The 57,671-nt window shown below is 67.2% G+C and carries 43 protein-coding genes (1 of these 43 running past the window's edge); 33 read left to right on the forward strand and 10 right to left on the reverse strand.

The genetic code is table 11. The features are described from left to right. Positions 1 to 605: the 3' portion of a LacI family DNA-binding transcriptional regulator gene (locus WT24_RS08900; RefSeq protein WP_059499581.1), read on the forward strand. 421 nt of this gene lie to the left of the window's left edge; only the last 605 of its 1,026 coding nucleotides appear in the window; the start codon falls outside the window, past its left edge; it ends in the stop codon at positions 603 to 605. A 26-nt stretch (positions 606 to 631) separates the two neighbouring features. Here the strand turns inward: WT24_RS08900 and WT24_RS08905 are convergent, their stop codons facing one another. Continuing rightward, complete coding sequence (locus tag WT24_RS08905) at positions 632 to 1,273, reverse strand: GntR family transcriptional regulator (RefSeq protein ID WP_059499580.1); 642 nt, start codon at positions 1,271 to 1,273, stop codon at positions 632 to 634. A 135-nt stretch (positions 1,274 to 1,408) separates the two neighbouring features. On the opposite strand from WT24_RS08905, the gene WT24_RS08910 reads away from it, so the two are divergent. From WT24_RS08910 to WT24_RS08920, 4 genes are all read left to right on the forward strand, one after another. Further along, on the forward strand, positions 1,409 to 1,885 hold the full coding sequence (locus WT24_RS08910) for an OsmC family protein (protein ID WP_059499579.1): 477 nt from the start codon (positions 1,409 to 1,411) through the stop codon (positions 1,883 to 1,885). Positions 1,886 to 2,411: 526 nt separating this feature from the next. Further along, positions 2,412 to 11,621: a hemagglutinin repeat-containing protein gene (locus WT24_RS08915; RefSeq protein ID WP_156441775.1), complete on the forward strand. Its 9,210-nt coding sequence runs from the start codon at positions 2,412 to 2,414 to the stop codon at positions 11,619 to 11,621. Positions 11,622 to 11,630: 9 nt separating this feature from the next. Beyond that, positions 11,631 to 11,915, forward strand: a complete 285-nt coding sequence (locus tag WT24_RS34250; RefSeq protein WP_156441776.1) for a hypothetical protein — start codon at positions 11,631 to 11,633, stop codon at positions 11,913 to 11,915. Positions 11,916 to 12,330: 415 nt separating this feature from the next. Beyond that, the gene (locus WT24_RS08920; RefSeq protein WP_059499578.1) at positions 12,331 to 14,070 is read left to right on the forward strand and encodes a ShlB/FhaC/HecB family hemolysin secretion/activation protein; all 1,740 of its coding nucleotides are present in this window, start codon (positions 12,331 to 12,333) and stop codon (positions 14,068 to 14,070) included. Positions 14,071 to 14,120: 50 nt separating this feature from the next. Here WT24_RS08920 and WT24_RS08925 read toward each other — a convergent pair whose 3' ends face one another. After that, entirely contained in the window at positions 14,121 to 15,071 is a 951-nt protein-coding gene (locus WT24_RS08925) for a LysR family transcriptional regulator (RefSeq protein WP_059499577.1), read from the reverse strand. A 114-nt stretch (positions 15,072 to 15,185) separates the two neighbouring features. Between WT24_RS08925 and WT24_RS08930 the strand changes: the two genes are divergently transcribed. The 15 genes from WT24_RS08930 (at position 15,186) to WT24_RS09000 (ending at position 34,880) form a co-directional block, all read left to right on the forward strand. Further along, positions 15,186 to 16,937 carry an IlvD/Edd family dehydratase gene (locus WT24_RS08930; protein ID WP_059499576.1) on the forward strand — a complete coding sequence of 584 codons (1,752 nt, stop codon included), beginning with the start codon at positions 15,186 to 15,188 and terminating at the stop codon, positions 16,935 to 16,937. A gap of 425 nt (positions 16,938 to 17,362) precedes the next feature. Next, a complete protein-coding gene (locus tag WT24_RS08935; protein ID WP_060032807.1) occupies positions 17,363 to 18,721 on the forward strand; it encodes an MFS transporter in 1,359 nt (452 codons plus the stop codon). A gap of 49 nt (positions 18,722 to 18,770) precedes the next feature. Beyond that, positions 18,771 to 19,700 (forward strand): dihydrodipicolinate synthase family protein, encoded by a 930-nt coding sequence (locus WT24_RS08940; RefSeq protein ID WP_059499574.1) that lies wholly within the window; start codon positions 18,771 to 18,773, stop codon positions 19,698 to 19,700. Between the two features lie 25 nt (positions 19,701 to 19,725). Next, complete coding sequence (locus tag WT24_RS08945) at positions 19,726 to 20,655, forward strand: Gfo/Idh/MocA family protein (RefSeq protein ID WP_059499631.1); 930 nt, start codon at positions 19,726 to 19,728, stop codon at positions 20,653 to 20,655. 90 nt (positions 20,656 to 20,745) lie between these two features. Continuing rightward, positions 20,746 to 21,750 (forward strand): arabinose ABC transporter substrate-binding protein, encoded by a 1,005-nt coding sequence (locus WT24_RS08950; protein ID WP_059499573.1) that lies wholly within the window; start codon positions 20,746 to 20,748, stop codon positions 21,748 to 21,750. 21 nt (positions 21,751 to 21,771) lie between these two features. Continuing rightward, positions 21,772 to 23,319, forward strand: a complete 1,548-nt coding sequence (araG, locus tag WT24_RS08955) for an L-arabinose ABC transporter ATP-binding protein AraG (protein ID WP_059499572.1) — start codon at positions 21,772 to 21,774, stop codon at positions 23,317 to 23,319. Between the two features lie 30 nt (positions 23,320 to 23,349). After that, the gene (araH, locus tag WT24_RS08960) at positions 23,350 to 24,378 is read left to right on the forward strand and encodes an L-arabinose ABC transporter permease AraH (protein WP_060032810.1); all 1,029 of its coding nucleotides are present in this window, start codon (positions 23,350 to 23,352) and stop codon (positions 24,376 to 24,378) included. 51 nt (positions 24,379 to 24,429) lie between these two features. Continuing rightward, entirely contained in the window at positions 24,430 to 25,332 is a 903-nt protein-coding gene (locus WT24_RS08965) for an SMP-30/gluconolactonase/LRE family protein (RefSeq protein WP_059499570.1), read from the forward strand. 178 nt (positions 25,333 to 25,510) lie between these two features. Beyond that, a complete protein-coding gene (locus WT24_RS08970; RefSeq protein WP_059792698.1) occupies positions 25,511 to 26,011 on the forward strand; it encodes a MarR family winged helix-turn-helix transcriptional regulator in 501 nt (166 codons plus the stop codon). Between the two features lie 230 nt (positions 26,012 to 26,241). Beyond that, a complete protein-coding gene (locus WT24_RS08975) occupies positions 26,242 to 27,072 on the forward strand; it encodes a p-hydroxycinnamoyl CoA hydratase/lyase (protein ID WP_059499568.1) in 831 nt (276 codons plus the stop codon). Between the two features lie 71 nt (positions 27,073 to 27,143). Beyond that, positions 27,144 to 28,592 (forward strand): aldehyde dehydrogenase, encoded by a 1,449-nt coding sequence (locus tag WT24_RS08980; protein WP_060032814.1) that lies wholly within the window; start codon positions 27,144 to 27,146, stop codon positions 28,590 to 28,592. Next, positions 28,589 to 30,490, forward strand: a complete 1,902-nt coding sequence (locus WT24_RS08985; RefSeq protein WP_059499566.1) for a feruloyl-CoA synthase — start codon at positions 28,589 to 28,591, stop codon at positions 30,488 to 30,490. Before WT24_RS08980 ends, WT24_RS08985 begins: the two co-directional genes overlap by 4 nt. Before the next feature lie 211 nt (positions 30,491 to 30,701). Beyond that, the gene (gene mhpT, locus WT24_RS08990; RefSeq protein ID WP_059499565.1) at positions 30,702 to 31,907 is read left to right on the forward strand and encodes a 3-(3-hydroxy-phenyl)propionate transporter MhpT; all 1,206 of its coding nucleotides are present in this window, start codon (positions 30,702 to 30,704) and stop codon (positions 31,905 to 31,907) included. Positions 31,908 to 31,973: 66 nt separating this feature from the next. Further along, positions 31,974 to 33,122, forward strand: a complete 1,149-nt coding sequence (locus WT24_RS08995) for a porin (protein ID WP_060032817.1) — start codon at positions 31,974 to 31,976, stop codon at positions 33,120 to 33,122. A gap of 33 nt (positions 33,123 to 33,155) precedes the next feature. Continuing rightward, a complete protein-coding gene (locus tag WT24_RS09000) occupies positions 33,156 to 34,880 on the forward strand; it encodes a tannase/feruloyl esterase family alpha/beta hydrolase (protein ID WP_059499563.1) in 1,725 nt (574 codons plus the stop codon). Between the two features lie 63 nt (positions 34,881 to 34,943). On the opposite strand, the gene WT24_RS09005 is transcribed toward WT24_RS09000, so the two are convergent. Further along, a complete protein-coding gene (locus tag WT24_RS09005; RefSeq protein WP_034203136.1) occupies positions 34,944 to 35,420 on the reverse strand; it encodes an Lrp/AsnC family transcriptional regulator in 477 nt (158 codons plus the stop codon). 178 nt (positions 35,421 to 35,598) lie between these two features. Here WT24_RS09005 and WT24_RS09010 point away from each other — a divergent pair, with 178 nt between their 5' ends. Then, positions 35,599 to 36,831 carry a diaminopropionate ammonia-lyase gene (locus WT24_RS09010; RefSeq protein WP_059499562.1) on the forward strand — a complete coding sequence of 411 codons (1,233 nt, stop codon included), beginning with the start codon at positions 35,599 to 35,601 and terminating at the stop codon, positions 36,829 to 36,831. Positions 36,832 to 36,860: 29 nt separating this feature from the next. Further along, positions 36,861 to 38,045: a M20 aminoacylase family protein gene (locus tag WT24_RS09015; RefSeq protein WP_060033230.1), complete on the forward strand. Its 1,185-nt coding sequence runs from the start codon at positions 36,861 to 36,863 to the stop codon at positions 38,043 to 38,045. Positions 38,046 to 38,100: 55 nt separating this feature from the next. Here the strand turns inward: WT24_RS09015 and WT24_RS09020 are convergent, their stop codons facing one another. Continuing rightward, on the reverse strand, positions 38,101 to 39,459 hold the full coding sequence (locus tag WT24_RS09020) for an aspartate aminotransferase family protein (RefSeq protein WP_060032820.1): 1,359 nt from the start codon (positions 39,457 to 39,459) through the stop codon (positions 38,101 to 38,103). 362 nt (positions 39,460 to 39,821) lie between these two features. Here WT24_RS09020 and WT24_RS09025 point away from each other — a divergent pair, with 362 nt between their 5' ends. After that, complete coding sequence (locus tag WT24_RS09025) at positions 39,822 to 41,819, forward strand: glycoside hydrolase family 28 protein (RefSeq protein ID WP_060032823.1); 1,998 nt, start codon at positions 39,822 to 39,824, stop codon at positions 41,817 to 41,819. 63 nt (positions 41,820 to 41,882) lie between these two features. On the opposite strand, the gene WT24_RS09030 is transcribed toward WT24_RS09025, so the two are convergent. Together WT24_RS09030 and WT24_RS09035 are read right to left on the reverse strand one after the other, a co-directional pair. Next, positions 41,883 to 42,392 (reverse strand): GNAT family N-acetyltransferase, encoded by a 510-nt coding sequence (locus WT24_RS09030; RefSeq protein ID WP_059499559.1) that lies wholly within the window; start codon positions 42,390 to 42,392, stop codon positions 41,883 to 41,885. A 264-nt stretch (positions 42,393 to 42,656) separates the two neighbouring features. Next, the gene (locus WT24_RS09035) at positions 42,657 to 43,304 is read right to left on the reverse strand and encodes a glycine zipper 2TM domain-containing protein (protein WP_060032826.1); all 648 of its coding nucleotides are present in this window, start codon (positions 43,302 to 43,304) and stop codon (positions 42,657 to 42,659) included. Between the two features lie 519 nt (positions 43,305 to 43,823). On the opposite strand from WT24_RS09035, the gene WT24_RS09040 reads away from it, so the two are divergent. From WT24_RS09040 to WT24_RS09050, 3 genes are all read left to right on the forward strand, one after another. Further along, a complete protein-coding gene (locus WT24_RS09040) occupies positions 43,824 to 45,023 on the forward strand; it encodes an amidohydrolase family protein (RefSeq protein ID WP_060032829.1) in 1,200 nt (399 codons plus the stop codon). Between the two features lie 72 nt (positions 45,024 to 45,095). Next, positions 45,096 to 46,280 (forward strand): amidohydrolase family protein, encoded by a 1,185-nt coding sequence (locus WT24_RS09045; RefSeq protein ID WP_060032833.1) that lies wholly within the window; start codon positions 45,096 to 45,098, stop codon positions 46,278 to 46,280. A gap of 98 nt (positions 46,281 to 46,378) precedes the next feature. Further along, entirely contained in the window at positions 46,379 to 46,852 is a 474-nt protein-coding gene (locus tag WT24_RS09050; RefSeq protein ID WP_059792719.1) for a nuclear transport factor 2 family protein, read from the forward strand. Between the two features lie 35 nt (positions 46,853 to 46,887). Here WT24_RS09050 and WT24_RS09055 read toward each other — a convergent pair whose 3' ends face one another. After that, positions 46,888 to 47,751: a LysR family transcriptional regulator gene (locus WT24_RS09055; RefSeq protein ID WP_034205875.1), complete on the reverse strand. Its 864-nt coding sequence runs from the start codon at positions 47,749 to 47,751 to the stop codon at positions 46,888 to 46,890. A 566-nt stretch (positions 47,752 to 48,317) separates the two neighbouring features. On the opposite strand from WT24_RS09055, the gene WT24_RS09060 reads away from it, so the two are divergent. Next, complete coding sequence (locus WT24_RS09060) at positions 48,318 to 49,121, forward strand: ABC transporter substrate-binding protein (protein ID WP_059499554.1); 804 nt, start codon at positions 48,318 to 48,320, stop codon at positions 49,119 to 49,121. 32 nt (positions 49,122 to 49,153) lie between these two features. Further along, complete coding sequence (locus tag WT24_RS09065) at positions 49,154 to 50,002, forward strand: phytanoyl-CoA dioxygenase family protein (RefSeq protein WP_060032835.1); 849 nt, start codon at positions 49,154 to 49,156, stop codon at positions 50,000 to 50,002. Between the two features lie 78 nt (positions 50,003 to 50,080). Here the strand turns inward: WT24_RS09065 and hutC are convergent, their stop codons facing one another. Together hutC and WT24_RS09075 are read right to left on the reverse strand one after the other, a co-directional pair. Further along, positions 50,081 to 50,818: a histidine utilization repressor gene (gene hutC / locus WT24_RS09070; protein ID WP_060032838.1), complete on the reverse strand. Its 738-nt coding sequence runs from the start codon at positions 50,816 to 50,818 to the stop codon at positions 50,081 to 50,083. A 31-nt stretch (positions 50,819 to 50,849) separates the two neighbouring features. Then, a complete protein-coding gene (locus WT24_RS09075) occupies positions 50,850 to 51,392 on the reverse strand; it encodes a helix-turn-helix domain-containing protein (RefSeq protein WP_059499551.1) in 543 nt (180 codons plus the stop codon). A 132-nt stretch (positions 51,393 to 51,524) separates the two neighbouring features. On the opposite strand from WT24_RS09075, the gene WT24_RS09080 reads away from it, so the two are divergent. Genes WT24_RS09080 through WT24_RS09090 form a run of 3 tightly spaced genes read left to right on the forward strand, consistent with a single transcriptional unit; the run spans position 51,525 to position 53,955 of the window. Beyond that, positions 51,525 to 52,307, forward strand: coding sequence for an aldolase (locus tag WT24_RS09080; protein ID WP_059499550.1), 783 nt, complete (start codon positions 51,525 to 51,527; stop codon positions 52,305 to 52,307). 50 nt (positions 52,308 to 52,357) lie between these two features. Beyond that, the gene (locus WT24_RS09085) at positions 52,358 to 53,254 is read left to right on the forward strand and encodes a dihydrodipicolinate synthase family protein (RefSeq protein ID WP_060032841.1); all 897 of its coding nucleotides are present in this window, start codon (positions 52,358 to 52,360) and stop codon (positions 53,252 to 53,254) included. Continuing rightward, the gene (locus tag WT24_RS09090; protein ID WP_060032845.1) at positions 53,251 to 53,955 is read left to right on the forward strand and encodes an MOSC domain-containing protein; all 705 of its coding nucleotides are present in this window, start codon (positions 53,251 to 53,253) and stop codon (positions 53,953 to 53,955) included. Before WT24_RS09085 ends, WT24_RS09090 begins: the two co-directional genes overlap by 4 nt. A gap of 16 nt (positions 53,956 to 53,971) precedes the next feature. On the opposite strand, the gene WT24_RS09095 is transcribed toward WT24_RS09090, so the two are convergent. Beyond that, on the reverse strand, positions 53,972 to 54,733 hold the full coding sequence (locus tag WT24_RS09095) for an SDR family oxidoreductase (protein ID WP_060032847.1): 762 nt from the start codon (positions 54,731 to 54,733) through the stop codon (positions 53,972 to 53,974). A 407-nt stretch (positions 54,734 to 55,140) separates the two neighbouring features. On the opposite strand from WT24_RS09095, the gene WT24_RS09100 reads away from it, so the two are divergent. Continuing rightward, positions 55,141 to 55,848 carry a YceH family protein gene (locus tag WT24_RS09100; RefSeq protein WP_060032851.1) on the forward strand — a complete coding sequence of 236 codons (708 nt, stop codon included), beginning with the start codon at positions 55,141 to 55,143 and terminating at the stop codon, positions 55,846 to 55,848. A 252-nt stretch (positions 55,849 to 56,100) separates the two neighbouring features. Further along, positions 56,101 to 57,231 carry a 3-deoxy-7-phosphoheptulonate synthase gene (locus tag WT24_RS09105; RefSeq protein ID WP_059792733.1) on the forward strand — a complete coding sequence of 377 codons (1,131 nt, stop codon included), beginning with the start codon at positions 56,101 to 56,103 and terminating at the stop codon, positions 57,229 to 57,231. The last annotated feature ends 440 nt before the right edge of the window (positions 57,232 to 57,671 follow it).

A 57,671-nucleotide genomic window follows, 5' to 3' on the forward strand; every position in this document is an offset into this window, starting at 1 on the left:
TCGTGCTGTGCCTGTGGGAGCGGCCCGAGGCGCCGCCCGACGGGCTGCCGTGCGTGGCCATCGATTTCCGCGAGGCGGGACGGATCGCGACGCGGCATCTGCTCGAACTCGGTCACGAGAAAATCGGCGTGATCGTCGGCGGCGCGGCGAGCGGTGTGCAGGCGGCGCGCTATGACGGCTTCGTCGACGTGATGCGCGACGCGGGGCTCGACGCGTCGACCGTCGAGGCCGAGCGCGATTCGATCGAGGGCGGCCTGCGCGCGGCGGGCCGGCTGCTCGATGCGCACCCGCAGTTGACTGCGCTGGTCGCGACCAACGACCTGCCGGCGATCGGCGCGCTGCACGCGGCGGCCGATCGCGGCAGGCGCGTGCCGGAGGACCTGTCGATCGTCGGCATTACCGATATTCACCTCGCCCGCGACACGCGGCCCACGCTGACGACCGTCGCGATTCCGACCGCCGAAGCGGCCGGAATCGCGGTCGAATTGCTCAATACGCTGCGCGAGGCGGGCGGCCAGGGCGACGATGCGTCGCGCGTGCGGGTCGCGTCGCTGCCGACGCTGGCGGTGCGCGGCACGACCGGGCCGGTACCGCACGCGGCATAGCGAAGCGCGGGCGGTCGTGCGCCGCCTCAGCCGCCTTCGACGAGCCGCAACACGATGCGTCGGGCCGACTCGAGATGCGCGACGGTCATCGCGCGGGCGCCGCGTGCATTGCGTTCGCGGCACGCCTGAAGGATATCGTCGTGCTCGACCTGGAATGACGGCGTATCCGCCAGCAGCGTCGCCTGCAGGCGTTCGTAACGCTCGACCTGGCCGCGCAGCTCGGCGATCGACTTCAACTGCCGCGCGTTGCCGCAGCATGAATACAGCAACTCGTGGAATTCGCGGTTCAGTTCGCCTTGCCGGCGCGGCACGGTTGCGTCGCCGAGCAGGCGATGCACGAGTTCGGCGCGCGCGAGCGTTTCGTCGTCGAGCCGTTTCACGCTGCGGTAGATCGCATCGCCTTCGAGCAGCACGCGCAAGTCGTAGATTTCCTGCACGTCCGACGCGCTCAGCATGCGCACGACGGCGCCGCGATTCCTGAAGATGTCGAGCAGGCCTTCGCGTTCCAGCCGCTGGATCGCCTCGCGCATCGGAATCCGGCTGATGCTGAACCGTTCGGCCAGATCGCGCTCGACGAGCCGCTCGCCGGCCGCCAACTCGCCGTTGACGATCATGTCGCGCAGCGACGCGGCGACCGCGTCCGCCGTGGAGTCGAGTCTGGTTTCCATGCCTGCGTGTTTCGTTAATTTGGAATAATGGTATACCAAACGACGATCCGGTGCCAGAATAGCGGCCACCGGCAGGCCTCACGCAATGGCGTCCGGGCCGGTCGAGACACCGACTTCAATTCAATGGAGAGCGAGATGGCATCGAGCGAACACACGTATCGCGTCGCGGTGGAGTGGACGGGCAATCGTGGCACAGGCACGTCGGGGTATCGCGAGTACGGCCGCGATCACGTGATCCGGGCCGGTTCCAAGCCGGATATCCCCGGGTCGTCGGATCCGGCGTTCCGCGGCGACGCGGCGCGCTGGAACCCCGAAGACCTGTTGCTCGCGTCGGCGTCGGCATGCCACAAGCTCTGGTATCTGCACCTGTGTTCCGAAGCCGGCATCCGCGTGCTGGCCTACGTCGACCACGCGGAAGGCACGATGCTCGACGGTGCCGAAGCGGGGCGCTTCACCGAAATCGTGCTGCGTCCGCAGGTGACGATCCGGGCCGGCGACGATCGTGAACGGGCGGCGCATCTGCATCACGACGCGCATGCGAAGTGCTATATCGCGAATTCGGTGAACTTTCCGATTCGCTGCGAACCGGTGATCGCGTGTGCAGCGGCGTGACGCGCCGGCAATGGACATCAGCACGAGACTCTCGTTCCGTTGACGCGCTTTTCATGGCGAAGTGCGAGGAGAAATCCAAGCGGTTCAAGCTCTGAGAAATCAACACTCGGTTGTGTCCAGAATTTCCAGAGCAGATCAACTCGGTTGGATGCAGCCTCGCGATAGCGATTCAGATTGTGCGTTCCGAAATGTGTCCGTTCGTTGTGAGAGGATGGATTGGCGACTTTCCATAAATCTCGAACGACTTGTGCAATTCATCGCATATCGAAACGTTTTAATCGAAAACGGAACTCGTGCGTGCAAATGGGTGAGCGAAAGCTGCGCGAGAAATCGATCCGGTTTGTTGTCCGTACGCTTTAGTGGCTCGACCGGAGACGTTGCGGGAACACGTCAATCAGACGCGTCCGAAACTTGAAATTTGTGGTTTCCTTTCAACGGCTTGGCAATTTTTGACAGTCATTCGTAATGGTTTCGGTAAGCTCGCGTCCAATAAGCAAACGAATGGACGCGGGCCGCGTCGACGAGAATGAACAAGAATACGCATCGCCTGGTGTATTCCGGGCTTCGGGGTATGGTGGTGGCCGTGGCGGAGACAGCGACGGCCGAGGGGAAATCGGCAACGGGCGAAGCTCGCGCGCAGCGGCGATCGTCGACGTCGGGCGTTCGCGTTGTGATGGCGGGCGTCGCCGCGCTCGGCATGCTGCCAACCCTGGCCGATGCGCAGATCATCCCCACACCGGGCACCAGCACGCAGGTGATCCAGACGCCCAACGGCTTACCGCAAGTCAACGTGGCGCGTCCGTCGAACGCGGGCGTATCGGTCAACACCTACAACCAGTTCGACGTCCAAAAAGCCGGCGCGATCCTGAACAACTCGCCGACGATCGTCAATACGCAGCAAGCGGGCTATATCAACGGCAACCCGAACTACGGTCCGGGTCAGTCCGCACGAATCATCGTCAATCAGGTCAACAGCAACGCCCCCTCGTTTATCCGCGGATTCGTGGAGGTCGCGGGGCCGAGCGCACAGGTCGTCCTGGCGAATCAAGCCGGTCTTGTCGTAGACGGCGGCGGCTTCATCAATACCAGTCGCGCGACCTTGACGACCGGCCAGCCGTACTATGGCGCAGACGGATCGTTGACTGGCTACAACGTATCGCGTGGGCTCATTACTGTGCAAGGTGCCGGCCTCAATGCGTCGAATGTCGATCAGGTCGACCTGATTGCCCGCGCCGTGCAGGCCAATGCCGCGATCTACACAAAAGATCTGAACGTGATCGCCGGTGCGCAACAGGTCAATCATGACACGCTTGCCGCGACGCCAATCGCCGGTGACGGTCCTGCCCCGGCCGTCGCGATCGACGTCGCGCAATTGGGCGGTATGTATGCCAATAGGGTGTTTTTGGTTGGCAATTCCGCTGGCGTCGGTGTCGCGAACGCAGGGACGATCGCCGCGCAGGCAGGCGACCTGACGTTGCAATCGGACGGCCGACTCGTGCTCACGGGCAAGACGACCGCGAGCGGCAATCTCGCGCTGTCGGCCGAAGGCGGTATTCAGAACAGCGGCACGACGTATGCGCAGCAATCGCTGTCGGCGAACACCGCCGCCGATCTCACGAACAGCGGGACGCTGGCGGCGCAGCAGAACACGACGGTAAATGCGGGCACCATCAATTCGACCGGCACGCTCGGCGCGGGCGTGAACAGCGACGGGTCCGTCGCGCACAGCGGCGACCTCAACCTGACTGCGTCGGGCCAACTGAGCGCAACCGGCCAGAATGTCGCGGGCGGCAACGCGTCGCTGACGGGTGGCAGCATGAATCTTGCCGGCAGCCAGACAGCGGCGAACGGCAACCTGTCGCTGAATGCGACGGCCGGCGACGTGAACCTGTCGAATGCGACAACGAGCGCGCAAGGGGCCATTCAGGCGAACGCGACGCGTACGGTGATCAACGACCACGGCAACCTGTCGAGCGGCGGGAGCGTGACGCTGACGGGCGGTAACCTGTCGAACCAAAGCGGCAAGTTTTCGTCGCAAGGGGCGCTGTCGGTGAATGTTGCCGGCCAGATCGCCAACCAGTCCGGTGAACTGATCTCCGAAAGCACGGCGGACCTGCACGGCGGTGCCATCGCGAACAACCAGGGCACGATTCAAAGCGCGGCCGGCATGACGGTGGCCGGTGCGTCACTGGATAACACGGCGGGCCGAATTACGTCGCTCAACGGCGATGGCCTGTCGGTGACGACGAGCGGCCAATTGACCAACGCGGCCGGTACGACAGCGAACGGTGCGCAAGGCGGCGTCATCGGCGGCAACGGTGATGTTTCGGTCAGCGGCGCAAACGTTGTCAACCGCGGCGCGATTACATCGAATACGAATCTCCACATTTCCGGCCAGTCGGTCGACAACGGCAGTGGCACGCTGCAGGCCGCGCAGAACGTCGCGGTGGAAGCCGGCGCGCACTTGACGAATAACGGCGGCTCGATCGTCGGCAAGACGGCCACAGTCAGCGCCACGACGCTCGACAACAGCGCCGGCACCGTGCAGGGTGGTCAGGTGTCGTTGACCGCAACTGACCTCGCGAACCACGGCGGCACTATCACGCAGACCGGTACCGGCGCGATGAGCGTGAACGTGTCGGGCACGCTCGACAATTCCAGTGGCGGCACGCTGCAAAGCAACAGTACTGACCTGACGCTCGCGCCTGCCGCGCTCGTCAACGACGGCGGCACGATCACCCATGCCGGCACTGGCACGCTGACAGTGAGCAGCGGCACAGGTTCGGTGTCGAACGTGGGCGGTGCGATCGCCAGCAACGGGCGCGTTGTCGTGCAAACCGGCGCGCTGAACAACACGTCGGGCTCAATCAACGCGCAGACCGGACTGACGGCAACCGTCGGCGGTACGTTGAACAACGCGAACGGCAAGCTGCTGTCGAACACGGATCTGAGCGTCACCAGCGGCACGCTGGCGAACGACGGTGGTCAAATCGGTGCCGGCACGAACGCAACGATCCACACGGGCTCGATGACGAACCAGGGAGGGTCGATCGTTGCACCGAATCTGTCGGTCACGGCCGACTCGACGCTGGACAACAGCGGTGGCAAGCTCGAGGCCAATCAGCTTGCGCTGACGGCCGCGAACCTCGTGAACCACGGCGGGACGATCACGCAGTATGGATCGTCAACGATGGGGATGAACGTCAGCGGTACGCTCGACAACTCGGCTGCCGGCGTGATTCAGACCAACGCCACGGACCTGACGCTCAAGCCGGCCGAGCTGAACAACGCGGGCGGTACCATTACGCACGCCGGCACGGGCACGCTGACGATCGCTCCGGGTACCGGGACCACTGCGGGCGCCAGCGCGCTGAACAACGCGTCGGGCACCATCGTGACGAAGGGACAGGCCATCGTCAACGCGGCTACCTGGAACAACGCGAGCGGTATTCTTGCCGCGCAACGCGGCCTCAATGCGACCATCGCCGGCGACGTGAACAACGCGCAAGGTTTGCTGCGATCCGACGCGTCACTGTCGTTGAAGAGCGGCGGTGCGCTGTCGAACCAGGGCGGCCACGTCCAGGCCGGGCAATCGGCAGCAAGCGACACCAGCACGCTCGACATTCAATCTGCGTCGATCGACAACGCAGACGGTGCCATCGTCGACCTCGGCGCCGGCAAGATGACGGTGCAGGGTGGCAGTCAGATCGCAAACAGCCATGCAGGCGGCGTGTCGGGCATGGGCGCCATTACCGGCAACGGTGACGTGATGATCAGCGCCGCATCGATCCGCAACACGCAGGGTGGTCAGCTCAGCGGTGGATCCTTACATGTCAACGCGAATACGCTCGACAACAGCGGCGGCAGCATCGGCAACGTCACGAACTCGAACGGCGACGTGAACGTCACGACCACCGGCGCGATCACGAACACCAACGGCCAAATCAGCTCTACCCACGACCTGTCGGTCGCGGCGAGCACGCTGCAAGGTGGCGGCACGTACAGCGCGACGCACGACGCCAACGTGAATCTGCAAGGCGATTACACGGCAGCACCTGACACGCAGTTCAATGTCGGTCACGATCTCGCGTTCACGTTGCCCGGCACTTTCACGAACAGCGCGAACCTGCAATCGGTCAACGACCTGAGCGTCAACGCGGGGAACATCGTCAACGTGGGCGCCCTGACTGCCGGTGGCCTGCTGCGCACGCAATCGACCAATCTGTTCAATACCGGCGCGCTGGTTGGCGCCCGCGTTTCGCTGAATGCGACGAACACGATCTCGAACCTCGGACCGACCGCGTTGATCGGTGCATCGGACAGCAGCGGCACGCTCGAAATTCTCGCGCACGACATCGAGAACCGCGACGACACCACTACGACCGATTCGATGGCGACGACGGCGATCTTCGGCATGGGCAAGGTCGTGCTGGCAGGTGGCCGGGACGCCAGCGGCAATTACACGAACGCCGCGCTGGTCAACAACGTATCGGCGCTGATCCAGTCCGAAGGCGACATGGAACTACACGCGGGCAAGGTGACGAGCACGCGGCGCGTGATGAAGACGTCCACCAGTCAGATCGATCCGGGATTGCTCGCGCAGTTCGGCATCAGCATGTCCGGATGCGCGGCGTATTTCGTGGGGAATTGCACGGGTCAGACGAGTTACGGTATCCAGGACCCTACACCGGACCAAGCGGCAGAACTGATCAAACAACCGGGCGGCTTATTCATTTCGCCGCCTCATAGCGGTCAATGGAACAGCAGCTATCAGTTCACGACCTACTATGCCGACAGCGCGACGGCGACGACCGTGACCGACATCAGCCCGGCCGCACAGATCGTGTCGGGCGGCAAGATCGATGCGTCGTCCGTCGGCACGCTGCAAAACTACTGGAGCAACATCGCGGCGGTCGGCGACCTCAAGATGCCGGGGCACTACGACGCCGACGGCTGGGCGGCGTCCGGACAGACACTGCCGGGCGTGACGGTCTCGTACTCGGGCCAATACCACTACAACAACTACGACAATTCCGAACACGACTGGCAGTTGCCGTTCGGCAATGCACCGTTCGTGACCGGGCGCCCGGGTGGCTTTACGCAGGCAGCGCCGGCATCGATCAAGGATTACACGCTGCCGGGTTACTTTTCGACACTGAGTTCCAACGGCACGATCTCGGGGACGGGCGTCAGCGTCAGCAACACGGCGACCAACGCGTCGATTCCGTCGCTCGGCTTGTTGCCGGGGCAGTCGGTGCCGGGGCTTACGCCCGCCAATCTGAGCGGTAACGCAAGCGGCGCTAAATCGGATGCATCGTCGGTGCACGGCGGTCAACCGGCGCCGGTCGATCCGATCATCGCCAGTGCGACGGCACTGAACGTGCTGAACAACCTCACGATTCCGCAAGGCGGGCTGTACCGGCCGACTACCGCGCCGAATGCGCACTACGTGATCGAGACGAATCCGGCGTTCACGAACCAGAAGAACTTCATTTCGAGCGACTACTTCTTCGGGCAGCTCGGCGTCGACCTCACGCATATCCCGAAGCGTCTTGGTGACGGCTTCTACGAACAGCAGCTCGTGCGCAATCAGGTGACGGCGCTGACCGGCAAGGCGGTGCTGGGGCCGTATGCGGACTTGCAGGCGATGTACCAGTCGTTGATGACGGCGGGTGCGGATCTGTCGAAGTCGCTCGATCTTCCCATGGGTGCGAGCCTGTCGGCCGAGCAGGTGTCGAAGCTGACCAGCAACGTGATCCTGATGGAAACGCGGGTGGTTGACGGACAATCGGTGCTGGTGCCGGTCGTGTATCTCGCGCAGGCCAGCCAGCAGAACATCAACGGCCCGTTGATCAGCGCAACGAACATCGATCTCCAGAACGCGCAGTCGTTCACGAACAGCGGCACGATCAAGGCGGACAACACGCTGGCGATCCAGGGCAAGCAGATCGATAACGCATTCGGCGCGCTGCAAAGCGGCGGGCTGATGTCGCTGAAGACCGAGAACAATATCGACCTGACGTCGGCGAATGTGAAGGCTGGCAGCCTGCAACTGGACGCCGGGAAAGACCTGATTCTCGATACGGCCACGAAGACGAACACGCGGGTAAGCCGAGACGGCGCGACGAGCGTGGTGACGACGCTGGGGCCGACCGCGAAGCTGGACGTTGCAGGCGACGCATCGATCGTCACCGGCGGCAACTTCCAGCAGAACGCGGGCAACCTGTCGGTCGGTGGCAATCTCGGGATGAACGTCGGCGGCAACTGGGATCTGGGTGCGGTGCAGACGGGCGAGCACAAGATCGTGCAGCGCGCGAACGGCGTGTCGAACACCGACATCAACAAGGTCACCGGCAGCTCGGTGACGGTCGGCGGGCAGTCGAACGTCGTCGTGGGTGGCGATCTGACGGCGAAGGGTGCGCAGATCGACCTCGGACAGGGCGGCACGATCGCAGCCAAGGGTAACGTGACGCTAGGCGCGGCGAGCGCGACATCGACGGTGAACAGCAACAGTTCGGGCAGCGACAGTCACGGCAGCTCCGCGGATACGCAGCACAAGTCGGATCAGGTGCTCACAGGCACGACGCTCAAGGGTGGCGACACAGTGAACATCGTGTCGGGTAAGGACATAACGCTCTCCGGCAGCGCAATCAGCCTCGACAAGGGCAACGCGAACCTGCTGGCGGCCGGCGATGTGAATATCGGCGCGGCAACGGAGACGCACGAGCTGAATTCGCACGAAACGCACAGCCACAGCAATGTCGTGAGCGGTGTGAAGGTTGCAAGCGGGATTGATCAGACGATGACGCTCAATCGCGGCAGTCTGGTGTCGGCGGACGGCGTGAACATCGTCAGTGGAAAGGACGTCAATGTTCAGGGCAGCACCATCGTCGGAACGAATGACGTAACGCTCACGGCAGCGCGCAACACGACGGTGACGACGTCGCAAGACACCTTGCAGTCGTCGAGCTACTACAACAAGAAGGAATCCGGACTGATGTCGGGCGGGGGACTGTCGGTGTCGGTGGGCAGCAGTTCGCTGAAGACGACCAGCCAGACGACCGAGGTGTCGAACAACGCCAGCACGATCGGTTCGCTGAAGGGCAACCTGAGCATCACGGCTGGCAACGATCTGCACGTGACCGGCAGCGATCTGATCGCAGCGAAGAATCTCAGCGGGACAGGCGCGAACGTGACGATTGACGCGGCGCAGGACAAGAACTACCGCGGCGAAACGCAGGAAGTCTCCAAGAGCGGCCTGACGCTGGCACTGAAGGCACCGGTGATCGACGCGGTATCGAACGCCGTGGGCCAATCGCGTGCGTCCAGCAATAGCCAGGATGGTCGGGCAGCGGCGCTGCACGGGATGGCTGCGGCGAGCGCTGCGTGGGATGCGAACATGGCTGCGGGCGATGCGGTCCGGGCGCTGGGGGCGGGCGAAACGCCTCAGTTCAAGGTCGAAGTCAGCGTCGGCAGCAGTCACAGCAAGAGCGCATTCTCCGAAGGCAGCGTGACGAATCGCGGTTCGAATGTGAATGCGGGCGGAACGGTGGCATTTGCGGCAACGGGGAACGGGCAACCGGGTAGCGGTAATGTGGCGATCGTTGGTTCGAACGTGAACGCAAACGACGTGATCCTGGCAGCGAAGAATCAGGTCAATATCATCAATACGACCGATACGGATTCGACGCGTAGCACGAATGAGTCAAAGAGCGCGAGCGTGGGGGTTTCCGTCGGCACGGGCGGGTTCGGTGTTTCCGCGGCGATGTCGAAGGCGAACGGCGATGGCAACAGCGATCTGGCCACGCAGAACAATAGCCATGTAAACGCAGCAAACAATGTGACGATCATCTCGGGCGGCGATACAAACATCATCGGCTCGAACGTGAAGGGCAATCAGGTGAACGCCGACGTGGGCGGAAACCTGAACATCGTCAGCGTGCAGGACACGTTGTCGAGCGCGGCGCATCAGTCGAGTTCAGGCGGGGGCTTCAACATCAGTCAGGGTGGCGCCAGTGCGAGCTTCAGCCAGAGCAAGGGCAACGCGTCGGGCACCTATGCGGGCGTCAATGAACAGGCCGGGATTCAAGCAGGTGACGGCGGTTTCAATATCAACGTCACCGGTAATACCGACCTGAAGGGTGGGCTGATCGCAAGTCAAGCCGATGCGTCGAAGAATTCGCTGACAACAGGTTCGCTGTCCTTCTCGGACGTCCAGAACCAGTCGCACTACGATGCGAGCTCGAGCGGCTTCAGTGCAGGTGCGACGACCGGCGATGGGGGGATGAACTACAGCACGCACGGCAGCACGTCGGGCAAGAACGCGGGCGGCGCCGCGCCCATGCTTGGCCAGAACGACAGCGGTAGTGATAGCGCGACGACGAAGAGCGGCGTGAGTGCGGGGACGGTCACGATCACGGATTCGGCGAACCAGAAGCAGGACGTCGCCAGCTTGAACCGCGATACGACGAACACGAACGGTACGGTCGCCAAACTCCCCGACATGCAGAATCTCTTGAGCAATCAGGCGGACATGATGGCGGCGGCCAGCGCGGCGGGTGAAGCCGTATCGCGTCGGATCGGAGACTACGCGGACAAGATGATGAAGGACGCCGCGGCGAACGGTGATCAGGCGGGCGTCGACGCGTGGAAGGAAGGCGGAGCGAATCGCGCATTGATGCAAGGTGCCGGCGCGGCGCTGGTGACGGGGTTGGCGGGCGGTAACGCGGTAGGTGGCGCCGCTGGTGCCGCGATTGCATCGATCGCGTCGGGCAAGCTGAATGAGATCAGCAGTGCGATCGCGGGCAGCGATCCGACTGGGAACGCCAATATGAACCAGGCATTGGGCAACATCGTGGCGAACGCGCTTGCGACGGGGGCGGGCGCGGCGGTGGGTGGTGAGGCGGGGGCGTTCTCGGGGTACAACGTTGACCGGTTCAACCGGCAGCTTCACCCCGACGAAAGACAGTGGACGAAGGACAAGGCGAAGGACTTCGCGAAGTTCTATGAAGAAAAGACCGGGAAGGCACTCACTGCGGAGCAGGCGGAGAATATGCTGCTCGCGAACGGCTATCGTTTGGTGGATGCGGCGGCAAGCAAGGGGCCGGGAGGGGACGCAACTGCGGTGGCCTATATCAGTCAGAACGGTGGCGGGCTGTTCCATGCGACGTCGGCGGAGTACAACAGTCCGTTCTTGTCTGGAAACAAGGATGGCACGCTGACACCCGAGCAGCGAGCTTTGCCCGGATCTGCGGCAAACCCGACAGCAGGACTGCTGATCGCTGGTGGTCTCGTTACCGCGGGCCTCGCACCGGAAATAATTGCTGGTGGATCGGCAGGGGTATCGTACGCGCAAGACCTGTTTGCCGCCTACAAGGCTGCGCAGGCAGGGTATTCGCTAACGACAGCGGCTGCAACTGGAGCGGCAGTTTCCGGCGGCATCTATACGGGCGTAGCTGCGGCCAGTGCTGGGGTAGCCACATTGAAAGGGAACAACTTCTACGAGAGTTTTAATCAGAATTTTTCACTAGCCGGATTGGCGACCGCAACGACATTTGGCGCCTATAATTCTATATTTACTACATCTATGTTGGGCTGGGCGGGAATTCCTAATTCGATCATGAATGTCGCAACTATTCCAGGGTTTGTGATCCGTGGAGTCGGGCTTGCGCTAAGTCAAACGGCTGGTAGAGCAGCGCAGGCAGTCGTGAAATCTGGTGAGCCTTATAAGCAATAAGGAGTGAGAATGTCGCTTGAATCCATAAGTGGTCTTATAGGAGGATTCTTCGGCCCAGTTTTCGGAAGGATTCTCGGGAAATTTCGTCTCTGGAAGGTTTTCTTCGCATCAATGTTGCTTATATATCTTGGATTATTTGCGGCGGGGATTGTGGTGGTTGGCTTCAAGGCTACAGTATCTAGATTCGGTGAATTCCTTACGCCTTTCGCGTTGCTTGTATTTGTGGGTTTGTCTGCCACTGTCACTCTCGTTGCTTTTTTAGGGCATACCGCACAAAAAAACCGAGAGAACTGACCGACCTGCACTCCTATTGGTCAGGGACTGCCATGTCGGGTTAGATCATAGGCGGGTTGATTGACGAAATGTTCAGGACACTTGTGGGTAAGGTGCTTGGGAAGTTTCGCCTCTGGAAAGGCACTCGTGCGTCTTTTTTGAATCCCTTCTGATGGGAAATTTATTGGTTGGATTTAAGAAGTCGCTCCCATATTTTCAGAAATGAAGGATGGCAAAGATAATTAATGGCATTAATGAGCGTCGAATTAATCGCTGCTTTTATCTTCGAGCGCCCATGGCTTCTTGCGATGTTGTAATGCGGTAAGTCTAATGGCGTTGACGGATGCTAGGTGCGTCCGGTTAACTGCCGATCGCATACTGAGCACCGATCGGTGTGCGACGTAGTCGACATTCACAATCAAGTGATGAAAAATACATGAGAACTATTTGCCGGGGGAATTCCGCTGTAGCAGCGCTGCTGCTTATCGCGACCAGTGTGTCCGCGCAGGAAGCGCCGCGCCTGACCGTTCCGGGCAATGACCAGCAAACCCGACAGCAAGAAGAGGCACGTGAGCGCGAGCGAACCGTCACCGCGCCCGGGGTACGGTCGAACATGACGGCACGCGCCGGGTATCCCACGCTGCCGTCGGAAACGCCCTGCTTTCGCATTGATCGTTTCTCCCTCGACGTACCCGATGCGCTGCCCGCTTCCCTGAAGTTGCAAGGCGCGTCGGCATTGCCGATGGATCGTTTCGCCTTCGCGCGCGAATGGCTCGAACACTACACCGGGCAGTGTGTCGGCAAACAGGGACTCGACGCGCTCGTCAAAGGCCTGTCGCAAGCCATTCTGGCGCGCGGGTACGTGACGACGCGCGTGCTGCTGCCCGAACAGGATCTCTCCATCGGCACGCTGAAGCTCTCGCTGATCCCCGGTGTCATCCGCCATGTACGCTTCGCCGATGAAAAGCTCCGCGGCACCTGGAAGACCGCCTTCCCGACCGGCGACGGCGAACTGCTCAACCTGCGCGACCTTGAGCAAGGTCTGGAGCAGATGAAGCGCGTGTCGAGCCAGGACGTGTCGATGCAGATCGTGCCGGCCGATGTGCCCGGCGAAAGCGACGTCGTGCTCGACGTGAAACGCAGTAAGCCGTGGACCGTCGTCGCATCGATCGACAACTCCGGCACACGCGCGACCGGCAAACTGCAGGGTAACCTGTCGCTCGGCATCGACAATCCGCTGGGCCTGAACGACCTCTTCAACATCGGCGTGAGCCAGGATCTCGAGTTCGGCGACAAGCGCCTCGGCTCGCACGGCTGGAACGGCTTTTATTCGATTCCGTGGGGCTACTGGACTGCGACGCTGTCCGCGTACACGAACACGTACTATCAGCAAATCGCCGGGGTCAACCAAACCTTCGTCGCGAGCGGTAATTCGAAGACAGTCGATTTCAAACTCGCCCGCGTGCTCGCGCGCAGCCAGAACGACGTATTCGGCGGCTACGTGCGCCTGTCGCGCCGCTTCGGCCAGAGCTTCATCGAAGATACGGAAATCCCGCAACAACGCCGCAACAACACGTTCATCGAACTCGGTCTGAATGATCGACACTATTTCGGCGGTGCTCAATTCGACGGCACGCTCGCGTACCGTCAAGGCGTCGGCGGGTTCGGCGCGCAGGACGATATCCCCGAGCTGAATGGAGACCAGACCTATCGCTTCAAAATGGCCGTGCTCGACGCGAACCTGTCGGTGCCGTTCGCGATTGCGCAGCAGCCGTTCCGCTACGTCACGACGTTCCACGGCCAGTACACGGGCAATACGCTCTACTATATCGACGATCTGACGATCGGCAGCCGCTATACGGTGCGTGGATTCGATGGCGAGACGATGTTGGCCGCGGCGCGCGGTTTCTACTGGCGCAACGAGCTTCAGGCGCCGATCGGCCGAACCGGACAGGCCGTCTATGCCGGCATCGACTACGGCCGCGTGTGGGGCCCGCAGCCGGTCGCCCTGGTCGGCACGCAGCTCGCCGGTGCCGTGATCGGCGTCAAAGGCAGCGTCGCGACACGATTCGGTGGCTATGGCTACGACCTGTTCGCTGGCACGCCGATCTACAAGCCGTCCGGGTTCCCGACGGCGCGTGTCACGGTTGGTTTTCAGGTCACCGCACAGTTCTGATGATGAAAGCGTAAGCCCGTGCCCGGCCTGTCCGGAAGCCGGCGCCCACGTCACAGCGCGACGTCGTACACCTCCCGTGCCGCCGCCCGAATCGCATCGACCATCACCGTCACCGCCGGCGAATGCAGCCGGTCGGTGCGCGTGATGATCCCGAAGTCGTCCATCCGGCAATCCATTTCCAGCGGCAGCACCGTGACGATGCCGTGCCGCGCGTAGTACCGCGCGACGTCCTCGGCGAGCACCGCGATCATGTCGCTCTGCTCGATCAATTGCGTGATGAACAGCAGCGCGGCCGTTTCGACGACGTTCGCCGGCGGCGCGAGGCTCGCGCGCTGGAACACGAGATCGAAGCGGTGGCGCAGCACGCTGCCGGCCGGCGGCACGACCCAGGCGGCGCGCTGCACGTCCGCGAGCGACAGCGGCGCGTGCGCGAGCAGCGGATGGCCGGGGCGCACCACGGCCGCCACCGACTCGCCGGTCAGCGGCTCGTAGCGCAGGCGCAGCTTGTCGTGTTCGGCCGACAGCCGGCCGAGCACGATGTCGATCTTTTCCTGCGCGAGGTGTTCGAGCAGCACGTTGCTGGTGTCGATCTCGACCGACACGTGCAGGCCGGCATGCGTGCCTTTCACGGCGGCGACGGCCGGCGGCACGAGGCGCAGGCCCGGCGACGTGATCGCACCGACCGCCACGTGGCCGAGATGGCCGGCCTTCAGCGCGGCCAGTTCCTCGTGCGCCTGGTCGAGGCTGCCGAGCGCCGCGCGCGCGTGGCGGATCAGCGCGTCGCCGTACAGCGTCGGCCGCATCCCGCGCGGCAGGCGCTCGAACAGCACCGCGCCGATCGATTCCTCGAGTTCGCGCAGCAGCTTCGACGCAGCCGGCTGCGTCATGTTCAGCGCCGCCGCCGCGCGGTGAATGCTGCCTTCGTCGGCGAGCGCGACGAGCAGCAGCAACTGGCGCGTCTTCAGGCGGGCGCGGTTTCCCCATGGGCTGGCTTCGGGCATCGTACGGGTTTATATCGATATCGGAATCGATATCGTAATCGCCTAAATCGTCATTAGCCAGTTATCAAAATTCTGCCTAGACTGCGCCGGTATCCCGTCACCACAGGACTGACGATGTCGGCAACAAAACCCAGGCTGCGCTCCGCTCAATGGTTCGGCACGAACGACAAGAACGGCTTCATGTACCGGAGCTGGATGAAGAACCAGGGCATTCCCGATCACGAATTCGACGGCCGGCCGATCATCGGCATCTGCAACACATGGTCGGAACTGACGCCGTGCAACGCGCACTTTCGCAAGCTCGCCGAGCACGTGAAGCGCGGGATCTCCGAGGCGGGCGGCTTCCCGGTCGAATTCCCGGTGTTCTCGAACGGCGAATCGAACCTGCGGCCGTCGGCGATGCTCACGCGCAACCTCGCGTCGATGGACGTCGAGGAAGCGATCCGCGGCAACCCGATCGACGCGGTCGTGCTGCTCGCCGGCTGCGACAAGACGACGCCTGCGCTGCTGATGGGTGCGGCCAGCTGCGACGTGCCGGCGATCGTCGTGTCGGGCGGCCCGATGCTGAACGGCAAACTCGAAGGCAAGAACATCGGTTCGGGCACGGCCGTGTGGCAGTTGCACGAAGCGCTGAAGGCCGGCGAGATCGACGTGCATCACTTCCTGTCGGCCGAGGCCGGCATGTCGCGCTCGGCCGGCACCTGCAACACGATGGGCACCGCGTCGACGATGGCGTGCATGGCCGAGGCGCTCGGCGTCGCGCTGCCGCACAACGCGGCGATTCCGGCCGTCGATTCGCGCCGCTACGTGCTCGCGCACATGTCGGGCATCCGGATCGTCGAGATGGCGCTCGAAGGGCTCGTGCTGTCGAAGATCCTGACGCGCGCGGCGTTCGAGAACGCAATCCGCACTAACGCGGCGATCGGCGGCTCGACGAATGCCGTGATTCACCTGAAGGCGATCGCCGGCCGCATCGGCGTGCCGCTCGAACTGGAAGACTGGATGCGCATCGGCCGCGACACGCCGACGATCGTCGACCTGATGCCGTCGGGGCGCTTCCTGATGGAGGAGTTCTATTACGCGGGCGGGCTGCCGGCCGTGCTGCGCCGGCTCGGCGAAGGCGGGCTGCTGCCGCATCCGGATGCGCTGACGGTCAACGGCAAGTCGCTGTGGGACAACGTGCGCGAAGCGCCGAACTACGACGAAGAAGTGATCCGCCCGCTTGACCGGCCGCTGATCGCGGACGGCGGGATCTGTATCCTGCGCGGCAATCTCGCGCCGCGCGGCGCGGTGCTGAAGCCGTCGGCGGCGAGCCCCGAGCTGCTGAAGCATCGCGGCCGCGCGGTGGTGTTCGAGAACCTCGAGCACTACAAGGCGACGATCAACGACGAATCGCTCGACGTCGATGCGAGCTCCGTGATGGTGCTGAAGAACTGCGGGCCGCGCGGCTATCCGGGCATGGCCGAGGTCGGCAACATGGGGCTGCCGCCGAAGCTGCTGCGCCAGGGCGTGAAGGACATGGTGCGGATTTCCGACGCGCGGATGAGCGGCACCGCGTACGGCACGGTCGTGCTGCACGTCGCGCCGGAAGCGGCGGCCGGCGGGCCGCTCGCGGCCGTGCGCAACGGCGACTGGATCGAGCTCGACTGCGAGGCCGGCACGCTGCATCTCGACGTCACGGACGAAGAGCTGCAGCGCCGCCTGTCGGACGTCGATCCGACCGCGGCGCCGGGTGTGGCCGGCCAGCTCGGCAAGGGCGGCTATGCACGGCTGTACATCGATCACGTGCTGCAGGCCGACGAGGGGTGCGACCTCGACTTCCTGGTTGGCACGCGCGGCGCGGAAGTGCCGAGCCATTCGCATTGAGCGGCGGGAACACGCATTCCGGGAACGGACCGAGACGGGGCACGAGGGAAACACGGTGACGCGCCGGATGCGGCCGAGCGTGAAGGAAGAGCTGCGTAAGCGTTCACGCACAAACGACGGCCGACCGCGAAGTATGGGGTATGAGCGCAGAAGCGCCAACGGGGATCGGCCGCGAAGCATGCGGTATGCGCAAGCCCCCAAGCGCAAATGCATACCGGCCGCGAAGGATGGGACGCACGTAAGCGCGAAAGCACTAACGTGCGTTGACCGCGAAGCATGGGGTCCGCGCAAGCGCTGAAGCGCTAACGTGGGTCGACAGCGATGCATGGGATCCACGTAAGCGCTGAAGCGCTAACGTGGATCGACCGCGATGCATGGGACGTACGTAAGCGCTGAAGCGCTAACGTACGTCGACAGGAGACAAGATGACGACGCAGTACACGAGCGCGCAGGACGCGGCGGAACAGTCCGATTCGACGGCAGCCGTCGACGAACGGCACCTGACCCGCCTGCTCACGCGCAAGCTGGTGCCGTTCCTCGCGCTGATCTACGTGGTCGCCTACGTCGACCGTACCGTCGTCGGCTTCGCGAAGCTCCACATGAACGCGGCGATCGGCCTCGGCGACGCCGCGTACGGGCTCGGCGCGGGACTGTTCTTCATCGGCTACTTCCTGTGCGAGGTACCGAGCAACCTCGCACTCGGCCGCTTCGGCGCACGCGTATGGTTCGCGCGCATCCTCGCGACCTGGGGCGCGATCACGATGGCCATGGCGCTCGTACAGGGGCCGACCAGCTTCTACGTGCTGCGCTTCCTGCTCGGCGCGGCCGAAGCCGGCCTCTATCCCGGCATCCTGTACTTCCTCACGCAATGGTTCCCGATGCGCGATCGCGCGCGGGTGATCGGCCTGCTCGTGCTCGCGCAACCGTTCGCCGGTATCGTGACCGGGCCGCTCGCCGGCTGGCTGCTGTCGACGCACGGGTGGCTCGGCCTGTCGGACTGGCAGACGCTGTTCGTCGTCAGCGGCCTGCCTGCCGTGCTGCTCGCGTGGCCGACGCTGCGGCTGTTGCCCGAGTCGCCCGCGCATGCGCGCTGGCTGAATGACGGCCAACGCCGCTGGATCGCCCGGCAACTCGCCGCCGACCGCGACACCTATCGCCCCGATTCGCACGGCAATCCGCTCGCCGCGTTGCGCGACCGCCGCGTGCTGCTGCTCGCCGCGCTGTTCCTGCCGTTCCCGCTGTGCATCTACGGATTGTCGCTGTGGCTGCCGACGATCATTCACGCGTTCGGCACCGGCGATGCGACGACCGGCCTGCTGTCCGCCGTGCCGTACCTGTTCGCGGTGGTCGGCCTGCTCGTCGTGCCGCGCCATTCGGACCGCAAGCGCGAGCGCTACTGGCACATCGTCGTCGTGTCGGCCGCCGCCGCCGTGACGATGGCCGCGAGCGCGTGGGTACGGCAACCCGCGCTGCAATTCCTGTTCATCTGCCTCACCGCGTTTTCGCTGTATTCGATCCAGGCCGTCGTATGGGCGCTGCCCGGCGAATTCCTGACCGGCACGAGCGCCGCGGTCGGCATCGCCGCGATCAATTCGCTCGCGAATCTCGGCGGTTACCTGGGGCCATACGGGATCGGACTGATCAAGGCATCGACCGGCAGCCTCGCGGCCGGCCTGTACTTCCTCGCGGCGACGCTGCTGTTCGCGGTGCTGATGACGTTCGTGGTCCGGGCCGCGCTGCGCGTGCCCGAACCGGCCGCCGGCGCGTTCGCCGGCGAATCCTGAGCGCCTTGTTTTCCGGCTGAACGCCGATTCGACTGATGCAGGACCAACCATGACATCGAGCAGCACGCCGCGCTATCGCGGCATTTTCCCTGTCGTCCCGACGACGTTTACCGAGACCGGCGAGCTCGACCTCGCGAGCCAGAAGCGCGCGGTCGATTTCATGATCGACGCCGGCTCGGACGGGCTGTGCATCCTCGCGAACTTCTCCGAACAGTTCGCGATCGCCGATGACGAACGCGACGTGCTTACGCGCACGATCCTCGAACACGTCGCAGGCCGCGTGCCGGTGATCGTCACGACGTCGCACTACAGCACGCAGGTGTGTGCCGCGCGCAGCCTGCGCGCGCAGCAGCTCGGCGCGGCGATGGTGATGGCGATGCCGCCGTATCACGGCGCGACGTTCCGCGTGCCGGAAGCGCAGATCTTCGATTTCTTTGCGCGCGTGTCGGATGCGATCGACATCCCGATCATGATCCAGGACGCGCCCGCGAGCGGCACCGCGCTGTCCGCGCCGTTCCTCGCGCGGATGGCGCGCGAGATCGAGCAGGTCGCGTACTTCAAGATCGAGACGCCTGGTGCCGCGAACAAGCTGCGCGAGCTGATCCGGCTCGGCGGCGACGCGATCGAGGGGCCGTGGGACGGCGAGGAGGCGATCACGCTGCTCGCCGATCTTCATGCGGGCGCGACCGGCGCGATGACGGGCGGCGGCTTTCCGGACGGCATCCGGCCGATCCTCGAAGCGTTCCGCGAAGGGCGGCACGACGATGCGTTCGCGCATTACCAGACGTGGCTGCCGCTGATCAATCACGAGAACCGCCAGTCCGGGATCTTGACCGCGAAAGCGCTGATGCGCGAAGGCGGTGTGATCGCGTGCGAGCGGCCGCGGCATCCGATGCCGGAACTGCACCCGGACACGCGCGCGGAATTGCTCGCGATCGCGCGCCGGCTCGATCCGCTCGTGCTGCGCTGGGCGCACTGAGCGAGTGGCGAAGGAGGAAAGCACGATGAGCGATGTGATTTCGTTGGGCGTCGTCGGGATCGGCAAGATCGCGCGCGACCAGCATTTGCCGGCGATCGCCGCCGAACCGGGCTTCGCGTTGACTGCCTGTGCGAGCCGTCACGCGGAAGTCAACGGCGTGCGCAATTATCCGGATCTGACCGCGCTGCTGGCCGCCGAGCGCGAGCTCGAAGCGGTCTCGCTGTGCGCGCCGCCGCAAGTGCGCTACGCGCAGGCGCGCGCCGCGCTCGAAGCCGGCAAGCACGTGATGCTCGAGAAGCCGCCGGGCGCGACGCTGGGCGAAGTGGCTGCGCTGGAAGCGCTGGCGCGCGAGCGCGGCCTCACGCTGTTCGCGACCTGGCATTCGCGCTGCGCGAGCGCGGTCGAGCCGGCGCGCGCGTGGCTCGCGACGCGCACGATCCGGGCGGTGCAGGTGCGCTGGAAGGAGGACGTGCGGCGCTGGCATCCGGGGCAGCAGTGGATCTGGGAACCGGGCGGCCTCGGCGTGTTCGATCCGGGCATCAACGCGCTGTCGATCGTCACGCGAATCCTGCCGCGCGAGCTCGTGCTGCGCGAGGCGACGCTGTTCGTGCCGAGCGACGCACAGATGCCGATCGCGGCCGAACTCGATTGCGCGGATACCGCCGGCGTGCCGGTGCACGCGGAATTCGACTGGCGGCACGGGCCGGTCGAGCAATGGGAGATCGCAGTCGACACGGCCGACGGCGTGCTCGCGATCAGCCGCGGCGGCGCGCAACTGTCGATCGCGGGCGAGCCGGTCGAGGTCGGCCCGGAACGCGAGTATCCGGCGCTGTATGCGCACTTCCACGCGCTGATCGCGCGTGGCGAAAGCGACGTCGACGCGCGGCCGCTGCGGCTCGTCGCCGACGCCTTCCTGTTCGGCCGGCGCGTGCAGACCGACGCGTTCGGCCGTTGAACCTGCGTCGCGCGCTTCGGCGCGAAGCGCGCGACGCGTGATCGATTACGACACACATCCACGGCATCGGCCGATACAAAGGAGACACCCATGAACCGCACGATTCGTCGACATACCCTGCGCGCGCTGCTGGCCGCGCTCTGCATCGCACCGCTCGGCATGCAGGGCGCCGCGCGCGCCGATGCGCCGCTGAAGATCGGCTTCCTCGTGAAGATGCCGGAGCAGGCGTGGTTCATCAACGAGCAGAACGCGGCGTCCGCGCTCGGCCAGAAGGAGAACTTCTCGGTCGTGAAGATCGGCACGCCGGACGGCGAGAAGGTGCTGGCCGCGATCGACAACCTCGGCTCGCAGGGCGCGCAGGGCTTCGTGATTTGCGCGCCGGACGTGCGCCTCGGGCCGGCGATCGCGTCGCGCGCGAAGCGCTACAACATGAAGTTCGTGACGGTCGACGACCAGCTCGTCGATTCGAGCGGCAAGCCGCTGCCGAACGTGCCGCACCTCGGGATGTCGGCGACCAAGATCGGCAACCAGGTCGGCCAGGCGATCGCCGACGAGATGAAGCGGCGCGGCTGGAAGCCCGAGGAAGTCGGCGCGCTGCGCGTCACCAACTACGAGCTGCCGACCGCGAAGCTGCGCACCGACGGCGCGACGCAGGCGCTGCTCGCGAACGGCTTCCGCAAGGAGAACATCTTCGACGCGCCGCAGAAGACGACCGACGACGAAGGCGGCTTCAGCGCGGCAGCGCCCGTGCTCGCCCGCCATCCGAACGTGAAGAAATGGGTGATCTACGCGCTGAACGAGGAAACGGTGCTCGGCGCGGTACGCGCGACCGAGCAGCTGCACATTCCGGCGGCGGACGTGATCGGCGTCGGCATCAACGGCGCGGGCGAGGCGTTTGCCGAGTTCCAGAAGAAGGAGCCGACCGGCTTCTACGGGACGATCGCGGTCAGCTCGACGAACCACGGCAAGGAGAGCACGCAGAATCTCGTCGACTGGATCCGCACCGGCAAGACGCCGCCGGCCGACACGCAGACGAGCGGCAAGCTGATGACGCGCGCGAACTGGCAGGCCGTGCGCGCCGAACTCGGTATCTGAGCGGGGCGAGGCGAGAACGCGATGACGATGCAGACGATGACGGCCGCGTCCGGCCACGACGCAGAAGCGGCCGCGCCGCCGGAAGGCCCGCTGCTCGCGCTCGACGGCATCACCGTGACGTTTCCGGGCGTGCGTGCGCTCGACGCGGTGTCGCTGTCGGTGCGCGCGGGCGAAGTGCACGGGCTGATGGGCGAGAACGGCGCCGGGAAATCGACGCTGCTGAAGGTGCTGTCCGGCGTGAACCAGCCGCAGGCGGGCACGCTGACGCTGAACGGCACGGTGCAGCGCTTCGCGTCGACGCGCGCGGCGCTCGAGGCCGGCATCGCGATCATCTACCAGGAGCTGCATCTGGTGCCCGAGTTGACGGTCGCGGAAAACCTGATGCTCGGGCAATTGCCGAGCCGGCTCGGCGTGGTCGACGAGCGTGCGCTCGCCGCGCGCGCGCTCGATGCGCTGGAGCGGCTCGGCGAGCACATCGATCCGGGCATCCCGGTGAAATATCTGTCGATCGGCCAGCGCCAGATGATCGAGATCGGCAAGGCGCTGATGCGCGACGCGCGCGTGATCGCGTTCGACGAACCGACGAGTTCGCTGTCCGCGCGCGAAACCACGCAACTGTTCCGGATCATCCGCGCGCTGCGCGCGCAAGGCCGCGCGATCATCTACGTCACGCACCGGATGGAGGAAGTCTACGAACTGTGCGACCGCGTGACGGTGTTTCGCGACGGCCGCCGCATCGACACGTTCGAATCCGTCGCCGATCTCGACCGCGACCGGCTGATCGGCTGCATGGTCGGCCGTTCGATCGAGGACGTGTACGGCTATCGGCCGCGCCCCGCCGGCGACGTGCTGATCGAAGCGAAGGGACTGACGGGGCCGGGGTTGGCCGAGCCCGTGTCGTTCACCGCGCGGCGCGGCGAGATCGTCGGCTTCTTCGGGCTCGTCGGCGCGGGCCGCTCGGAGCTGATGAAGCTGCTGTACGGCGCGGTGCGGCCGAGTGCCGGGTACGTCGAGCTGAACGGCAAGCGGGTGGCGTTCGGCAGCCCGCGCGACGCGGTGCGCGCCGGCATCGCGCTGTGCCCGGAAGACCGCAAGCAGGAAGGCATCGTCGCGATCGCGTCGGTGGCCGACAACCTGAACATCAGCGCGCGCCGTCATTTCAGTCCGGCGCGCGTGCTGCTCGACGGGCGGCGCGAACGCGAGCTCGCGCAGCAATACATCGAGCGGCTCGCGATCAAGACCCGCGACGGCGAAACGCCGATCGGCGCGCTGTCGGGCGGCAACCAGCAGAAGGTCGTGCTCGCGCGCTGGCTGGCCGAGCGCATCGACGTGTTCCTGATGGACGAGCCGACGCGCGGCATCGACGTCGGCGCGCGCGCGGAAATCTACAACCTGTTCTACGAACTCGCGGAAGCCGGCCGCACGGTGATCCTCGTGTCGAGCGATCTGGCCGAGGTGATCGGCGTGTCGGACCGCATCGTCGTGATGAAGGAAGGGCGGATCGCGGGCGAGGTCGCGAAGGCGCACGCGACGCCCGACGCGCTGATCAAGCTCGCGCTGCCGCGCTAGCGGCGAGCAGTCAACCGGAAAGCAACTGATATGAGCCAGGCAATGCAACCTCAACGTACCTCCCCATCCCCGGATGCGGCCGCCGCCGCGGCCACGCCCGCACACCCGCGCGGCGGCGTATGGCAGCTGATCAACCGCTCCGGCATCGTGATGGTGTTTCTCGTGCTGTTCGCGACGCTGTCGCTGACGGTGCCGGACTTCCTTACGCCGCGCAACATCCAGGGCCTGCTGCTGTCGGTCACGCTGATCGGCTCGATCGCGGTGACGATGATGTTCGTGCTCGCGCTCGGCGAGGTCGACCTGTCGGTCGCGTCGATCGTCGCGTTCGCGGGCGTCGTCGCGTCGACGCTGATCACCGCGACGCACAGCGTCGTGCTCGGCATCGCGGCCGGCGTGCTCGCGGGCGGTGCGGTCGGGCTCGTGAACGGCGTGCTGATTGCGCGCTACCGGATCAACTCGCTGATCGTCACGCTCGCGATGATGGAAGTCGTGCGCGGGCTCGCGTTCATCACGTCGAACGGCGACGCGGTGATGATCTCCGAGGAGCGCTTCTTCGATCTCGGCGGCGGGTCGTTCCTCGGCATCTCGTATCCGATCTGGAGCAACATCGTCGGCTTCGTCGTGTTCGGCTTCCTGCTGCGCAAGACGGTGTTCGGCAAGAACGTGCTGGCCGTCGGCGGCAACGGCGAGGCCGCGCTGCTCGCCGGGCTGCCGGTGATGCGCATCAAGATCGCCGTGTTCGTGCTGCAGGGGCTCGTGACGGGCTTTGCCGGCGTGATGCTCGCGTCGCGGATGAGCCTCGGCGATCCGAAGACGTCGGTCGGCCTCGAGCTCGGCGTGATTTCCGCGTGCGTGCTCGGCGGCGTGTCGCTGACGGGCGGCGTCGCGACCATCTCCGGCGTGCTGGTCGGCGTGCTGATCATGGGCTCCGTGCAGGACGCGATGAGCCTGCTGAACGTGCCGACCTTTTACCAATATCTGATACGCGGCGGAATTCTGTTGCTCGCGGTGCTGTTCGACCAGTATCGTCGCAACCAGCGGCGCGCGATGAAGATCTGACTTCGACTCACGCGCGGCCGCCTGCACTTACGACGAATATCGGGAGACGGCATGCAACAGACTCAACCGGGCACGGCGGCGGCGCTGCTGGTCGACAGCCGCAACACGCTCGGCGAAGGCGCGACGTGGTGCGACAGGACGCACGCGCTGTACTGGGTGGACATCGAGGGCGCGCAGCTGTGGCGCTGCCGCGCGGACGGTTCAGACCTCGCGCAATGGGCGATGCCCGAACGGCTCGCGTGCTTCGCGCTGACCGACGACCCGGACGTGCTGCTCGTCGGGCTCGCGACGCATCTCGCGTTCTTCGACCTGCGCCGCGGCGCGTTCACGCGGATCGTCGACGTCGAACCCGATCTTCCCACGCGGCTGAACGACGGGCGCTGCGACCCGTTCGGCGCATTCGTGTTCGGGATGAAGGACGAGGGCGCCGAGCCGCCGCGCGCGGTCGGCGGGTTCTACCGGCTCAATCCCGATCTCACGCTCGAACGGCTTGCATTGCCGGCGGCAGCGATCGCGAACAGCATCGCGTTCTCGCCGGACGGCACGAAGCTGTATTTCTGCGATTCGCTGGTGCGCGAGATTTTCGTGTGCGATTACCGGGCAGGCGGCGACGTCGCGAACGTGCGGCCGTTCGCGCGGCTGACGGATGCGCACGGCGACCCGGACGGCTCGATCGTCGATCGCGACGGCGGGCTGTGGAACGCGCAGTGGGGCGGCCGGCGGGTGGTGCGTTACGGGCCGGACGGGATCGAGACGGACCGCGTCGAGGTGCCGACCGCGCAGCCCAGTTGCGTCGCGATCGACGGTGACGGCCGGTTGTACGTGACGAGTGCGCGTGTCGGGCTGAGCGACGACGCGCTGGCCGGCGACGCGCACGCGGGCGGCGTGTTCGTCGCGCAGGCGCGGCATGCGGGGCTGCCGACCGCGCGGTTCGCGGGCACGCCGCGCGGTTGATCGCGTCGTCGCATACGGGTTCCCGTCCATGGGATCGGGCCGACGCGACGGTCTTCGCGGTCTGGCCCGCGATCCGCTGCACATGCGCGCGCGCACGGCGGCCGACCGCCATCCCCGAACATCCGTTCATCTCCCCACCTGCTGGTAAGATGGCCTGCAATTCCATCCTGCCCGCACCATGAGTTCCGCACCGACCAAGCCCGCGAATCCGAAGAACGCCGCGAAGAACGCCCGCGCGACGGGCGACAAGCCGAAAGCGCGCGTGCAACAACGCCTGACCTACGTGATCGGCGGCCTCGACCGGCTGCTGCGGCGTCACATGACCGACGCGCTCGCGCCGCTCGGCATCACGCTCGCGCAATACACGGCGCTGTCGGTGCTCGAGGCGCGCGGCGCATCGTCGAACGCGCAGTTGGCCGAGCGCTCGTGGATCACGCCGCAATCGGCGAACGAGGTGATGAGCGTGATGGCCGCGCGCGGTTTCGTCACGCGCGAAGCCGATCCGTCGCATGGCCGCATCATCCTGCTGACGCTGACCGACGCAGGCGCGGCGATGCTGCGCGAATGCGAAGCCGTGCTGCGCCCGCTCGAGGCACGCATGCTCGGCGACATCTCGGCCGACGACGCCGCGCACGTGCAGCGCGCGCTCGAACTGTTCTCGCGCAACCTGCGCGGCTGACCGCTTCCCCGATTTTTACGACGCGGGCCTGCCGGTCCGCTCGCTTCGTACGCGCCAGAGGCGGTCGCCCGACCGCTCCCCGATTTCCCGACGCTTTCTCAGCCTTCCGCTCCGGGTTTACACCGGCGCTCGTGCCGCTTGCAATATCAGGTAGCCTGATATTAAATGAAGTCGTCCGCAGCAGGAATGCTGCGCACCGAATCGCACAGGAACGAACGACAGGAACAGACATGAGCAAGTACGACAATCGCTGGCAGACCGTTGAAGTGAAAGTGGAGGCCGGCATCGCGTGGGTGACGCTGAATCGCCCCGAGAAGCGCAACGCAATGAGCCCGACGCTGAACCGGGAGATGCTGGAAGTCCTCGACGCGATCGAGTTCGACGACGAGGCGAAGGTGCTGGTGCTGACCGGCGCGGGCGCCGCGTGGACGGCCGGCATGGATCTGAAGGAATATTTCCGCGAGATCGACGGCGGCCCCGACGCGCTGCAGGAAAAGGTGCGCCGCGACGCATCGGAATGGCAGTGGCGCCGCCTGCGGATGTACAACAAGCCGACCATCGCGATGGTGAACGGCTGGTGCTTCGGCGGCGGGTTCTCGCCGCTCGTCGCGTGCGACCTCGCGATCGCGGCGGACGACGCGGTGTTCGGGCTGTCGGAAATCAACTGGGGCATCCCGCCGGGCAACCTCGTCAGCAAGGCGATGGCGGACACGGTCGGGCATCGCCGCGCGCTGCACTTCATCATGACCGGCGATACGTTCACCGGCGCGGAAGCGGCGGAAATGGGCCTCGTGAACAGCAGCGTGCCGCTCGCCGGGCTGCGCGATGCGACGATCGCGCTCGCCGCGCGGCTGATGGACAAGAACCCGGTCGTGCTGCGCGCGGCGAAGCACGGCTTCAAGCGTTCGCGCGAGCTCACGTGGGAACAGTGCGAGGATTACCTGTACGCGAAGCTCGACCAGGCGCAGCTGCGCGACCCGGAGCGCGGCCGCGAGCAGGGGCTGAAGCAGTTCCTCGACGACAAGACGATCAAGCCGGGCCTGCAGGCATACAAGCGCTGATACAAGCGCCGACGCAGCCGCCGGCGTCACCGCCGGCGTAATCGCAAGAGACAGGCAAGGCAGGAGACGACATGACCGACAGACGGATGCTGATCGGCGGCGAGTGGTGCGCCGCCCGCGACGGGCGGACCTTCGACCGCCTCAACCCCGCGACGGGCGCGCTCGCGTCGCGCGCGCCGGCGGCCGGCAACGCCGACGCCGACGCGGCGATCGACGCCGCGCACCGCGCGTTCCCCGCGTGGGCGGCGCTCGCGCCGACCGAGCGGCGGCGCCGGCTGCTGAAGGCGGCCGACCTGATGGATGCGCGCATCGACGCGTTCATCGAAACCGGCGTCGCCGAAACCGGCGCGACGCCCGGTTGGCTCGGCTTCAACGTGACGCTCGCGGCGAACATGCTGCGCGAGGCCGCGTCGATGACGACGCAGATCGCCGGCGACGTGATCCCGTCCGACGTGCCGGGCAATCTCGCGCTCGCGATGCGCGTGCCGTGCGGCGTGGTGCTCGGCATCGCGCCGTGGAACGCGCCGGTGATTCTCGGCACGCGTGCGCTGGCGATGCCGCTCGCGTGCGGCAACACGGTCGTGCTGAAGGCGTCCGAGGCGTGCCCGGGCGTGCATGCGCTGATCGGCGCGGTGCTGGACGAAGCGGGGCTCGGTGCGGGCGTGGTGAACGTGATCACGCACGCGGCGGCCGACGCACCCGAACTCGTCGAGCGGATGATCGCGCATCCGCACGTGAAGCGGATCAACTTCACCGGGTCGACGCACGTTGGCCGCATCGTCGCGCGCCACGCGGCCGCGCACCTGAAGCCCGTGCTGCTCGAACTCGGCGGCAAGGCGCCGGTGCTGGTGCTCGACGACGCCGATCTCGACGCGGCCGTCGATGCGATCGCGTTCGGCGCATTCTTCAACCAGGGGCAGATCTGCATGTCGACCGAGCGCGTGATCGCCGCGCGGCCGATCGCCGATGCGCTCGTCGAGCGGCTCGCCGCGAAGGCGCGCACGCTGGTCGCGGGCGATCCGCTGGCCGGCCATCCGCTCGGCACGATGGTCGATGCGCGGGCCGCCGCGCGCGCGGCGGCGCTGGTCGAGGATGCGCGTGCGCACGGCGCGCAACTGCCGCTCGGTTGCCGTGTGGATGGCGCGACGATGCAGCCCGCGATCGTCGACGGCGTCACCCGCGACATGCGGCTCTATCGCGAGGAGTCGTTCGCGCCGGTCGTCGCCGTCCTGCGTGCGGATAGCGACGACGAAGCGGTTGCGCTCGCGAACGACAGCGAGTTCGGGCTGTCGGCGAGCGTGTTCAGCCGCGACGTCGCACGTGCGATGGCGGTCGCCCGGCAGATCGAATCGGGGATTTGCCACATCAACGGGCCGACCGTGCACGACGAAGCGCAGATGCCGTTCGGCGGCACGAAGGCGAGCGGCTACGGCCGCTTCGGCAGCCGCGCGTCGATCGCCGAATTCACCGAGCTGCGCTGGATCACCGTGCAGACCGCGCCGCGGCACTACCCAATATGAGCGAGGTCACGATGAACGTCTCGCACCCCGCCGGCGGGCCGGCGGCCGACACGGGCGGCGTGCGCTATCGCGCGGCGGCCGTCGCGGTCGGCGCGGCCGAGATTCGCCGCGACGACGACGGCACCTGGTACCTGCGCTCGCGCGAGCCGCTCGGCGCTTATCCGACGCGCATCACCGACTGCCTCGTGCGCGGCGCGCAAGCGCACCCCGATCGCGTGCTGGCCGCGCGGCGCGGTGCAGACGGGCGCTGGATCGAGATCACCTACGCGCGGATGCTCGAACGCGCGCGCGCGCTCGGCCAGGGGCTCGTCGATCTCGGGCTGTCGGCCGACCGTCCGCTCGCGGTGCTGTCCGGCAACGATCTCGAACATCTGCAGCTGATGTTCGCGGCGATGCTGGCCGGCGTGCCGTACTCGCCGATCTCGCCCGCGTATTCGCTGGTGTCGACCGACTACGGCAAGCTGCGTCACACGCTCGGCGTGCTGCGGCCGGGTGCGGTGTTCGTCGCGGAGCGCGCACCGTTCGCGCGCGCGCTCGACGCGACGCTGCCGGCCGATGCGGCGCTGATCGTCGCGCGCGATGCCGACGTCGATGCCGACGGCCGCGCGGTGCCGCTGTCGCGCCTCGTCGCCACCGTCCCGCGCACGATCGACGCGATCCACGATGCGGTCGGCCCCGACCATCTCGCGAAGATCCTGTTCACGTCCGGTTCGACGAAGCTGCCGAAGGCCGTGCCGACCACGCACCGGATGCTGTGCAGCAACCAGCAGATGCTGCGCCAGACCATGCCCGAACTCACGCGCGAGCCGCCGGTGCTGGTGGACTGGCTGCCGTGGAATCACACGTTCGGCGGCAGTCACAACCTCGGCATCGCGCTGTACAACGGCGGCACGCTGTATATCGACGACGGCCGCCCGATGCCCGGCCGTTTCGACGAAACCGTGCGCAACCTGCGCGAGATCGCGCCGACGATCTACTTCAACGTGCCGAAGGGCTGGGAGGAGCTGACCGCCGCGCTCGAACGCGATGCCGAGCTGCGCGACACGTTCTTCTCGCGCGTGAAGCTGTATTTCTTCGGCGGCGCGGGGCTGTCGCAAGCCGCGTGGGACCGGCTCGACCGCGTGACCGAAGCGCATTGCGGCGAGCGCATCCGGATCATGGCCGGCCTCGGGATGACGGAGGCGTCGCCGTCGTGCCTGTTCACCACGGGGCCGCTGATGCGCGCCGGCTATATCGGGCTGCCCGCGCCCGGCTGCGACGCGAAGCTCGTGCCGTGCGGCGGCAAGCACGAACTGCGCTTCAAGGGGCCGAACGTGATGCGCGGCTACTGGCATGCCGACGTCGATCCGCGCGACGTGTTCGACGAAGAAGGCTATTACCGCAGCGGCGACGCGGGCGTGTTTGCCGATCCGGCGCGGCCGGAACTCGGGCTGCTGTTCGACGGGCGGCTCACCGAGGACTTCAAGCTGAGCAGCGGCACGTTCGTCAGCGTCGGGCCGTTGCGCGCGAATGCCGTGTCGACGGGTGCCCCGTACGTGCAGGACGTGGTCGTGACCGGGATCGATCGCGACGACATCGGCTTGCTGGTGTTCCCGCGCGTCGATGCATGCCGTGCGCTCGCGGGGCTTGCCGCCGATGCGTCCGTGGCCGACGTGCTGCGCGCGCCGGCCGTGCGGGCGGCGTTCGCGGCGTGGCTCGCCGAGCTGAACCGGAACGCGAGCGGCGGCTCGACGTTCGTCGCGCGGATCCGGCTGATCGACACGCCGCCGTCGCTCGATCTCGGCGAAGTGACCGACAAGGGTTCGCTGAACCAGGCGGCCGTGCAGAAGCATCGCGCGGCGACGATCGACGCGCTGTACGACCCGGCGCGGCGCGATCCCGACGTGATTTACGCGTAAGCAGTACGCAGAAGCAGTCAGCAGCAACGAGCACACACAACGACCGGCCGGCCACGACACCGGCGGGCATGCTTGCGGCCAGTGAATCAGGTTGCCTGATAAAGGCGGCCGTTCATGCGGCACCTCGCGCGCCGAACCGCCACTGGCCGGCGGCGGCGCGCGGCGGTCGTTGCACGGCCGACCGACTACAAGACATGGGACTGGAGACACAATGAATACCTACGTTGCCGAAAAACCCACGGTCGCGACCACGCTCGCGCTGTGTTTCGCGATCGCACTCCTCGAAGGGCTCGACCTGCAGTCGGTCGGCGTCGCCGCGCCGCGCATGGCGCGCGAATTCGGGCTGTCCGTGTCGCAGATGGGCATCGCGTTCAGCGCGGGCACCTTCGGGCTGCTGCCGGGCGCGATGCTCGGCGGGCGGCTCGCCGACCGGATCGGCCGCAAGCGCGTGCTGATCGCGTCGACCGTGCTGTTCGGGCTGCTGTCGATCGCGACCGCGCAGGTCTCGAGCTTCGCGATGCTCGTCGTCGTGCGCGTGCTGACCGGCATCGGCCTCGGCGGCGCGATGCCGAACCTGATCGCGCTGTCGTCCGAAGCGGTCGAGCCGCGTTCGCGCAGTAGCGCGGTCGCGACGATGTACTGCGGGATCCCGTTCGGCGGCGTGATCGCGTCGCTGATCGGCGTGCTGCTCGCCGGCGACACCGAATGGCGGCACATCTTCTACGTCGGCGGCGTGGGGCCGCTGCTGCTCGTGCCGCTGCTCGTGTGGTTCCTGCCGGAATCGCGCGCGTATCTCGACGTCGCGGGCACGCCGGCCGCGCGCGCCAGCGTCGCACGCACGCTGTTCGGCGACGGCCGCACGACGTCGACGGTCGCGCTGTGGGTCAGCTACTTCTGCACGCTGATCGTCCTCTACTTCCTGCTGAACTGGCTGCCGTCGCTGATGGCCGCGCGCGGGCTCGATCGCGCGCACGTCGGCCTCGTGCAGATCGCATTCAACGTCGGCGCGGGACTCGGCGCGCTCGGCATCGGTGCGGCGCTCGACCGGATGCGCGCGTCGCGCGTGGTCGGCGGCATGTATGTCGGGATCGTGCTGTCGCTCGCCGCGCTCGCGGCCGCGCCCGGTTTCGCGTCGCTCGCGGCGGCCGCGTTCGCGGCGGGGATGTTCGTGGTCGGCGGGCAGTCGGTGCTGTATGCGCTCGCGGCAATCTACTACCCGACCGCGATGCGCGGTACCGGCGTCGGCGCGGCGGTGGCGGTCGGCCGGCTCGGCTCCGTCGTCGGGCCGCTCGCGGCCGCGACGCTGCTGGCCGCCGGCCGCAGCGCGCCCGTCGTGATCGGCGCGAGCATCCCCGTCACGCTCGTCGCGGCCTTCGCCGCATTCGTGCTGATTCGCCGCCCGCAAGCCGGCGACTGACGGTTCGCTTTTTTCGATGCGCGCCGTCAGAGCGCGCGATTCAACACGGTCTGGAGACGCAACGAAATGAAAACGAAGACAAGGAACGGCCTGCTGGCCGCGGGCGCGTGCTGCGCGCTCGCCGCGCCGGGCGCACACGCACAGTCGAGCGTGACGCTGTACGGGATCATCGATACGGGCGTCGAATTCGTGTCGCACGCGAACGCGGCCGGCGACCATGTGGTGCGGATGCCGGCCGTGACGGGCGAGTTGCCGTCGCGCTGGGGGCTGCGCGGCACCGAGGATCTCGGCGGCGGCTACCAGGCGGTGTTCACGCTCGAAAGCGGCTTCAACGTGCGCGGCGGCGATCTCGGGCAAGGCGGACGGCTGTTCGGGCGGCAGGCGTTCGTCGGTCTGAAGAGCGGCTTCGGCACGCTCGCGTTCGGCCGTCAGTACACGATGACCTATCTCGCGCTGCAGGGCGCGGACATCATCGGCCCCGACATCTACGGGCTCGGCTCGTTCGACGCGTACGTGCCGAACGGCCGCGCCGACAACGCGGTGACTTACCTCGGCACGTACCGCGGCGTGACGCTCGGCGCCGCGTATTCGTTCGGCCGCGACGGCGCGGGCACCGGCAACTCGCCGGGGCAAGGCACGTGCGCGGGGCAGGTGCCGGGCGACGCGGTGCAGTGCCGCAACTGGTCGGTGATGCTCAAGTACGACAGCGCGTATTTCGGCGCGGCGGCGTCGTACGAGGAGCAGCGCGGCGGCACCGGCGCGGCCGCGAATTTCTTCGACGGCGTCGCGCCCGTCCCCTTCACGAGCAGCGGCGGCAAGGACACGCGCACGCACGTGAGCGCGTATGCGCAGGCGGGCGGCGCGAAGATCGGCGCGGGCTGGATCGGCCGGCGCGTGTCGACCGGTTCGCCGGCCGCGGCCGGCGCGCATTCGGACCTGTTCTTCGTCGGTGCGTCGTATGCGGTGAAGCCCGCTTTCATCGTCGACGGCGAAGGCTACCGGATCGTCAACAGCGCACACGACACGCGCGCGACGATGGCGACGCTGCGTGCGACCTATCTGCTGAGCAAGCGCACGGCCGTCTACGCACAGTCGTCGTATCTGTGGAACAGCGCGCATGCCCGCTACTCGGTCAGCGGCGGTGGGCCGGGCACGACGCCCGGCGCCGGGATGGGGCAGCTCGGCGCGATGGTCGGCGTGCGGCACATGTTCTGATTCACCGGCGTGACGAACCGAACGGGAGTTATCTTGAACAGAAAATCTGCAATCCTCTGTATTGCGCCGCTGTCCGCCGCCGCCATGCTCGCCGGTTGCGGCGGCGACGATTCGATCGGTGCCGCGCCCACGCACCTGAGCGCCGCGACGCCGGCCGCGATGGCGCAGACCTGCGACGCGCTCGCCGCGAAGCTCGCGTATGCGAACACGTCGTTCACGTCGGTGACGACCGCGGCGGCCGGCGCGCTGACGGTGGCCGGCAAGCCGGTCGCCGAGCACTGCGTGATCGCAGGGAAGATGAACGAGCGCGTGAGCGCGGTGGACGGCAAGACCTATGCGATCGGCTTCGAGATGCGCTTGCCGAAAGCGTGGAACGGCCGCTTCTTCTACCAGGCGAACGGCGGGCTCGACGGTAACGTCGTGACCGCGACCGGCGAGATCGGCGGCGGCGGGCCGCTGACCAACGCGCTGAACCAGGGTTTCGCGGTGATCAGCTCGGATTCCGGGCACAGCGCCGCGCAGAATCCGCTGTTCGGCCTCGATCCGCAGGCGCGGATCGACTACGGCTACGGCGCCGTCGATGCGCTGACGCCGATGGCGAAGCAGGTGATCCGGCTCGCGTACGGCAAGGCGCCCGATCGCAGCTATTTCGGCGGCTGCTCGAACGGCGGCCGTCACGCGATGGTCACGGCGGTGCGCAACCCGGCCGACTACGACGGCATCATCGCGGGCGATCCGGGCTTCCATCTGCCGAAGGCGGCGATCGGCGAGATGTACGGCGCGCAGCAGTTCGCGAGGATCGCGTCGGCCACCGGATCGAACGGGTTGCCGGATATCCGCAGCGGTTTCAACGATGCGGAACGCCAGTTCGTCGGCGCGAGGATCCTCGACAAATGCGATGCGCTCGACGGCGCGGCCGACGGGATGGTGCAGGACGTCGCCGCGTGCCAGGCGCACTTCAGCATCGATACCGATATCCCGACCTGCGCGAACGGCACGCGCACCGGCGCCTGCCTGACGCCTGCGCAGAAAACCGCGCTGGAGAACGTGTTCGCCGGTGCGCGCAACGGCGCGGGTACGGCGCTGTACGCGAGCTTTCCGTACGATCCGGGCGTGGCTGCCGGCGGCTGGGCGTCGTGGAAGCAATCGGCGTCGATCACGCTCGATCCGGCCGCGATGGCGTTCACGTTCATGACGCCGCCGAAAACCGCCGCGGCGCTCGCGAACCTGCCCGGTTTCGCGCTCGGCTTCGACATGGACAACGACGCGCCGGCGATCTTCGCGACGAGCGGCGTGTACACGCAATCGGCGTGGTCGTTCATGACGCCGCCCGACGAGACGAACCTGTCCGCGCTGAAGACACGCGGCGCGAAGCTGCTCGTCTATCACGGCACGGGCGACCCGGTGTTTTCGTTCAACGACACGCGCGACTGGTACGCGCAGGTCGCGCAGGCGAACGGCGGCGACGCGTCGAGCTTTGCACGCTTCTATCCGGTGCCGGGGATGAACCACTGCTCGGGCGGGCCGGCCGCCGACCAGTTCGACATGCTGACGCCGCTCGTCGAGTGGGTCGAACAGGGGCAGGCGCCGACGGCGATCGTTGCTGCCGCGCGCGACACGACGAACGCGGTGCCGAACGCGGACGTGCCCGCATCGTGGGGCGCGGGGCGCACGCGGCCGCTGTGCCCGTATCCGCAGATCGCGCGCTACAACGGCTCGGGCGACCTGAATTCGGCGGCGAGCTTCAGTTGTCGCTGACGTAGCCGTCGATGGGAAGCGGCCGGCGCAGGCAGTCGTGCGCCGGCCGTTTCACCGCAGCGTTCACTCGCCGGCATCGACCGGCACGTCGAGGCCGACCTTCACGCGGCTCATGCTCACCAGCGTCTTGAACCGCTTCACGTTGTTGTTCGCGAAGAACAGCTCGCGCGTGAGCGCGTTGTACTGATCCATGTTGCGCACCGCGAGGATCAGCACGAAATCCCATTCCCCCGTCACGTAATAGCACTGCTGAATCTGCGGGCAGCGCTCGAACGCGCGCTTCATCGCGTCGAGCTGGTCGATCTGCTCGCTTTCGACCTCGACGTTCACGACGATCGTCAGCGGATGATCGACCTTGTCCGGCGCGACGACGGCCGTATAGCGCTCGATTACGCCGTCTTCCGCGAGGCGGCGCAGCCGCCGGTTCACGGCGGCGGTCGACAGATTGACGCGCGCGCCGAGCTCGGCCTGCGGCGTCTGCGCGTCGCGCTGGACTTCCATCAACAGCTTGCGATCGAACGCATCGAGAGGGGGCGTCATGATGGTGTGTCGAGCCTCGAAAGAATGAGAAATTTTTGCGTGTGAGACGTCGATTTGGCGATTTCATTCGCCAGTGTACGCAATATTATTTTTCCAACCGATGGCGAGCGCAGCCTGCGTCTGCCTGATCCGACTCACCCGACGGACCGTCAGCGGTCCCGCTCCGGAGCCCTTTGCCATGCTGATCGCCAACCCGCGCGCATCGCGCACACCCTATCCCAACGCGCTGCGCCGCGTGATGAACATCGCGTCGGCCGACGAAAGCGGCGCGTGGCTGTCGCACTGGCCGCTCGTCGGCCACACGCGCACGCCGCTGCGCGCGCTGCCCGATCTCGCCGCGCGGCTCGGCGTCGCGAGCGTCAGCGTGAAGGACGAGTCGTGCCGCTCGTCGCTCGGCAGCTTCAAGGCGCTTGGCGCGCCGATCGCGCTGGTGCGGCTCGTGAAGCGGCTGCGGCGCACGCAAGAATTCGATCCGCGGGGGCTCGTCACCGGCCGCTATGCGTCGACTCTGGCCGATCTGACGGTGATCAGCGCGACCGACGGCAATCACGGCCGTGCGCTGGCCGCCGCCGCGCGCGCGATCGGCTGCGGGTGCGTGATCGTGCTGCACGCGAACGTCGACGCCGAGCGCGAACGCGCGATCGCGGCGTACGGCGCGCGGATCGTGCGCATCGCGGGGAACTACGACGAATCGGTCGTCTGCGCGGCGCAGCTCGCGCAGGCGAACGGCTGGTACGTCGTGTCGGATACGTCGTACGACGGCTACGAAGCGATTCCGCGCGACGTGATGCAGGGCTACGGCGTGATCGCCGCCGAAGCGGCCGCGCAGGCGGCCGCGGACGACGGGCGACCGTTCACGCACGTGTTCCTGCAGGGCGGCGTGGGCGGCCTCGCCGCGGGCGTCGCGAGCTACCTGTGGGAGCGCGACGGCGTGCAGCGGCCGCGCTTCGTCGTCGTCGAGCCGCGCCAGGCCGATTGTCTGTACCAGAGCGCGCTGGCCGGGCGCGCGACGAAGGCCACCGGCAGCGTCGATTCGGTGATGGCGGGGCTTGCGTGCGGCGAGGCGTCGCCGCTCGCGTGGGATTTCCTCGAGATGTGCATCGATCATTTCATGCTGATCGACGACGAAGACGCGGTGCAGGCGATGCGCAGCCTCGCGGCCGGCAGCGAACGCGACGTGCCGCTCGTCGCCGGCGAATCGGGCGCGGCCGGCGTGGCCGGGCTGGACGTGCTGATGCGCGACCCGGCGCTCGCGCGGCAGGTCGGGCTCGATGCGCATGCGCGGGTGCTGGCGATCAACACGGAAGGGGCGACCGCGCCGTCCGTGTACCGGAAGTGCGTCGGCGAGACGGCCGACGCGGTGCTCGCGCGTCAGCGCGAGTGGCTCGGCCGCGTGGCGGTGGCAGCCTGAACGACATGACGACCGACGAGGCGAACGCGATGGACGAAACCGACGCAATCGAAGCAAGCACGCTGCAAGCGCAACTGAAGACCTGGCGCCGCCATCTGCACCGGTATCCGGAGACGGGTTTCGAAGAGGTGAACACATCGGACTACGTCGCGCGCATCCTGACCACGCTCGGGCTCGACGTGCATCGCGGCATCGGCGGCACCGGGCTCGTCGCGAACCTGACGGCCGGCACGGGCACGCGCGCCATCGGCATTCGCGCGGACATGGATGCGCTGAACATCGCCGAGCACGCGCCGGGCCGCGAACACGCGTCGCGCACGCCGGGCAAGATGCATGCGTGCGGGCACGACGGCCACATGTCGATGGTGCTCGGCGCCGCGCAGCTGCTGGCCGAACGCAAGGATTTCGACGGCACGGTGCGCTTCATTTTCCAGCCGGCGGAAGAGCACGGCCGCGGCGCGAAGGCGATGATGGCCGACGGGCTGTTCGAGCGCTTTCCGGTCGACGCGATCTTCGGCGCGCACAACATGCCGGGCATGCGCGCGGGCACGTTCTCGACGCGTGCGGGCGGCATCATGGCGAGCGAAGACAATTTCGTGATCCGGATCGACGGGCGCGGTACGCACGCGGCGCGGCCGCACATGGGCATCGATCCGATCGTGATCGGCGCGCAGATCGTGCTCGCGCTGCAGACGATCGTGTCGCGCAATCTCGACCCGGGCCGGCAGGCGGTGGTTTCGTGCACGGAATTCATCACCGACGGGCTGCGCAACGTGTTGCCGTCGACCGTGACGATCAAGGGCGACACGCGCAGCTATTCGCGCGACGTGCAGACGTTGCTGGCCACGCGGATGCGCGAGATCAGCGAAGGGATCTGCCGCACGCACGGCGCGACCTGCACGTTCGAGTACACGCACGAGTTCGCGCCGACGGTGAATTCACCGGAATGGGTCGAGACGGCCGTGCAGGCCGCCGCGCAGGTCGCGGGCGCCGACGCGGTGAACGCCGACGTGCAGCCGATGATGATCTCGGAGGATTTCGGCGCGTTCCTGCAGGCGGTGCCGGGCAATTTCATGTTCATCGGCAACGGCGAAGCGGCCGGGCTGGGCGGCGTGCCGCTGCACAACGCGACGTACGATTTCAACGACGAGATTCTGCCGGTCGGCGCGCGGTATTTCGCGGAAGTGGCGCGGCGCGCGTTGCGGGCCGCGTAGCGGGCGGGAGGGCCCGGTACGCGCTCGCGCGAGTACCGGGCCTTGCGTCAGCGCGTTACACCAGTTCGCCCAGACACGCATCGAACTGCGCGACGAGCCGGTCGACATCGTCGGCGGTCGTTTGCGGGCACACGAGCATCATGTTGTGGAACGGCGTGATCAGCACGCCGCGATTCAGCAGGTACAGGTGCACGATGTGCTCGAGTTCGCTGTCGAGCTGCGCGCCGGCCAGCGTGCCGTTGCGCGGCGGTACGGGCGCGAACTGAAACTCGGTGCGCGCGCCGATGCGCGTCACGCACCACGGCAGCCCGTGTTTCGCGATCGCATGTTCGAGGCCCGTCGCGAGCCGCGCGGCGAGCGCGAACATGTGCGCATAGGCGGCGTCGGTCGCGACTTCGGCGAGCGTCGCGCGCATCGCATGCATCGCGAGCATGTTCGCGGTGAGCGTCGTGCCGATTCCCGAATGGCCGGGCGGCGCGTTCAGCTTCGCCTGCTTCGCGCGTTCCGCGAATTCGGCGCTGAACCCGTACACCGCGCACGGCACGCCGCCCGCGATCGGCTTGCCGACCACCAGCATGTCCGGTTCGAGACCGTGCGCGACCGCGTAGCCGCCGGGGCCGCTGCTGATCGTGTGCGTCTCGTCGATCACCAGCAGCGTGCCGTGGCGGCGCGTCAGTTCGCGTGCGGCCTCCCAGAAGCCCGGGTCGGGCAGCACCATGCCGATGTTCGTCATCGCGGGCTCGGCGAGCACGCATGCGACATCGCCGTCCTTCAGCGCCGCTTCGAGCGCGTCGAGATCGTTGAATTCGACGACGCGCGTGTGCGCGAGCAGGTCGTACGACTGTCCGAGCAGGCTGTCGCGCTGCACCGGGCGGCCGTCGACGAGATCGACGAACACGTCGTCGACCGTGCCGTGATAGCAGCCGTTGAACACGACGATCGTGTTGCGGCCGGTGGCCGCGCGCGCCCAGCGCAGTACGAAGCGGTTCGCGTCGCTCGCGCTCAGCGCGAATTGCCAGACCGGCAGATGGAAGCGGCGCGCGAGTTCGCGCGACACCCAGGCGGCGTCCTCGCTCGGCAGCATCGTCGTGTAGCCGCGCGTGGCCTGCTCGGCGAGCGCGCGGGCGACGGGTTCGGGCGCATGGCCGAACATCGCGCCCGTATCGCCGAGGCAGAAATCGACGTAGCGATGACCGTCGACGTCGGTGAAGGTCGCGCCGCGGGCCTCCTTCACGTAGAGCGAGAACGGGGTCGACCAGTCCTGCATCCAGTGCAACGGCACGCCGAACAGCAAGTGCTCGGACGCTTCCGCGGACAGTGCGCGGGAAACCGGCATGGCTTCGGCGAACGCGTGGCGCTCGCGATCGAACAGCGCGCGGGCGCGGATGAGGTCGACTCCGTGGCGGGTAGGCAAAGGCGGCTCCTCGACTGTGGGAATGGACAAACGATAGCGCGGGTGGCGCGGGGCTGACCAGAGGCGGAATTACCGAGGCGGGTCGGCGGCGCGCGGGCAGGAACCGTACCGTTGGAGAGTGGTGGCCGGAGAGGATTGAGTGGAAGTTTTTGCGCATAAACATACGACAACATATCTCTGGAGCCTCATCCGTCGATGTGAGTGTGCGCACACATTCGATATATAACCCCATATATAACAGGGTAAACGACAAATACATACGTCACCCCAATCGCGTCTAGACTCCATCACGTAGTACGACGACGTATAAATCGCGATCCGCCGACCGGCGCATCGACCCCCTCTACCCCGAAGGAGTGCCCATGGCCGCCCATCGCCGCCGTTCGTCTTCGTCCGCCCGATCGCCCGCATCGAAACGGGTATCGCGCCGCGCTTTCATCGGTTGGACCGGCGCGCTCGCCGGCGGCGCGATGCTCGGCGGTCCGTTCGCGGCCGGCAGGGCGCTGGCGAAGGGCGCGACACCCGATGCGTCGGCGGTCGATCTCGTGTGGGGCGAGCACGGCGCGGCGGCGCGCATCGCCGCATCGCTCGCGCACGTGTCGCGGCTCGCGCGGCGCGGGCGCGACTTCGACGTGACGCAGTACGGCGCGCGACGGTGCGCGACGGTCGCGCAGACGTCGCCGTACCCGGCAGCGAAATCGCCGGTCAGCCCCGGCTCCGAGCTGACGGTCGCGCCCGGCGCATTCGATGCGCGCCCGGCGTTTCTCGCGGCGATCGACGCATGCCGGCGGGAAGGCGGCGGCCGGGTCGTCGTGCCGTCCGGCACCTGGTACTGCGCGGGGCCGATCGTGCTGCAGAGCAACGTCACGTTCCATCTGAGCGCGAACTGCACGATCTACTTCAGCCCGAACCCGGCCGATTACGCGAAGGACGGCCCGGTCGATTGCGGCGCGAACGGCCGGCTGTACTACAGCCGCTGGCAGGCGAACGATTGCCTGAACTTCGGTGCGCCCGTCTACGCGCGCCACGCGACGAACATCGCGCTGACCGGAGAAGGCCCGACGTCGGTGCTCAACGGGCAGGCGATGACGCCGTTCTCCGGCAGCGGCGCGAACAGCGTGTGCTGGTGGACCTACAAGGGCTCGTCGGGCGCGTACGGCGCAGGCGCGACGGTGCCGGCCCAGAACTACGCGAACCCGAACAACGTCGACCTGCGGATCGTCGCGCCCGCGATTCCCGTCGCGCTCTATGCGCTGCTGACGTCGCCCGTCACGCCGTGGCAGCAGGACCAGAACTACCTGCCCGCGCTGTCCGAGGCCGGCGTGCCGGTGGAGAAACGCATCTTCGGCCTCGGTCATTACCTGCGGCCATGCATGGTCGAATTCATCGGCTGCACGAACGTGCTGATGGCGAACTACCAGACCCAGAACACGCCGTTCTGGCAGCACCATCCGACCGCGAGCCGCAACGTCGTGATTCGCGGCGTGACGACCAACAGCATCGGCCCGAACAACGACGGCTTCGATCCGGACGCGTGCACCGACGTGCTGTGCGAGGACTGCACGTTCAACACCGGCGACGACTGCATCGCGATCAAGTCGGGCAAGGACCGCGACACCGAATACGGGCCCGCGAAGCGGCACCTGATCCGCAACTGCACGATGAACAGCGGGCACGGCGGGATCACGCTCGGCAGCGAGATGGGCGGCGGCGTCGAGCAGATCTATGCGACGAACCTGTCGATGCTGAACGCGAACTGGCAGACCAACCCGCTGAACATCGCGATTCGCGTGAAGACCAACATGAATCGCGGCGGTTACGTGAAGGATTTCCACGTGAAGGGCGTCACGCTGCCGAACGGCGTGACGCTGAAGGGCGGCGGCTACGGCAGTGCGCTGCTCGCGGGCAGCCCGGTCAACGCGAGCGTCCCGCTCGGCGTCGTCACGCCGTCGGCCGGCAATCCGTCCGCGGCGCAGGGCGGCATCGTCACGTTCGACTGCGACTATCAGCCGGCGAACGATGCGGTACGCACGCGCGCGCCGGTCGTGCAGAACGTGACGATCGCCGACGTGAAGGCGAACAACGTGACGCTGAACGGCGTGAGCGCGTCGTGCTTCCAGGCGATCGTCGCGCAGGGGCCGGTCGCGTTCGACTACAACGGCACGCCGCCCACGCCTGCGGTGCAGCCGATCTCCGGCGTGACGATCGCCAATTGCGACTTCGGCACGCCGGTGGCGTCGGGCACGCCGACGGTTACGTCGCCGGGGCCGATCTATGCGTTCAACGTGAGCGCGATGACGCTGACGAACGTGACGATCGCCGGGCAGATCGTCAACGCGACGATCACCGACACGCGGTGAGATGACGTCACGTCGCCGCGTTCGCGTGCAACCGGCCGGCGCCTGCACGCGAACGCCGATGTGTCATGCCAGCGTCTTGATCATGTAGTGCTCGTCGTAGAAGCGGCCGTCGACGCACATCGAGCGCGGCTCCGTGCCGAACCGCACGAACCCCTGCGATGCATACAGCCGCTCCGCGGTGTGGTTGACCTCGTTTACGCACAGCATCAGTTGGCTGCATCCCCACGCGTTCGCCGCATGCGCGGTCGCGCTGTCGAGCAGCGCCTGGGCGATGCGTTGCCCGCGATATGCGGCGTCGACGTAGACACCCCAGATCGTCGCCTTGTGCGCGATCTTCGTGCGCGCATCGCGGCGCACGCCGGTGATGCCGACGAGCGTCTCGCCGTCGAACGCACCGAACACGGCCTGTACCTGCGTCGGCGTGAGGCGCTTCGCGAATTCGTCGACCGGCACCTGCGATTCTTCGTCGAGCGTCGGCAGGAAGGATGTGGGCGCGGTGTCGACCGCACGCAGGCGGACGGCACGGAAACAGGCGGCGTCGGCCGCGTCGAGCAGGCGGATCGTGATCGTCATCGGGGGCGTTCCGGTTGAGGGGCGTGCTTGCCCGCGCGCGCCGCTGCGGCGAGCGCGGGATGCTCGTCCTTATCCTAACGGGAATCCGGATGTCGCGACGTGATGCCCGCTGCGGGCACGAACGTGAACCGGGAAGACGGTGATGACGGCGGGTCGTGCCGCCGTCGACGAGGGACGCCGGGCGCGTGTGCCGTTGCGCCGAACCTGCACCCGACGTCGAATGCTCGGCATGCGCGAGATCGGCTCACGCGCACGCCGCTGGCATCAATAGCGCGACAGCTGATTGCCGTTGATCTGCACGCGGTCGCCCGGACGCAGGTTGCCCGGCGACTGCACGTCGAACGAGCGCATCGAGCCGTCGCTGACCTGCACGTCGATCCGGTAGCTGCTCGGGCCTTGCGCGGCGCCCATCTGCTGGCCGATCTGGTTGCCCGCCACCGCACCGCCGAGCGCGCCGATCACCGTTGCCGCATCGCGGCCATGACCGCGGCCGAACTGGTTGCCCACCAGGCCGCCGACCAGCGCACCGACGACGGTGCCGGCGACACCCGACGGGCCGACCGAGCCGTTGACCGGCTGGATGTTCGCGACGGTGCCGTATTGCGTGCCGTACAGGTTCGCGTATTGCTGTTGCCGATTGCCATACGAGTCATACGGCTGCGAGCCGTATTGCGACGGGTTGCCGTATTGATCGTACGGTTGCGGCGCCTGGTTCGGATACGCCGGCTGCTGCTGCACGTAGCCCGGTTGCGAATACGCGGGCTGCGCATAGCCGGGCGTCGCGTATTGCTGTTGCGGATAGCCCGGCTGCGCGCCGTAGTAGCCCGGCGCGACGCACGCGGTGAGCGGAAGCGCCGCCACGGCGACGAGCGAGGCGAACAGAACGGTCTTCGTGGAAGGCATGCGCATCATGTGTTTCCTGCATCGGCAACGTGTCCGCCGATGGATTCCCGACACGGGTGGCGAACTCGGCGTGAGTATAAGGAATGGGCGAATGCGCGTCCGGTGCGGCCGGGTAACAACGTGTAAAGTCTGTTGCCGCGTAAATCGCCGATCGGGCGGGGCGTCGAAGCCCCGCCCGGCAACGCGGCGACGCGGCTTCCTCCCGGCGCTCGCGTGCGGATGATCCGGGTGATCCGGGTGATCCGGGTGATTCGGATGATTCGGGCGATTCGGGCGATTCGGGCGATGCGCGGCCGCCGACCGGGTCGGCCCTTTCCACGTCGATCGTGCCCGCCGTCGCGTCCGGTCCGGCGCGCCTGCGCGCCGCACATCGCGAAATCGAATGCGCGGCATCGCGACATTTAATTGGCCTCGGGCAGCGGCGTCCGATATCGTGGCCGGATTCCTGCCAAAGGTCGCGCCGCGCCGGCCGCGGTTCCTTCCCCTGTCCGCGCCGGCGTCGCGCCGCGACCCCCCATATTCCAGGCCATGACCGAACGATTCTTCATCAACGCCGTCGACGCCGGCGGCCAACCCGTCAACCTCGTCGTCCGCGACGGCCGCTTCGCCGCGATCGGCGCCGATTGCGCAGCCGCGCCCGGCGCGCAGACGATCGACCTCGACGGCCGCGTCGTGCTGCCCGGTTTCGTCGACGGCCATATCCATCTCGACAAGAGCTTCGTCGGCGATCGCTGGGTGTCGCACGAACCGGCCGGCTCGCTGCGCGAGCGGCTTGCGGCCGAGAAGCGCCAGCTCGCGGCCGCGCCGCCGATCGTCGAGCGTGCGAACGCGCTGATTGCGCAGGCCGCCGCGTTCGGCACGATCGCGATGCGCAGCCACGTCGACGTCGATGCGACGACGGGCCTGTCGAACCTGCACGCGGTGATGGCCGCGCGCGAACGATGGCGCGGGATCGTCGACATCGAACTGGTCGCGTTTCCGCAGGCCGGCGTGATCGCGTGCCCGGGCACCGCCGAGCTACTCGATGCCGCCGTGCGCGACGGCGCGGACGTGGTCGGCGGGATCGACCCGACGACGCTCGACGGCGATGCGGATGGTCAGCTCGACATCGTGTTCGGCATCGCCGAGAAGCGCGGCGCGAAAATCGACATCCACCTGCACGAGCCGGGGGAAACCGGCATTGCGCAACTGCTGCGGATCGCGGCGCGCACGCGCGCGGCCGGGCTCGGCGGGCGCGTGAACGTGAGCCATGCGTATGCGCTCGGCCAGGTGAGCGATGACGACGTGCGGCGTACGGCTGTGGTGTTGGCCGAAGCCGGCGTATCGATCCTGACGAATGCGCCGGGCGACTGCGCGTTCCCACCGGTGCAACGGCTGCGCGACGCGGGCGTGCACGTGTTCGCGGGCAACGACAACATCCGCGACGCGTGGTGGCCGTACGGCAACGGCGACATGTTGCAGCGCGCGATGATGGTCGGCTACCGGTCGGGCTTCTACACCGACGAGGCGCTCGGCGTCGCGCTCGACATGGCGACGCACGCCGGCGCGCGCGCCATCGGCAAGGACAACTACGGAATTGCGGTCGGCTGCGACGCGAGCTTCGTCGCGGTGCGCGCGCCGAATGCGGCGGCGGCCGTCGCGGGCGTGCCGGCCGAACGCTGGGTATTCCGCCGCGGCGAAAGCGATACGGGCGCCCCGTTCGCCCCGTCGTTGCGCTTTACGCGCTGACCCACCCGAGCGGCGGCACGGCGCGCGCCGTGCCCGGCTTGCACCGACCGACCCGACCGGACCCGACCCGACATGACGAACCTGCTGATCCGCAATGTCCGCACGAACGCCGACGCCGCGCTCGATATCCTGATCGAAGGCGATCGCATCGCGCGCGTCGGCCCGTCGCTCGATGCGCCCGCCGGCTGCGCGATCGAGGACGGCGCGGGCGCGTTGGCGCTGCCCGGCCTCGTCGAAGGCCATACGCACCTCGACAAGACCCACTGGGGGATGCCGTGGTATCACAACCAGGTCGGGCCGCGCCTCGTCGACCGCATCGAGAACGAGCGCCACTATCGCGCGACGAGCGGCCATGACGCGGGCGCCGCATCGCTCGCGCTGGCGCGCGCATTCCTCGCGGCCGGCACGACGCGCATCCGTACCCACGTCGACGTCGATACCCAGGCCGGGCTGCGCCACCTGAACGGCGTGCTGGCCACGCGCGAGACGCTGCGCGGGCAGGTCGAGATCCAGATCGTCGCGTTTCCGCAATCGGGTGTCCTCAAGCGGCCGGGCACCGATGCGCTGTTGTCCGACGCGCTCGACGCCGGCGCCGACCTGCTCGGCGGGCTCGATCCGTGTGCGATCGAAGGCGATCCGGTCGAGGCGGTGGACGTGCTGTTCGCGATCGCCGCGCGCCACGGCCGCGGGCTCGACATCCATCTGCACGAGCGCGGGTCGATGGGCGCGTACTCGCTCGACCTGATCCTGCAGCGCACGGCGGCTCACGGCATGCAGGGAAAGGTCACGATCAGCCATGGTTTCTGCCTGGGCGATATCGCCGAACGCGAGCGCGATGCGCTGCTCGCGCGGATGGCCGAGCTCGGCGTCGCGATCGTCACGACCGCGCCGGCCTCGGTGCCGGTGCCGCCGGTGGCCGCGTGCCGTGCGGCGGGCGTGACCGTGATCGGCGGCAACGACGGCGTGCGCGATACGTGGACGCCGTACGGCTCGCCCGACATGCTCGAGCGCGCGATGCTGATCGGCATGCGCAACGATTTCCGCCGCGACGATGCGCTCGAAGTCGCGCTGGACTGCGTGACGCACGGCGCAGCGCGCGGCTGCGGCTTCGCGGATTACGGGCTGCAGCCGGGCTGCCGCGCGGACGTCGTGCTCGTCGATGCGCTGACCTTCGCCGAGGCCGTCGTCGCGCGGCCGGTGCGGCGTCTCGTCGTGTCGTCCGGGAAGATCGTCGCGCGCAACGGCGCGCTGGTCTGAGAGCAGGTGGCCCGCTCGGGTGCGTCAACGCGTCCGGGCGTGCGTGGGCGGTGTCCTCGGTATGATCGGGCCTTCAACGATTCGACCGGGAGATCGAGATGCGACGCATGGCAGCAGTACGGGCGACACGATGGATCGCGGCGGCGATGTTCGCGGTGACGGCCGCGCATGCCGCGGCAGCCGGCGCGAGCGACGCGCAGCAGGAGGCCAATCGCCGCACGGTGCTGGCGTTCTACGAGAAAGGCTTGAACGAGAAGGATGCGGACGCCGCGCTCGCGTATGTCGGCGATCGCTACGTGCAGCACAACCCGAACGCGGCCGACGGGCGCGACGGTTTTCGCCAGTTCGTCGCGTTTCTGCGCGACAAATATCCGCAGTCGCACAGCGAGATCAAACGCGCGTTCGTCGACGGCGACTACGTGATCCTGCACGTGCACGCGGTGCGCGAACCCGGCACGCGCGGCAGCGCGATCATGGACATCTTCCGGCTCGAGCACGGCAAGATCGTCGAACACTGGGACGTCAACCAGCCGGTGCCCGAGCAGGCGGCGAACGGCAACACGATGTTCTGACGCGGGGCCGTGCGCCCGGATCGGGCGCATTTCGCTTACCGCCCTTCGAGTTCCAGCATCGCCGCGAGCGTCTTCGTCAGCGCGCCGACCATCGGGTCGGCCGTCGGCCGGTGCAGGATCGCGATGTCCATGTGCTCGATCGGCGCGAAGCCCTGCTTCGCGGTCAGCACCACATGCTCGTCCGTCACCACGCGCGCGGGCAGCACGCTGATGCCGAGGCCGTCCGCGACGGCCGCCTGGATCCCGCTCAGGCTCGACGTCGTGAAGCTGATCCGCCAGCGGCGGCCGCGCTCCTCGATCGCCTTGATCATGTCGTCGCGGTACAGCCCGCGCGGCGGGAACACGACGATCGGCACCGGGTCGAGATCGATCGACGGATGCTTCGCGCTGTCGATCCAGCGCAACTTCTCGGGCCAGCGCACGACCGCCTCGCGGCTGTCGCGCCGCTGCTTGATCAATACGAGATCGAGTTCGCCGCGATCGTACGCGGCGCTGATGTCGCGGCTCAGCCCGCACGTCACTTCGAGCTTCACCTGCGGATGCTCGCGCTTGAACGCCGCGAGCGCATGGGTCGTGCGGCCCGCCGCGAAATCGTCGGGTACGCCGAGCCGGATCGTCAGCGCGACCGTCGCGCCCGACAGCGCCTCCAGCATCTCGTCGTTCAGCGCGAGCATGCGCCGCGCATAGCTGAGCACCGTCACGCCCGCGTCGGTCGGCCGCACGTCGCGCGTGCCGCGGTCGAGCAGGCGGTGGCCGGCGATTTCCTCGAGCCGGCGCACCTTCTGGCTGACCGTCGACTGCGTCGAATGCAGGCGCGCGGAAGCCGTCGTGAAACTGCCGCAGTCGGCGACCATCACCAGCGCGCGCAGCAGGTCGATGTCGAACAGGGGTCTATTCATTTTTGTACTTCTGTGGATTCGAGCATTTCGTTTTCAAATGCGTGCGACGACTTTTAACATGGCCGCACATCGCAGGCAATCGCGGTTTCGCCGGACCCGGCGCGGGGTTTCGCGACGCCACGGGCGGCGCAGATCGGGTGGGGGCGGGAGGGGCGAGTTGGTTACGACTGCCTCTGAGGTCGTTTTCGATGCGGTATAGGCTGCCTCGTCGATTCCGCTGAGGTCTCCTCGTTGAGGCTCCGCTCTGATCGCATGTCCAGACATCGGGTGCGCGGTGGATATTCGGACAAGCGCCCGCTATGGGGGACGTGCGACACACAGGGTAAACACCCGCCAATCTCGTAAATCAGCCATAAATAAAGCGTCGCCCGGTCTTTCCGCGTCCGCTTGACCTCGGTCCATCCCGTCTCCGCTTCCTTCCGCTTGCGCTCGAAAATCTAGCGGTCTAGACTGCATCGCAGTTTCATCGAAGTCCCCATCTTTCGCGCCTCGTACCGGCATGCCGTCGCGGCGCCTTCACCGGACGCCGGCTCCGCCCGCCGCGTCGAGACTTTCAAGGACACGCCATGAACCGTACCGCCAAGTTCCTCGTTACCGCGCTGGCGTTCGCGCCGCTCGCATCGTTCGCGCAGGACACGTCGACGATCCGCTGGGGTATCGATCCCACGTATCCGCCGTTCGAGGCGAAGCAGCCCGACGGCTCGCTCGCCGGCTTCGACATCGACTTGCGCAATGCGATCTGCGAGCAACTGCATGCGAAGTGCGTGTGGGTCGAGCAGGGCTTCGACGGGATGATCCCGGCGCTGCGCGCGCGCAAGTTCGACGTGATCATGTCCGCGATGACGGCCACCGACGAGCGGCTCAAGCAGATCGACTTCTCGAACAAGCTGTATGCGTCGCCGGGCGCGCTCGTCGCGCCGGCCGGCTCGAAGCTGCTGCCGACCGCCGCGTCGCTCGCCGGCAAGCGCGTCGGGATCGACCAGGGCACGACGCAGGAGGCGTACGCGAAGGCCGAATGGGCGACCAAGGGCGTGACGATCGTCTCGTACCAGAATCAGGACCAGGTGTATCAGGATCTCGTCAACGGCCGCCTCGACGCGACCTTCCAGGACAAGACACAGGCTGGCTACTCGTTCCTGAAGACGCCGCGCGGCAAGGGCTACGCGTTCGCGGGCCCGGACGTGACCGACGTGCGGATCACCGGCTACGGCGTCGCGATGGGCATACGCAAGGGCGACGCCGACATGAAGAAGCGGCTGAACGACGCGATCGCCGCGATTCGTGCGAACGGCACGTACCAGAAGATCGCCGCGAAATACTTCGACTTCGACATCTACGGCGCGAAGCAGCAACTGACTTCGGCGCCGTGACCCCCGTGACCCATTCGATCGACAGGTACACCATGACGAATATCCAGGAGCGCGTCGCGCAAGCCGTGACGCCCGAACTGATCGCCGCGTTCCGCGACGAAGGCGCGGTTTGCATCAAGGGCATCTTTTCGCCCGACGAAGTGGCCGCGTTGCGGGCCGGCATCGACGCGAACCTCGCGCAGCCGAGCGAACGCGCGAAAGTCGCGAGCCGGCCCGACGATCCGGGCTGGTTCTTCGAGGATTTCTGCAACTGGCAGCACAACGACGCGTATCGCGACTTCATCGTGCGCTCGCCGGCGCCGTCGGTCGCCGCCGCGCTGATGGGCACGGACAACGTGCGGCTGCATCACGACCATCTGCTCGTGAAGGAGCCCGGCACGCGGCAGCGCACGCCGTGGCACCAGGACCAGCCGTACTACAACATCGAAGGCGACGACAACGTCAGCATGTGGATTCCGGTCGACCCGGTGCCGCTCGAATCGACGCTGGAATTCGTCGCCGGCTCGCATCGCGGGCCGTGGCTGATGCCGCGCACGTTCATGGACAAGGAGGCGAAGTGGTTCCCGGAAGGCAGCCTCGCCGATCTGCCCGACATCGAAGCCGACCGTGCGGCCTTCCCGATCCGCCGCTGGGCGCTCGAACCCGGCGACATGGTGTGCTTCCGGATGCTGACGCTGCATGCGTCGGGCGGCACGCGGAACCGCCGGCGCGCGTTCTCGATCCGCTTCGTCGGCGACGATGTCCGTCACGCGCCGCGCCGCTGGAAAACGTCGCCCGATTTTCCCGGGCTCGCGGAACAGCTGGCCGACGGCGCGCCGCTCGATCACCCGCTGTTTCCGGTCGTGTGGTCGCGCGAGGCGGGGCAGGTTGGCGCGATCTGACCCGACGTCACGAATGAACACGGCGGCCGTTTCATCATGAAACGGCCGCCGTGCGTGTCGGGGGCGTGCGACGAAGGATCAGGTCGGGTGGCGCCCCGCGCCCGGCTTGAAGCGCGAGCCGAGCCGGTAGCGGTTGCCCGGATGCAGGAAGTGCACGAACGTGACGGGCAGCCCGTTCGTCCACGTGCGGCGCGTGAGCGTGAGGCACGGCTCGTCGGCGCGCATGTCGAGCAGCCGCGCCTGTTCGCCGGTGGGCAGCGACGCGTCGACGACGTGCTCGATTTCCAGTTCGTAGTGCGACACGTTGTTGTACAGGTACTCGGATGGCGGCTCGATCCGGAAATCCTGATCGATGAAGCCGGGCGCGGCAGCCGGGTTGACGTAGCGATCCTCGAGCTGGATCGGGCGGCCGTTTTCCTCGTGCACGCACACCACGTGAAAGACCGGCGTATTGACCGGCAGGCCGAACGCGGCCGCGACGTCGAATGACGCGGGCTCGCGCGCCTGGCTGAGCACGCGGCAACGGTATTCGTGCCCGCGCGCACGGATCTCGTCGCGGATATGCGCGATCATCAGCAGGTTCGACTGCGGCTTCGCCTCGGCGACGAACGTGCCGACCCCTGCGATGCGCTTCAGCACGCCTTCCTCGGTCAGCTCGCGTAGTGCGCGGTTGACCGTCATGCGCGCGACGCCGAACTGCGCGGCGAGATCGAGTTCGGACGGAATGCGGTCGCCGGGGCGCCAGTCGCCGGACTCGACGTTCTGGCGAACGAGCGTCTTGATCTGCTGGAACGGTGCGGTGGTCCTGGTGACCATCGGAAGATCCTTGCGCGAAGAAGTGACGAGGCTAGTCGTCGTGGCTGACGATGACCAGAATCTCCGCCTGCGCGGTGCCGAGGCTGCGCGTGCGGTGGGGAATGAGTGCGTTGAAATAGACTGAATCGCCGGTCCTGAGTTGCACCGTCTCGTTCGGGAATTCGATTTCGACCCGCCCCTTGTGCACGAACAGGAATTCCTCGCCTTCGTGCTCGCGGAACGTCGACGCGACGAATTCGTGCGGCGGATGCACGACGAACGGCAGCATCTTCTTCGGCGCGACGCCGGCCGCGATGCTCTCGAAACGGTGCGCGTGGCTGTCGGTCGCCCCGCCCATCGCGGTGCGCTCGCCGGCGCGCGTGACCGTGATCAGCTCGCGGTTGCCGCTTTCCGAGAATAGTTGCTCGACGTCGACGTTCAGCGCCTTCGACAGCTTCAGCGCGACCGCGATCGACGGCACGCTCAGGCCGCGCTCGACCTTCGACAGGTAGCTCTTGGTGAGGCCGGTCTCGTCGGCCAGCACGTCGAGCGTCCAGCCTTTCTGTTTTCTGAGCAGCTTCAGGCGAATCGTCATGGGGCGGCAGGTGTCCTTCGAAAAACCGATTGTAACGCATGACACAAAGTGTCATTCGGTGTATTGTGTGTCATGCGCTCGGGGAAACGGCCGCGGACGGCGCGGCAGACCCGGTGCATTCAGGAGGCGAACATGGCGGAAACGCTGAATTTGACGAAGGAAGCGCTGGTCGCGCTGGCGGAGCGGCGTCTTGAAAACGAAGCGGGCGACAGCGGCTGGTCCGCGCGGCAAAAGCTCGCGCTGACGTGCCGGATCCTGTTCGACGCCGGCCACGACTCGGGCCTGGCCGGGCAGATCACCTGCCGCGCGGATGCGGCCGGCACCTACTACACGCAGCGGCTCGGGCTCGGCTTCGACGAGATCTCGGCCGCGAACCTGCTGCGCGTCAACGAGGATCTCGACGTCGTCGATGGCGAAGGCATTCCGAACCCGGCCAACCGGTTCCATACGTGGATCTATCGCGAGCGCCCGGACGTGAACTGCATCATCCACACGCATCCGGCGCATGTCGCGGCGCTGTCGATGCTCGAGCAGCCGCTCGTGGTGTCGCACATGGACACCTGCCCGCTGTACGACGATTGCGCGTTCCTGAAGGACTGGCCGGGCGTGCCGGTCGGCAACGAGGAAGGCGAGATCATCTCGAAGGCGCTCGGCAGCAAGCGCGCGATCCTGCTGTCGCATCACGGCCAGCTCGTGGTCGGCAAGACGATCGAGGAGGCGTGCATTCTCGCGCTGCTGATCGAGCGCGCCGCGAAGCTGCAACTGCTCGCGATGTCGGCCGGCGAGATCAAGCCGGTGCCGCCGGCGCTCGCGCGCGAAGCGCACGACTGGATCTCGAAGCCGAAACGCGATGCGGTGACGTTCGACTACTACGCGCGCCGCGCGTTGCGTACGCATCGGGACTGCGTCGCGTAAGCGGGCATACCGTTCCGATTCTGTCAGACAATCATTGAGGAATACCAATCGTGTCAATTCTGCTGAAGGGCATCATTGCCTACCCGGTTACGCCGTTCTCCGCCGATGGCGGCGTCGACCTGAGCGCGCTCGATGCGCTGATCGAGTGCCTGATCGCCGACGGCGTTCACGCGATCGCGCCGCTGGGTAGTACCGGCGAAAGCGCCTACCTGTCCGACGCCGAATGGGAGGCCGTCGCCGCCGCGTCGATCCGCGCGGTGCGCCGGCGCGTGCCGACTGTCGTCGGAATTTCCGATCTCACCACGGCTGGCGCGGTGCGCCGCGCCCGCTTCGCCGAGCAGGCCGGCGCCGATGCGGTGATGGTGCTGCCGGTGTCGTACTGGAAGCTCGGCAACGACGAGATCGTCGCGCACTACCGCGCGATCGGCGAAGCGATCGGCATCCCGATCATGCTGTACAACAACCCGGCGACGAGTGGCGTCGACATGTCGCCGGACCTGATCACGACGATCTGCCGCACCGTCGACAACGTGACGATGGTCAAGGAGAGCACCGGCGACATCGGCCGGATGCACCGGCTCGCGCAATTGAGCGACGGGACGATCCCGTTCTACAACGGCAGCAATCCGATGGCGCTCGCCGCGCTGGCCGCGGGCGCGGCCGGATGGTGCACGGCCGCGCCGAACCTGAATGCCGCGTTGCCGCTCGCGTTGTTCGACGCGATGCGCGCCGGCGATCTCGAGCGCGCCCGATCGGTTTTTCACGCGCAGTTGCCGTTGCTGCAGTTCATCGTCAACGGCGGGTTGCCGGTGACCGTGAAGGCCGGGTTGAGGCTGCGCGGCTTCGACGCCGGCGAACCGAGACGGCCGCTGCTGCCGCTCGGCGAAGCACGCACGCGCGAACTCGAACGACTGCTCGCGGCGCTGCCGGACGGTGTGGCCGCATGAGCGACGACGCCCGGCCGGCGATCGCGGCCGCCATCGGCGCGGTGCGGATCGGCGCGAGCCGTCCGCTCGCCGGCACGCCGCACGCAAGCGCGATCGACAAGCAGCCGGTGGATGCGCGCCTGTGGCTGGGCGCGCTCGGCTTCGCCGGCGACGCGCAGGCCGATGCGCGGCATCACGGCGGCCCCGACAAGGCCGTTCATCACTATGCGCACGATCACTATGCGTGGTGGGCCGGGCAGATCGGCGCGCGCGACGTGCTCGCCCGTCCGGGCGCGTTCGGCGAGAACCTGTCGACGCGCGGCATCACCGAGCACGACGTGTGTCTCGGCGACGTGTTCACGCTCGGCGGCGCGGTACTCCAGGTCTCGCAGTCGCGGCAGCCGTGCTGGAAGCTCAACGTGCGTTTCGACCATCCGCGGATGGCGGCGCTCGTGCAGCAAAGCGGCCGGACGGGCTGGTACTACCGCGTGTTGCAGGAGGGCTGGGTGGCGGCGGGCGATGTGCTCGCGCTGCACGAGCGCCGCTACCCGCAATGGCCGCTGTCGACGGTGCTCGACGTGCTGTATCGACGCACGCTCGACATGGCCGCGCTCGATGCGCTGTGCGACGTGCCGTTGCTGCCGCCCGGCTGGCGCAGCATGCTGGAAAAGCGCCGGACGGAGCGGCAGGTCGAAGACTGGACGAAGCGGCTCGAAGGATGACGCGCCGCGTCCGATGCTACTTCGTCGGCAGGTTGCGCACGTCGGCCGTCGGCTCGTTGCCGAATGCGTCGCTCAGCGTATAGCCGATCAGTTGTCGGGCGGTTGCCTCGGGCGTGGCGAGCGCGCCGCTCGACTTCAGCTCGTCGAATTTGTCGCGCATCGGGAAATTGTCTTTGCCGGTCGCGCGGATCGTGGCCTGCATGCCCGTGTCGACGACGCCCGGCGCGACGCTGCAGATGCGCAGCGCGCCGTTCGCGTCGAGCGCGACGGCGCGCGCATGGTGATCGAGCGCGGCCTTGGTCGCGCAGTAGACGCTCCAGCCCGCATACGCGTTGCGGGCCGCACCGCTCGACAGGTGCACGATCCGGCATTCGGTCGCGGCAGACGCGGCCTGTGCGAGCGCGGCCGACAGCATCAGCGGCGCGGCGACGTTCAGGCCGACCGCGCGGGCGACGATCGCCGGGTCCTGCGCGGCGAGCGGGCCGATCGGATCGACGATACCCGCGTTGTTGAACAGCAGCACGAGCGACGCGCCGTCGACGAAGCGGCGCAGGGTGTCGCCGGCCAGCCAGGTCGCGATGGTCTTCGAGTCCGACAGGTCGAGTTCGACCTCGGCGAAGCGCTCGCCGGCCTGCGACGCGAGCGACGGATGACGGTTGCGCGACACGCCGAGCACGGCGATGCCTTCCTGCAGCAGTTGTTCGGCGAGCGCCGCGCCGACGCCGCGCGTGTGTCCGGTGACGATGGCGCGCACGGGTGCGGAAGAAGATGCAGTCATGGTGGTGAACCGGTGAGGGAGTGAACGGGTTTGGCGAGCGGCGCGCGGCACGGCGGCAGCGCATTCAACGCGGGTAATGCGTGGTATCGACGCGTGAAGGCGATCGCGCGCGGCGCCGCCGATATCGGGATGAACATCTATCGTAGCGCCGGCATGCGCGTCGCGCAAACGCCCGGGCGTGCGCGAAGGATGAATCTGCGGTGCTGTGCACATGCATCGCCGCGTTGCGTCGCCCGCTATCGGGCGCGCCGCTACGTCCGACGAAAGCCCGCTGCGGCACGTGCGCGCGCCGGTGCGGCGAGTGGCGCCGGGCCGTGCGTCGCGAGCTATCATATGGCTCGCCCGTGCGCGATGCCGGACGGGCAGCGACTGTTTCCCTTCACCTGCTGCACGCTGCGACGCCACTCATGAACACCACGCCGGATACGCCCACGCCCCGCGCTCTTCGCGAACTCACGCCTCTCGAGGCCCGCATTCTCGGCGTGCTCGTCGAGAAACAGCACACCGTGCCGGATACCTATCCGCTGTCGCTGAACGCGCTGACCGCGGGCTGCAACCAGAAAACCGCGCGCTCGCCGGTGATGAACGTCAGCGAGGACGAAGTCACGACCGCGCTCGACGGGCTGAAGCACTTGAGCCTCGTGATGGAGGGCAGCAGCAGCCGCGTGCCGCGTTTCGAGCACAACATGAACCGCGTGCTCGGCATCCCGAGCCAGGCGATCGCGCTGTTGACGATCCTGTTGCTGCGCGGCCCGCAGACGGCCGCCGAGTTGCGCCTGAACAGCGCGCGCCTGCACGGCTTCGCGGATATCTCGTCGGTCGAGGCGTTCCTCGACGAGCTCGCGGCGCGCGCGCAACCCCTCGTCGTCCGGCTGCCGCGTGCACCGGGCGCACGCGAGAACCGCTGGATGCATCTGATGTGCGGCGCGGTGAACGTGGCCGATTTCGCGAGCGCGGATGCCGGCGGCGCGGATGCGGTGCCGCCTTCCGAATTCGAAGCGCTGAAGGCCGAACAGAAACGCCTCGCGGACGAAGTGGCGCGGCTGAATGCGCTGGTGCAGCGGATGGCTGGCGAACTGGGCATCGACGTCGGCGCGCAGGGCGACGCGGGCTGATCGCGTTCCGATGCAGTGATGGCGGGGCTCGCGCACCGCCGCGTTACTTCAGCTTGATGCCGTCGGCGGCCATCTCGGGCGCGGAGCCGAGGTCCGCGTTGACGCGCCGCCCCTGTTCCGTGCGAACTGCTCCGACAGGTCGTGGACGATGCCATGCGGCCCGTCTTCGGCCGGCGTGTCGGCTGCCGCCTCTCCCGGGTGCCATAATCGAGCCTGCCCATCATTCCAGATAGACGTCCCCGGAGAATCGCCATGCAGAACCTCGACAATCCTTCCCACGATCGCGAGGTAGGCAGCGCCGACGCGACGCAGGACACCACGCGCATCGACGACGTCCGCATCGGTGCCGTGCGTCCGCTGATTTCCCCGGCGCTGTTGCTCGACGAACTGCCGGTGCCGGCCGCCACGCAGACGCTCGTCGAGGATACGCGCCGCGCGATCGGCGATATCCTGCACGGTCGCGACGACCGGCTGCTGCTCGTCGTCGGCCCGTGCTCGATCCACGATCACGACCAGGCGCTTGATTACGCGCGCCGCCTGAAGGCTGCCGCCGACGCGCTGAAGGACGACCTGCTGATCACGATGCGTGTCTACTTCGAGAAGCCGCGCACGACGGTCGGCTGGAAGGGATACATCAACGATCCGCGTCTCGACGGCAGCTTCCGCATCAACGAAGGGCTGCGCGCCGCGCGGCAACTGCTGCTCGACATCAACGCGCTCGGCCTGCCTGCGTCGACCGAATTCCTCGATCTGCTGAGCCCGCAGTACATTGCCGACCTGATCGCGTGGGGCGCGATCGGCGCGCGCACGACCGAGAGCCAGAGCCATCGCCAGCTCGCGTCGGGGCTGAGCTGCCCGATCGGCTTCAAGAACGGCACCGACGGCGGCGTGCAGGTCGCGTCGGACGCGATCGTCGCCGCAGCCGCGAGCCATGCGTTCATGGGGATGACGAAGATGGGGATGGCCGCGATCTTCGAGACGCGCGGCAACGACGATGCGCACGTGATCCTGCGCGGCGGCAAGAACGGGCCGAACTACGATGCGGCGCACGTCGAAGCGAGCTGCGCGGTGCTGCGCAAGGCCGGCTTGCGCGAGCAGGTGATGGTCGACTGCTCGCATGCGAACTCGAACAAGTCGCACGAGCGGCAGATCGAGGTGGCGCAGGATCTCGCGCGGCAACTGTCGCAGGGCGAGCACCGGATCGTCGGCGTGATGGTGGAGAGCCATCTCGAGGCCGGCCGCCAGGATCTGAAGCCGGGCGTGCCGTTGCAGTACGGCGTGTCGATCACCGATGCGTGCCTGAGCTGGACGCAGACGGAACCGGTGCTCGACGTGCTGGCGGAGGCGGTGCGGCATCGCAGGGTGTATTCGCGCAATGCGTGACGCAGCGGGGCGGCGCGGCGGCGTGCCGGCCACCGCGTCGTTCGGCGCGCCGCGAAGATCGGGTGGCCATCTGCGAGGTTGTCCTGATCGACGGGCCGCGGCGTCATTTTTTCGCGCCGCGCGCCCATCCATTCTGCGTGGTCATTGATCCTGATCCGGGTCGCCCCACCTGCCGCATCGCACTCCGAACGCACGATCCGTCGATTGCCGCTACCATGAACGACGTGTTGCACGCTGCGGCCCGGCCATGCCGGTCCGCCACGCACACACGCCGTGGCGGCGAGGCCGGCCGCCACGCGACCGACGAAGCGCGGGGCGGCCATCCGCGGGGCGGCCATCCGCGGGGCGGCCATCCGCGGGGCGGCCATCCGCGGGGCGGCCATCCGCAGGGTGCTCACCGGTCAGCCGTTGCACCCGTGTCGCTTCGTTCCCGGAATCCA

This window comes from Burkholderia sp. MSMB1078WGS (assembly GCF_001528895.1).
GTDB lineage: Bacteria > Pseudomonadota > Gammaproteobacteria > Burkholderiales > Burkholderiaceae > Burkholderia.

Coding starts and splice junctions, on each gene's coding strand:
- WT24_RS34250 (WP_156441776.1), top strand. CDS start 11,631: ATGTCGCTTGAATCCATAAGTGGTCTTATAGGAGGATTCTTCGGCCCA.
- WT24_RS08995 (WP_060032817.1), top strand. CDS start 31,974: ATGAAAACGAAGACAAGGAACGGCCTGCTGGCCGCGGGCGCGTGCTGC.
- WT24_RS09075 (WP_059499551.1), bottom strand. CDS start 51,392: ATGACGATTCGCCTGAAGCTGCTCAGAAAACAGAAAGGCTGGACGCTC.
- WT24_RS08980 (WP_060032814.1), top strand. CDS start 27,144: ATGACCGACAGACGGATGCTGATCGGCGGCGAGTGGTGCGCCGCCCGC.
- WT24_RS09065 (WP_060032835.1), top strand. CDS start 49,154: ATGACGAATATCCAGGAGCGCGTCGCGCAAGCCGTGACGCCCGAACTG.
- WT24_RS08910 (WP_059499579.1), top strand. CDS start 1,409: ATGGCATCGAGCGAACACACGTATCGCGTCGCGGTGGAGTGGACGGGC.
- WT24_RS09025 (WP_060032823.1), top strand. CDS start 39,822: ATGGCCGCCCATCGCCGCCGTTCGTCTTCGTCCGCCCGATCGCCCGCA.
- mhpT (WP_059499565.1), top strand. CDS start 30,702: ATGAATACCTACGTTGCCGAAAAACCCACGGTCGCGACCACGCTCGCG.
- WT24_RS08935 (WP_060032807.1), top strand. CDS start 17,363: ATGACGACGCAGTACACGAGCGCGCAGGACGCGGCGGAACAGTCCGAT.
- WT24_RS09055 (WP_034205875.1), bottom strand. CDS start 47,751: ATGAATAGACCCCTGTTCGACATCGACCTGCTGCGCGCGCTGGTGATG.
- WT24_RS08970 (WP_059792698.1), top strand. CDS start 25,511: ATGAGTTCCGCACCGACCAAGCCCGCGAATCCGAAGAACGCCGCGAAG.
- WT24_RS09035 (WP_060032826.1), bottom strand. CDS start 43,304: ATGATGCGCATGCCTTCCACGAAGACCGTTCTGTTCGCCTCGCTCGTC.
- hutC (WP_060032838.1), bottom strand. CDS start 50,818: ATGGTCACCAGGACCACCGCACCGTTCCAGCAGATCAAGACGCTCGTT.
- WT24_RS08930 (WP_059499576.1), top strand. CDS start 15,186: ATGTCGGCAACAAAACCCAGGCTGCGCTCCGCTCAATGGTTCGGCACG.
- WT24_RS09010 (WP_059499562.1), top strand. CDS start 35,599: ATGCTGATCGCCAACCCGCGCGCATCGCGCACACCCTATCCCAACGCG.
- WT24_RS09045 (WP_060032833.1), top strand. CDS start 45,096: ATGACGAACCTGCTGATCCGCAATGTCCGCACGAACGCCGACGCCGCG.
- WT24_RS09090 (WP_060032845.1), top strand. CDS start 53,251: ATGAGCGACGACGCCCGGCCGGCGATCGCGGCCGCCATCGGCGCGGTG.
- WT24_RS08940 (WP_059499574.1), top strand. CDS start 18,771: ATGACATCGAGCAGCACGCCGCGCTATCGCGGCATTTTCCCTGTCGTC.
- WT24_RS08925 (WP_059499577.1), bottom strand. CDS start 15,071: ATGCCCGAAGCCAGCCCATGGGGAAACCGCGCCCGCCTGAAGACGCGC.
- WT24_RS08965 (WP_059499570.1), top strand. CDS start 24,430: ATGCAACAGACTCAACCGGGCACGGCGGCGGCGCTGCTGGTCGACAGC.
- WT24_RS08920 (WP_059499578.1), top strand. CDS start 12,331: ATGAGAACTATTTGCCGGGGGAATTCCGCTGTAGCAGCGCTGCTGCTT.
- WT24_RS08985 (WP_059499566.1), top strand. CDS start 28,589: ATGAGCGAGGTCACGATGAACGTCTCGCACCCCGCCGGCGGGCCGGCG.
- WT24_RS08975 (WP_059499568.1), top strand. CDS start 26,242: ATGAGCAAGTACGACAATCGCTGGCAGACCGTTGAAGTGAAAGTGGAG.
- WT24_RS09030 (WP_059499559.1), bottom strand. CDS start 42,392: ATGACGATCACGATCCGCCTGCTCGACGCGGCCGACGCCGCCTGTTTC.
- araG (WP_059499572.1), top strand. CDS start 21,772: ATGACGATGCAGACGATGACGGCCGCGTCCGGCCACGACGCAGAAGCG.
- WT24_RS09105 (WP_059792733.1), top strand. CDS start 56,101: ATGCAGAACCTCGACAATCCTTCCCACGATCGCGAGGTAGGCAGCGCC.
- WT24_RS09050 (WP_059792719.1), top strand. CDS start 46,379: ATGCGACGCATGGCAGCAGTACGGGCGACACGATGGATCGCGGCGGCG.
- WT24_RS09040 (WP_060032829.1), top strand. CDS start 43,824: ATGACCGAACGATTCTTCATCAACGCCGTCGACGCCGGCGGCCAACCC.
- WT24_RS08950 (WP_059499573.1), top strand. CDS start 20,746: ATGAACCGCACGATTCGTCGACATACCCTGCGCGCGCTGCTGGCCGCG.
- WT24_RS09060 (WP_059499554.1), top strand. CDS start 48,318: ATGAACCGTACCGCCAAGTTCCTCGTTACCGCGCTGGCGTTCGCGCCG.
- WT24_RS08915 (WP_156441775.1), top strand. CDS start 2,412: ATGAACAAGAATACGCATCGCCTGGTGTATTCCGGGCTTCGGGGTATG.
- araH (WP_060032810.1), top strand. CDS start 23,350: ATGAGCCAGGCAATGCAACCTCAACGTACCTCCCCATCCCCGGATGCG.
- WT24_RS09095 (WP_060032847.1), bottom strand. CDS start 54,733: ATGACTGCATCTTCTTCCGCACCCGTGCGCGCCATCGTCACCGGACAC.
- WT24_RS09015 (WP_060033230.1), top strand. CDS start 36,861: ATGGACGAAACCGACGCAATCGAAGCAAGCACGCTGCAAGCGCAACTG.
- WT24_RS09080 (WP_059499550.1), top strand. CDS start 51,525: ATGGCGGAAACGCTGAATTTGACGAAGGAAGCGCTGGTCGCGCTGGCG.
- WT24_RS09005 (WP_034203136.1), bottom strand. CDS start 35,420: ATGACGCCCCCTCTCGATGCGTTCGATCGCAAGCTGTTGATGGAAGTC.
- WT24_RS08905 (WP_059499580.1), bottom strand. CDS start 1,273: ATGGAAACCAGACTCGACTCCACGGCGGACGCGGTCGCCGCGTCGCTG.
- WT24_RS08945 (WP_059499631.1), top strand. CDS start 19,726: ATGAGCGATGTGATTTCGTTGGGCGTCGTCGGGATCGGCAAGATCGCG.
- WT24_RS09100 (WP_060032851.1), top strand. CDS start 55,141: ATGAACACCACGCCGGATACGCCCACGCCCCGCGCTCTTCGCGAACTC.